49 protein-coding genes and 9 pseudogenes (2 of these 58 running past the window's edge) are annotated in these 56,225 nt (G+C 67.9%); 34 read left to right on the top strand and 24 right to left on the bottom strand.

Annotated features, from left to right (window positions below; all coding sequences use genetic code 11):
- Positions 1-2,393: the 5' portion of a glutamate synthase large subunit gene (gltB, locus tag K6K41_RS06860; RefSeq protein ID WP_261404437.1), read on the bottom strand. 2,329 nt of this gene lie to the left of the window's left edge; only the first 2,393 of its 4,722 coding nucleotides appear in the window; its start codon is at positions 2,391-2,393; the stop codon falls past the left edge of the window.
- 324 nt (positions 2,394-2,717) lie between these two features.
- Here gltB and K6K41_RS06855 point away from each other — a divergent pair, with 324 nt between their 5' ends.
- Positions 2,718-3,821, top strand: a complete 1,104-nt coding sequence (locus K6K41_RS06855) for a threonine aldolase family protein (RefSeq protein WP_261404436.1) — start codon at positions 2,718-2,720, stop codon at positions 3,819-3,821.
- Between the two features lie 16 nt (positions 3,822-3,837).
- Here K6K41_RS06855 and K6K41_RS06850 read toward each other — a convergent pair whose 3' ends face one another.
- Positions 3,838-4,305, bottom strand: coding sequence for an Hsp20 family protein (locus K6K41_RS06850; protein ID WP_261404435.1), 468 nt, complete (start codon positions 4,303-4,305; stop codon positions 3,838-3,840).
- A 101-nt stretch (positions 4,306-4,406) separates the two neighbouring features.
- On the opposite strand from K6K41_RS06850, the gene K6K41_RS06845 reads away from it, so the two are divergent.
- Entirely contained in the window at positions 4,407-5,531 is a 1,125-nt protein-coding gene (locus tag K6K41_RS06845) for an alpha/beta fold hydrolase (protein WP_261404434.1), read from the top strand.
- Positions 5,532-5,535: 4 nt separating this feature from the next.
- Here the strand turns inward: K6K41_RS06845 and K6K41_RS06840 are convergent, their stop codons facing one another.
- The 3 genes and pseudogenes from K6K41_RS06840 to K6K41_RS06830 all read right to left on the bottom strand — a co-directional run bounded on the left by K6K41_RS06840 (position 5,536) and on the right by K6K41_RS06830 (position 8,061).
- Positions 5,536-5,958, bottom strand: coding sequence for a DUF805 domain-containing protein (locus K6K41_RS06840; protein ID WP_261404433.1), 423 nt, complete (start codon positions 5,956-5,958; stop codon positions 5,536-5,538).
- Positions 5,959-5,990: 32 nt separating this feature from the next.
- A pseudogene (gene hisN / locus K6K41_RS06835) lies at positions 5,991-6,775 on the bottom strand (histidinol-phosphatase).
- 392 nt (positions 6,776-7,167) lie between these two features.
- Positions 7,168-8,061 carry an N-formylglutamate amidohydrolase gene (locus K6K41_RS06830; protein ID WP_261404432.1) on the bottom strand — a complete coding sequence of 298 codons (894 nt, stop codon included), beginning with the start codon at positions 8,059-8,061 and terminating at the stop codon, positions 7,168-7,170.
- A 201-nt stretch (positions 8,062-8,262) separates the two neighbouring features.
- On the opposite strand from K6K41_RS06830, the gene K6K41_RS06825 reads away from it, so the two are divergent.
- The 5 genes from K6K41_RS06825 to K6K41_RS06805 all read left to right on the top strand — a co-directional run bounded on the left by K6K41_RS06825 (position 8,263) and on the right by K6K41_RS06805 (position 12,452).
- On the top strand, positions 8,263-8,586 hold the full coding sequence (locus K6K41_RS06825) for a response regulator (protein WP_261404431.1): 324 nt from the start codon (positions 8,263-8,265) through the stop codon (positions 8,584-8,586).
- A 13-nt stretch (positions 8,587-8,599) separates the two neighbouring features.
- A complete protein-coding gene (locus K6K41_RS06820; protein WP_261404430.1) occupies positions 8,600-8,779 on the top strand; it encodes a hypothetical protein in 180 nt (59 codons plus the stop codon).
- Between the two features lie 241 nt (positions 8,780-9,020).
- The gene (locus tag K6K41_RS06815) at positions 9,021-10,613 is read left to right on the top strand and encodes a gamma-glutamyltransferase family protein (protein WP_261404429.1); all 1,593 of its coding nucleotides are present in this window, start codon (positions 9,021-9,023) and stop codon (positions 10,611-10,613) included.
- On the top strand, positions 10,576-11,754 hold the full coding sequence (locus tag K6K41_RS06810) for an alpha-D-ribose 1-methylphosphonate 5-triphosphate diphosphatase (RefSeq protein WP_261404428.1): 1,179 nt from the start codon (positions 10,576-10,578) through the stop codon (positions 11,752-11,754). Before K6K41_RS06815 ends, K6K41_RS06810 begins: the two co-directional genes overlap by 38 nt.
- A complete protein-coding gene (locus K6K41_RS06805; protein ID WP_261404427.1) occupies positions 11,754-12,452 on the top strand; it encodes a DUF1045 domain-containing protein in 699 nt (232 codons plus the stop codon). The genes K6K41_RS06810 and K6K41_RS06805 overlap by 1 nt, the downstream gene beginning before the upstream one ends.
- A 4-nt stretch (positions 12,453-12,456) precedes the next feature.
- On the opposite strand, the gene K6K41_RS06800 is transcribed toward K6K41_RS06805, so the two are convergent.
- Complete coding sequence (locus tag K6K41_RS06800) at positions 12,457-13,563, bottom strand: GNAT family N-acetyltransferase (protein WP_261404426.1); 1,107 nt, start codon at positions 13,561-13,563, stop codon at positions 12,457-12,459.
- A gap of 305 nt (positions 13,564-13,868) precedes the next feature.
- Between K6K41_RS06800 and K6K41_RS06795 the strand changes: the two genes are divergently transcribed.
- A complete protein-coding gene (locus K6K41_RS06795; RefSeq protein ID WP_261404425.1) occupies positions 13,869-14,111 on the top strand; it encodes a hypothetical protein in 243 nt (80 codons plus the stop codon).
- A 49-nt stretch (positions 14,112-14,160) separates the two neighbouring features.
- Here K6K41_RS06795 and K6K41_RS06790 read toward each other — a convergent pair whose 3' ends face one another.
- Positions 14,161-14,433 (bottom strand): hypothetical protein, encoded by a 273-nt coding sequence (locus K6K41_RS06790; protein WP_261404424.1) that lies wholly within the window; start codon positions 14,431-14,433, stop codon positions 14,161-14,163.
- A gap of 142 nt (positions 14,434-14,575) precedes the next feature.
- Positions 14,576-15,280 carry a helix-turn-helix transcriptional regulator gene (locus K6K41_RS06785; protein ID WP_261404423.1) on the bottom strand — a complete coding sequence of 235 codons (705 nt, stop codon included), beginning with the start codon at positions 15,278-15,280 and terminating at the stop codon, positions 14,576-14,578.
- Between the two features lie 410 nt (positions 15,281-15,690).
- Here K6K41_RS06785 and K6K41_RS06780 point away from each other — a divergent pair, with 410 nt between their 5' ends.
- Positions 15,691-16,113, top strand: a complete 423-nt coding sequence (locus K6K41_RS06780) for a helix-turn-helix domain-containing protein (protein WP_261404422.1) — start codon at positions 15,691-15,693, stop codon at positions 16,111-16,113.
- A gap of 121 nt (positions 16,114-16,234) precedes the next feature.
- Here the strand turns inward: K6K41_RS06780 and K6K41_RS06775 are convergent.
- The 11 genes and pseudogenes from K6K41_RS06775 to K6K41_RS06725 form a co-directional block, all read right to left on the bottom strand.
- Positions 16,235-17,007, bottom strand: a pseudogene (locus tag K6K41_RS06775) (ferredoxin--NADP reductase).
- 151 nt (positions 17,008-17,158) lie between these two features.
- A pseudogene (fdxA, locus tag K6K41_RS06770) lies at positions 17,159-17,495 on the bottom strand (ferredoxin FdxA).
- Between the two features lie 45 nt (positions 17,496-17,540).
- A pseudogene (locus tag K6K41_RS06765) lies at positions 17,541-18,430 on the bottom strand (ABC transporter ATP-binding protein).
- Between the two features lie 11 nt (positions 18,431-18,441).
- Complete coding sequence (locus K6K41_RS06760; RefSeq protein WP_378150274.1) at positions 18,442-19,347, bottom strand: ABC transporter permease; 906 nt, start codon at positions 19,345-19,347, stop codon at positions 18,442-18,444.
- On the bottom strand, positions 19,316-20,734 hold the full coding sequence (locus K6K41_RS06755) for an ABC transporter substrate-binding protein (RefSeq protein ID WP_261404421.1): 1,419 nt from the start codon (positions 20,732-20,734) through the stop codon (positions 19,316-19,318). Before K6K41_RS06755 ends, K6K41_RS06760 begins: the two co-directional genes overlap by 32 nt.
- A 170-nt stretch (positions 20,735-20,904) precedes the next feature.
- Positions 20,905-21,693: a Crp/Fnr family transcriptional regulator gene (locus K6K41_RS06750; RefSeq protein WP_378150277.1), complete on the bottom strand. Its 789-nt coding sequence runs from the start codon at positions 21,691-21,693 to the stop codon at positions 20,905-20,907.
- A 1,607-nt stretch (positions 21,694-23,300) separates the two neighbouring features.
- Complete coding sequence (locus tag K6K41_RS30960) at positions 23,301-23,672, bottom strand: HEAT repeat domain-containing protein (protein ID WP_487308370.1); 372 nt, start codon at positions 23,670-23,672, stop codon at positions 23,301-23,303.
- Positions 23,673-23,711: 39 nt separating this feature from the next.
- Positions 23,712-24,017 (bottom strand): annotated as a pseudogene (locus tag K6K41_RS30955) (HEAT repeat domain-containing protein); the annotation flags it as partial.
- Between the two features lie 373 nt (positions 24,018-24,390).
- Positions 24,391-24,624 carry a 4Fe-4S dicluster domain-containing protein gene (locus K6K41_RS06735; RefSeq protein WP_261404420.1) on the bottom strand — a complete coding sequence of 78 codons (234 nt, stop codon included), beginning with the start codon at positions 24,622-24,624 and terminating at the stop codon, positions 24,391-24,393.
- Positions 24,625-24,636: 12 nt separating this feature from the next.
- Positions 24,637-26,377: pseudogene (locus K6K41_RS06730) on the bottom strand (fumarate reductase/succinate dehydrogenase flavoprotein subunit).
- A gap of 30 nt (positions 26,378-26,407) precedes the next feature.
- On the bottom strand, positions 26,408-26,593 hold the full coding sequence (locus tag K6K41_RS06725) for a gamma-butyrobetaine hydroxylase-like domain-containing protein (RefSeq protein WP_261404419.1): 186 nt from the start codon (positions 26,591-26,593) through the stop codon (positions 26,408-26,410).
- Between the two features lie 383 nt (positions 26,594-26,976).
- Between K6K41_RS06725 and K6K41_RS06720 the strand changes: the two genes are divergently transcribed.
- Complete coding sequence (locus K6K41_RS06720) at positions 26,977-28,494, top strand: GGDEF domain-containing protein (protein ID WP_261404418.1); 1,518 nt, start codon at positions 26,977-26,979, stop codon at positions 28,492-28,494.
- A gap of 31 nt (positions 28,495-28,525) precedes the next feature.
- Here K6K41_RS06720 and K6K41_RS06715 read toward each other — a convergent pair whose 3' ends face one another.
- On the bottom strand, positions 28,526-31,015 hold the full coding sequence (locus tag K6K41_RS06715) for an alpha/beta hydrolase (protein ID WP_261404417.1): 2,490 nt from the start codon (positions 31,013-31,015) through the stop codon (positions 28,526-28,528).
- Between the two features lie 324 nt (positions 31,016-31,339).
- Here K6K41_RS06715 and K6K41_RS06710 point away from each other — a divergent pair, with 324 nt between their 5' ends.
- Positions 31,340-31,600, top strand: a complete 261-nt coding sequence (locus K6K41_RS06710; protein ID WP_261404416.1) for a hypothetical protein — start codon at positions 31,340-31,342, stop codon at positions 31,598-31,600.
- A gap of 46 nt (positions 31,601-31,646) precedes the next feature.
- On the opposite strand, the gene K6K41_RS06705 is transcribed toward K6K41_RS06710, so the two are convergent.
- A protein-coding gene (locus K6K41_RS06705; protein WP_261404405.1) for an IS5 family transposase occupies positions 31,647-32,410 on the bottom strand; the annotation gives its coding sequence in 2 pieces (ribosomal slippage) (positions 31,647-32,080 and positions 32,080-32,410; 765 coding nt in all).
- 64 nt (positions 32,411-32,474) lie between these two features.
- Positions 32,475-33,494, bottom strand: coding sequence for a polysaccharide pyruvyl transferase family protein (locus K6K41_RS06700; RefSeq protein ID WP_261404415.1), 1,020 nt, complete (start codon positions 33,492-33,494; stop codon positions 32,475-32,477).
- Positions 33,495-33,905: 411 nt separating this feature from the next.
- On the opposite strand from K6K41_RS06700, the gene K6K41_RS06695 reads away from it, so the two are divergent.
- The 8 genes and pseudogenes from K6K41_RS06695 (at position 33,906) to K6K41_RS06660 (ending at position 41,632) form a co-directional block, all read left to right on the top strand.
- Positions 33,906-34,358 carry an acyltransferase gene (locus tag K6K41_RS06695; protein WP_315855151.1) on the top strand — a complete coding sequence of 151 codons (453 nt, stop codon included), beginning with the start codon at positions 33,906-33,908 and terminating at the stop codon, positions 34,356-34,358.
- A complete protein-coding gene (locus K6K41_RS06690; RefSeq protein ID WP_261404413.1) occupies positions 34,355-35,158 on the top strand; it encodes an NAD-dependent epimerase/dehydratase family protein in 804 nt (267 codons plus the stop codon). The genes K6K41_RS06695 and K6K41_RS06690 overlap by 4 nt, the downstream gene beginning before the upstream one ends.
- A gap of 170 nt (positions 35,159-35,328) precedes the next feature.
- Positions 35,329-36,102 carry a cephalosporin hydroxylase family protein gene (locus K6K41_RS06685; RefSeq protein WP_261404412.1) on the top strand — a complete coding sequence of 258 codons (774 nt, stop codon included), beginning with the start codon at positions 35,329-35,331 and terminating at the stop codon, positions 36,100-36,102.
- A 108-nt stretch (positions 36,103-36,210) separates the two neighbouring features.
- Positions 36,211-36,987 (top strand): glucose-1-phosphate cytidylyltransferase, encoded by a 777-nt coding sequence (gene rfbF, locus K6K41_RS06680; protein WP_261404411.1) that lies wholly within the window; start codon positions 36,211-36,213, stop codon positions 36,985-36,987.
- Positions 36,987-38,048 (top strand): CDP-glucose 4,6-dehydratase, encoded by a 1,062-nt coding sequence (gene rfbG / locus K6K41_RS06675; protein WP_261404410.1) that lies wholly within the window; start codon positions 36,987-36,989, stop codon positions 38,046-38,048. Before rfbF ends, rfbG begins: the two co-directional genes overlap by 1 nt.
- 68 nt (positions 38,049-38,116) lie before the next feature.
- Positions 38,117-39,286, top strand: a pseudogene (locus K6K41_RS06670) (methyltransferase domain-containing protein).
- Positions 39,286-39,852 carry a dTDP-4-dehydrorhamnose 3,5-epimerase family protein gene (locus K6K41_RS06665; protein WP_261404409.1) on the top strand — a complete coding sequence of 189 codons (567 nt, stop codon included), beginning with the start codon at positions 39,286-39,288 and terminating at the stop codon, positions 39,850-39,852. Before K6K41_RS06670 ends, K6K41_RS06665 begins: the two are co-directional and overlap by 1 nt.
- Positions 39,853-40,171: 319 nt before the next feature.
- Positions 40,172-41,632 (top strand): hypothetical protein, encoded by a 1,461-nt coding sequence (locus K6K41_RS06660; RefSeq protein ID WP_261404408.1) that lies wholly within the window; start codon positions 40,172-40,174, stop codon positions 41,630-41,632.
- Between the two features lie 85 nt (positions 41,633-41,717).
- Here the strand turns inward: K6K41_RS06660 and K6K41_RS06655 are convergent, their stop codons facing one another.
- Positions 41,718-42,206: a hypothetical protein gene (locus K6K41_RS06655; protein ID WP_261404407.1), complete on the bottom strand. Its 489-nt coding sequence runs from the start codon at positions 42,204-42,206 to the stop codon at positions 41,718-41,720.
- A complete protein-coding gene (locus K6K41_RS06650; RefSeq protein WP_261404406.1) occupies positions 42,203-42,736 on the bottom strand; it encodes a polysaccharide pyruvyl transferase family protein in 534 nt (177 codons plus the stop codon). The genes K6K41_RS06655 and K6K41_RS06650 overlap by 4 nt, the downstream gene beginning before the upstream one ends.
- A gap of 294 nt (positions 42,737-43,030) precedes the next feature.
- Between K6K41_RS06650 and K6K41_RS06645 the strand changes: the two genes are divergently transcribed.
- From K6K41_RS06645 to K6K41_RS06585, 15 genes and pseudogenes are all read left to right on the top strand, one after another.
- Positions 43,031-43,794, top strand: a protein-coding gene (locus K6K41_RS06645) for an IS5 family transposase (RefSeq protein ID WP_261404405.1) whose coding sequence is annotated in 2 segments (ribosomal slippage) — positions 43,031-43,361 and positions 43,361-43,794 — 765 coding nt in all. Because the reading frame shifts where the segments join, the coding sequence is not laid out codon by codon here.
- Between the two features lie 556 nt (positions 43,795-44,350).
- A complete protein-coding gene (locus tag K6K41_RS06640; RefSeq protein WP_261404404.1) occupies positions 44,351-45,631 on the top strand; it encodes a hydroxymethylglutaryl-CoA reductase in 1,281 nt (426 codons plus the stop codon).
- On the top strand, positions 45,631-46,305 hold the full coding sequence (locus K6K41_RS06635; RefSeq protein WP_261404403.1) for a UbiA prenyltransferase family protein: 675 nt from the start codon (positions 45,631-45,633) through the stop codon (positions 46,303-46,305). The genes K6K41_RS06640 and K6K41_RS06635 overlap by 1 nt, the downstream gene beginning before the upstream one ends.
- A gap of 257 nt (positions 46,306-46,562) precedes the next feature.
- Positions 46,563-47,624 (top strand): PEP/pyruvate-binding domain-containing protein, encoded by a 1,062-nt coding sequence (locus K6K41_RS06630; RefSeq protein WP_261404402.1) that lies wholly within the window; start codon positions 46,563-46,565, stop codon positions 47,622-47,624.
- Positions 47,540-48,775 (top strand): PEP-utilizing enzyme, encoded by a 1,236-nt coding sequence (locus K6K41_RS30950; RefSeq protein ID WP_487308369.1) that lies wholly within the window; start codon positions 47,540-47,542, stop codon positions 48,773-48,775. Before K6K41_RS06630 ends, K6K41_RS30950 begins: the two co-directional genes overlap by 85 nt.
- Entirely contained in the window at positions 48,769-49,056 is a 288-nt protein-coding gene (locus K6K41_RS06625; protein WP_261404401.1) for a PEP-utilizing enzyme, read from the top strand. The genes K6K41_RS30950 and K6K41_RS06625 overlap by 7 nt, the downstream gene beginning before the upstream one ends.
- Positions 49,049-49,381 (top strand): annotated as a pseudogene (locus tag K6K41_RS30245) (DUF3419 family protein); the annotation flags it as partial. The gene K6K41_RS06625 and the pseudogene K6K41_RS30245, both read left to right, overlap by 8 nt.
- A gap of 91 nt (positions 49,382-49,472) precedes the next feature.
- Positions 49,473-50,147: a DUF3419 family protein gene (locus tag K6K41_RS06620; RefSeq protein WP_261404400.1), complete on the top strand. Its 675-nt coding sequence runs from the start codon at positions 49,473-49,475 to the stop codon at positions 50,145-50,147.
- Positions 50,144-51,202, top strand: a complete 1,059-nt coding sequence (locus K6K41_RS06615; RefSeq protein ID WP_261404399.1) for a diacylglycerol/polyprenol kinase family protein — start codon at positions 50,144-50,146, stop codon at positions 51,200-51,202. The genes K6K41_RS06620 and K6K41_RS06615 overlap by 4 nt, the downstream gene beginning before the upstream one ends.
- Before the next feature lie 436 nt (positions 51,203-51,638).
- On the top strand, positions 51,639-52,295 hold the full coding sequence (locus K6K41_RS06610) for a GNAT family N-acetyltransferase (protein WP_261404398.1): 657 nt from the start codon (positions 51,639-51,641) through the stop codon (positions 52,293-52,295).
- A 677-nt stretch (positions 52,296-52,972) separates the two neighbouring features.
- A pseudogene (locus K6K41_RS30240) lies at positions 52,973-53,200 on the top strand (AMP-binding protein); the annotation flags it as partial.
- Positions 53,201-53,303: 103 nt separating this feature from the next.
- Positions 53,304-53,729, top strand: coding sequence for a hypothetical protein (locus K6K41_RS06600; RefSeq protein WP_261404396.1), 426 nt, complete (start codon positions 53,304-53,306; stop codon positions 53,727-53,729).
- Positions 53,730-54,037: 308 nt separating this feature from the next.
- Complete coding sequence (locus tag K6K41_RS06595) at positions 54,038-55,018, top strand: Bug family tripartite tricarboxylate transporter substrate binding protein (RefSeq protein ID WP_261404395.1); 981 nt, start codon at positions 54,038-54,040, stop codon at positions 55,016-55,018.
- A gap of 174 nt (positions 55,019-55,192) precedes the next feature.
- A complete protein-coding gene (locus K6K41_RS06590) occupies positions 55,193-55,705 on the top strand; it encodes a tripartite tricarboxylate transporter TctB family protein (protein WP_261404394.1) in 513 nt (170 codons plus the stop codon).
- 13 nt (positions 55,706-55,718) lie between these two features.
- Positions 55,719-56,225, top strand: partial view of a tripartite tricarboxylate transporter permease gene (locus K6K41_RS06585; RefSeq protein WP_261404393.1) — the 5' portion only. It continues 1,020 nt past the right edge of the window; the window shows 507 of its 1,527 coding nt (coding positions 1-507); its start codon is at positions 55,719-55,721; its stop codon lies beyond the right edge, outside the window.

The raw sequence follows: 56,225 nt of genomic DNA, 5'->3' as shown, positions 1-56,225 counted from the left end.
GCGGTGCCCGAGAAGTACTTGTCGACGAACTCCTTCGACAGACCGACCGCGTCGAAGATCTGCGCGCCGCAATAGGACTGATAGGTCGAGATGCCCATCTTGGACATGACCTTGAGCAGGCCCTTGCCGATCGACTTGATGTAGCGCGTGCGCACCTCATAAGCGTCGACGCGCTCGGGGAAGTCGAGCGCCTGATGCATCTCCTCGAGCGTCTCGAAGGCGAGATACGGGTTGATGGCTTCCGCGCCGTAGCCCGCGAGCACCGCGAAGTGATGCACCTCGCGCGGCTCGCCCGACTCGATGACGAGGCCGACCGACGTCCGCAGACCCTTGCGGATCAGGTGATGATGCACGGCCGCGGTCGCGAGCGCGGCGGGGATCGCGATGCGGCCCGACCCGACCAGACGGTCGGACAGGATCACGATGTTGAAGCCGCCATGGACCGCCGACTGCGCGCGCTCGCACAGCCGCTCGAGCGCGTCAGCCATGCCGGCCGCGCCCTTCTCGGCCGGATAGGTGGTGTCGAGCGTGCGCGACTGGAACTGGCTCTCGGCGAGGTCGTCGATCGCGCGGATCTTCTCCAGATCTTCGTTGGAGAGGATCGGCTGGCGCACCTCGAGCCGCTTCTTCTTCGAAGAGCCTTCGAGGTCGAACAGGTTCGGGCGCGGACCGATGAACGACACGAGGCTCATCACGAGCTCCTCGCGGATCGGGTCGATCGGCGGGTTCGTGACCTGCGCGAAGTTCTGCTTGAAGTAGGAGTAGAGCAGCTTCGACTGGCGCGACAGCGCCGACAGAGGCGTGTCGGTGCCCATCGAGCCGACGGCTTCCTGGCCCGTGGTCGCCATCGGCGACATCAGCAGCTTCACGTCTTCCTGGGTGTAGCCGAAGGCCTGCTGGCGATCGAGCATGCTGGCCTGCGTGCGCGGCCGCGGGGCCGGCGCGTCGGGCAGGTCCTCGAGGACGAGCTGGGTCTTCTTCAGCCACTCCTTGTAGGGGCGCGCCGAGGTGAGGCTCGCCTTGATCTCCTCGTCGGAGACGATGCGGCCTTCGGTCAGGTCGATCAGCAGCATGCGGCCCGGCTGGAGCCGCCACTTGCGCACGATCTTCTCTTCCGGGAAGGGCAGCACGCCCATCTCGGAGGCCATCACCACGAGATCGTCGTCGGTGACGTACCAGCGCGCAGGACGCAGGCCGTTGCGGTCGAGGGTCGCGCCGATCTGGCGGCCGTCGGTGAAGGCGACCGCGGCCGGTCCGTCCCACGGCTCCATGACGGCGGCGTGGTACTCGTAGAAAGCGCGGCGCTGCTCGTCCATCAGCGGGTTGCCGGCCCAAGCCTCAGGCACCAGCACCATCATGGCGTGGACGAGGCTGTAGCCGCCGCGCACGAGGAATTCGAGCGCGTTGTCGAGACAGGCGGTGTCGGACTGGCCCTCATAGGAGATCGGCCAGAGCTTCGAGATGTCGTTGCCGTAGAGCTCGCTGTCGACCGACGCCTGCCGCGCCGCCATCCAGTTCACGTTGCCGCGCAACGTGTTGATCTCGCCGTTGTGGGCGACCATTCGGTAGGGATGGGCGAGCGACCAGGCCGGGAAGGTGTTGGTCGAGAACCGCTGGTGAACGAGCGCGAGCGCGCTCTCGAACAGCGGGTTCTTGAGGTCGGGATAATAGGCCGCGAGCTGGTCGGCCAGGAACATGCCCTTGTAGACGATGGTCCGGCAGGAGAGCGACACGGGATAGTAGGACGAGGCCTGCGGGTGGTCCCCATAGACCTCGTTCGAGACGATCTTGCGCAGGATAAACAGGCGGCGCTCGAACTCGTCCTCGTCCTCGATGGAGGGCGAGCGTCCGATGAACACCTGAAACTGCGTCGGCTCGGTCGGCTTCACGCTCTCGCCGAGCGAGGAGTTGTCGGTCGGCACCTCGCGCCAGCCCAGCAGCGTGTGGCCCTCGCTCGCGATCGCGCGCTCGAGCGCCGCGCGCACATGGTCGATGCCCTGCTGGTCGCGCGGGCCAAAGCCGTGGCCGACCGCATACATCCCGGGCTCGGGCAGCTCGAAGCCGAGCCGTTCGGCCTCGGCCGCGAAAAACTTGTGCGGAATCTGCACCAGCATGCCTGCGCCGTCGCCTGCGCGCGGGTCCGCGCCCACGGCGCCGCGATGCTCGAGGTTCTCGAGGATCTTGAGGCCATGCTCGATGATCGTGTGGCTCTTGCGGCCCTTCATGTCGGCCACGAAGCCGACGCCGCACGAATCCTTTTCATGGCGCGGGTCGTAGAGGCCCTGCGCCTTCGGAAGACCGTGATCGACCACGATGGTTCGGACGGCAGAGCCGGCGCGGCCGTCGAGGTCGGTCGCGGGAGCCGGAACTCGCTTCGTCACGGGCGTCTCCATGGCGATCTCCTTGGATCCGTTCAAGCCAACGGCCCGAAGGCCATGCACGATGGGCGCCGAGACGCCCCTTAGAACAATTCCTACGCAGGACGCGCGCAGCCGGAGCGCCGGCGAAGTCCGGAATTCCGGAGCTTCCGCCGTCTCGCCCCGGCCGGGATGTCGAGCAGCGCGCGACCTTCGTCGCAAATGGACAGTCTTGCTGTCCTAATTGCCGCGCACCTTAATCAGAAAACCCTTGGCGGGTAAAGCGGCGACGTCAAGCCGGGTGGCGCCTCTTTGAAGCTCGCCCCATGTTGCGCGGCTCGGGCCACGGAAACGGGTTTCATGAATCTCACTAGCGACAACATCGCGCCAGCCCATGAGGCGGTGCTGGAGGCGCTCGCGGCCGCCAACCGCGGACCGGCGCGCCCCTACGGCCATGACGACGTGAACGCCCGCGTGGAAGCCATGCTGTCGGAGATCTTCGAGACGGAGGTCGCGGCGTTCCTGGTGACGACGGGCACGGCCGCCAACGCGCTCTCGCTCGCCCAGATGGTTCCGCCCTGGGGCGCGGCGATCGGGCACGCCGAAGCCCATGTCATGCACGACGAATGCGGCGCGCCGGAATTCTTCACCAACGGCGCCAAGATGGTGGGCGCGCCGGGCCTCGACGGCAGGCTGACGCCGGCGTCGCTTTCCGCGCTTCTCGCCCGCGACTTCTGGACGCCTCCAACCCATGTGGCGCCAGCCGCCTTGACGCTTAGTCAGGCGACCGAGGCCGGAACCGTCTACCGGCCGGGCGAGATCGCGGCGCTGACCGAGATCGCTCGGGACAAGGGCCTGCGCGTCCACATGGACGGCGCGCGCTTCGCCAACGCGGTCGTCTCGACCCGGGCCGCGCCCGCGGACCTCACCTGGAAGGCCGGCGTCGAGGCGCTGTCGTTCGGTTTCACTAAGAACGGAGCGATGGCCGCGGAAGCGATCGTGCTGTTCGCGCCGGACCTGATCAAGAACCTCGCGGAGCGTCGCAAGCGCGGCGGGCACACCTGGTCGAAGGGCCGCTTCGTCGCCGCGCAGATCGAGGCGCTGCTGGCAGACGGCCTCTGGCTCGACCTCGCGAAGACCGCGAACGCGCGCGCCGCGGAACTCGCGCTCGGCCTGCAGGCGCGCGAACTTCGGCTCGCCTTCCCGGTCGAGGCCAACGAGGTGTTCGTCTGGCTGCCTGCCGCTCTCCACGAGGCGCTGAAAGCCAAAGGCGCGGCCTATTACGTCTGGAGCAGCGACTCGACCGCGCCTGAGCGACGGGGAGGGAAGGACGAGGTCATCGCCCGCTTGATCGCCTCTTTCGCCACGACCTCAAAGGAAATCGCAAGCTTCCTCTCGGCGATCGACGCCGTGCGCGCGCCGGGCAAAAAGGCGTCCCGGTCTCCCGGGACGCCCTTGTTCTAGGCCGCAAGAGCGGCGGTCAGGCCGCCTGCTTGTCGACCACCTTCGACTCGATCGTGGCAGGCTTGGCCGAGCCGATCGGAATCGAACGCGGCTTCTTGGCTTCCGGAACCTCGCGCACGAGCTCGACATGGAGCAGGCCGTTCTCAAGGCTCGCGCCTGTCACCTGGACGTGGTCGGCGAGCTGGAAGCGGCGCTCGAACGCGCGGGCCGCGATGCCCTGATGGAGCACCTCGCTCTTCTTGTCCTCGGCGGCCTTCTCGCCGCGTACGGTGAGCGAGTTCTCCTTGACCTCGATGTTGAGGTCGTTCTCGCCGAAGCCCGCCACCGCGACGGTGATGCGATAGGCGTTCTCGTCGGTGCGTTCGATGTTGTAGGGCGGGTAGCCGGGCGAGGCTTCGCCGCCCGCGACGTTGTCGAGCAGCGAGAACAGCCGGTCGAAACCGACGGTGGAGCGATAGAGCGGGGCGAGATCGAACTGACGCATTCTGGTATCCTCCTCGGAGAAGCGACACACATGACGGCCCGCCAACTGGCCGGGCCGGTTTTCCCAATGATCGCAGCCGTTTGGCCTGCGACACTGTTCAGATGGTGAGGCCGATGACGCCGTTCAAGGGCGAAGGCGCGGCGGGCGGCGCGCTCGTCGGCGGCAAGGCGGGGGCGGCGCTCGCCGCGGCGTCCCGCCGCGCGGCCGCGGTGGTGGACGCGCTGGTCCGGAGGCCGGAGCCGAAAGCGGTCGAGCGGCCCCGGTTCCGTCCGGTGCGCGATGGCCTCGTGACAGTCGCGGGCGTGCCGGCCCCGGCGGGCGCGCATGGCCGCACCCTCACCACCGCTGACGGCGTCCGGCTCCGCAGTTCGTTCTGGCGCCCGGAAGGGGCGGCCCGCGGCACGGTCGTGCTGCTTCAGGGACGCGCGGAGTTCATCGAGAAGTATGGCGAGCTGATCGAGGATCTGCTCGGCCGGGGCTTTGCGGTCGCGACCATGGACTTTCGGGGGCAGGGCGGCTCCGAGCGACTCGCCGCGAACGCGCTCAAGAGCCACGTAAGCGACTTTGGCGACTATCGCGCCGACGTCGACGCGCTGATGCGCCAGGTGGCGCTGCCGAGCTGCCCGCCGCCGTTCTATGCGCTGTCCCACTCGATGTCCGCGCCCGTCGCGGTGGCGGCGGCGCTTCGGCAGCCGCAATGGTTCGAACGCATCGTGCTGATCGCGCCGATGATCGGCCTGCCGCTCGCCCGGATGGAGTTTTTCGCCCGGGGGCTCGCCACCGGGCTCGGGAGCATGGGGCTTGCAAGCGCCTACATTCCGGGCGGCACGAACCGGGTGATGGCGCTGAGGGATTTCGAGCGGAACCCCGTGACGTCGGACTTCGCGCGGTACGATCACGCCCGCCGGCTCATCGGCGCGGCGCCGGAGCTCGCGCTCGGGTCGCCGACCATCGGCTGGGTGCATTCAGCCTTCCGCGCCATGACCGCGACGGCCCTTCCGGGCGTGCCCGAAAGCTTCCGCGTGCCGACCCTCGTGATGTCGGCGGGGCGGGACCGGATCGTCGACGCCCGCGCGAGCGAGCGCTTCGCGACGCGCATCCGCGGCGGCGGCCATCTGATGGTCCGCGGCTCCCGCCACGAGATCATGATGGAGCGCGACGACGTCCGCGACATGTTCTGGGCGGCGTTCGACGCCTTCGTGCCGGGCAAGCGCGGACTGGCGTGAGCCTTCAGTCCGCGACGGGGTCGGGCCCGTAGGCGTTCGGCCCGCGCATGCCGGGAACGAAGCCGACATAGATCGAGAGCGCGAGCCCGACGACGCTCGAAAGCGTCATGGCGGGAAGCCCTGCGCCGACCCAGTGGCCCGCCGAGCCGATGAGGGCGGCGGCGAAAAGCGCCGCCAGTCCGATCCAGCCGTGCCGGCCATGGTCGTGGAAGCGGCGCACCACGAGGGTCGCGCAGATCCAGCCGCCAATGCAGATCGCAAGCGCCGCGAGCGCGATCGCGGCGGCGGGCGAAAATGGCCGTACGAGCGCGCCGAGCCCCGCCACGGCCCCGACGACCGGCGCGGCCGCGAGGGAGCGCAGCCAATAGCTGCGGCGGCGGATCCTGCCGCGCCAGGAGAAATAATCGGCCGCCAGTCGTTCGAGCATGCCGGAGATACGCGTGGACCCCTGCTTGAGGTTCAGCCGCGGGAGAGACGCTCGAGCGCGGCTTCGTGGATGCGCGGGTCGCCGGCGGCGACGATGCGTCCGCCGTTCGCCGCCGGGCCGCCGTCCCAGGTCGTGACGACGCCGCCGGCGCCTTCCACGATCGGGATCAGCGCCACGATGTCGAACGGCTTGAGATCGGCCTCGACCACGAGGTCGAGATGTCCGGCCGCCAGCATGCAATAGGCGTAGCAGTCGCCGCCCCAGCGGGTGAGCCGCGCTTCGTCCGAGACGCGGTCGAACGCCTCGCGCTCCTCGCCGGTGAACATTGTGGGGGAGGTCGACATCAGCATCGCGTCGGAAAGGCTTGCGCAGGAGCGCGTGCGCAGACGCCGCGAGCCGTTGCGTCCCGATAGCTCGCCGAGCCGCCGTCGCCCGAGAAGCGTTCGCCGATGAAGGGCTGGTGCATCATGCCGAAGCATGGCGCGCCGCGGCGAGTGAGGCCGATCAGCGTGCCCCACACCGGCAGCCCGAGGATGAAGGAGCGGGTGCCGTCGATCGGGTCCAGCACCCAGACATATTCGGCGTCGACCGCGAGGTCGCCGTGCTCCTCGCCGATGATGCCGTGGCCCGGAAAGGTCTCGCGGATCATCGCGCGCATGACGCTTTCCCCGGCCTTGTCGGCGGCGGTCACCGGGTCGAAGCCGGCGCCGTGGGTCTTGTCCTCGACGCCGAGAGACGTGCGGAAGAAGGGCAGGATCGCGTCCGCCGAGGCTGTCGCCAGTTTGTCCACGAAGGCGGCGAAGTCGACGGCGGTCATGCGCGCTCCCTTGAGATTCGAGGGCGGAACGCCGCGGCGGCGCGCCCCTTCGCAGCCCGTGTATATGTCTGAATGGGACGTAAGCGGGAGGCCAAAAAAAATCGCCGGATTCTGCGACAGGCAGTCGCATCCGGCGATTTAGGCGAATAGCCCTTGCTTTTTGTGCGGCGCGGCCGCATTTTATTGCAGCGCGGCAATGCGATCTCGCGATCGTGTCGCCGCTGCCCTCCTTGGGCGTTTCCTCCCTAGACTTGGGCCGTTCGCCTTGCGCGGACGGCCTTTTTTCTATGTCTTTTTGTCCAGGCGGGGCGGACATTGGCCGCTTCCGCGGCCTTTTGCAAGGCGTTTCCTATCAAACGATCGGCGTAGGCCTTCAACCGTCGGCGGCGCCTCTACTCGGCGGCCGCGCGAAGCGCCCCGAACAGGCCGAGAGGCGCGGTCGCGATCGCCTCGACGAGGCGCGCGAGCTTCGCCGAAAGCTCCTCGAATCCGCGGTGCTTCTCGTGAGTCTGCTCGTTCATGTAGAGCGCGCGGTTGATCTCGATCTGCAGCGCATGGACGTCCGTCGCAGGCGCGCCGTAGTGCTCGGTGATGTAGCCGCCGGCGTAAGGGCGATTGCGCGTGACCTGCAGCCCAAGAGCGCGCAACTCGTGCTCCACGAAGTCGACGATCGCAGGCGAGCACGCCGCGCCGTAACGGTCGCCGAGCACGATGTCGGCGCGCGTCCGGTCGTCGCGGGAGACGCCGATCGAAGGCATCGAGTGGCAGTCGATCAGCAGCGCCAGGCCGTGGGCGCGATGCGCCCGCGCGACGAGCCGCCGCAGGGCTCGGTGATAGGGCTTGTAGATCCGCTCGATCCGGTCGAGCGCCTCCTCGACCGGCAGGCGCGCGCCGTAGATCTCCTGCGCGTCGCCGACGATGCGGGCGATCGTGCCGAGGCCGCCCGCGACCCTGAGCGAGCGCGTGTTGGCGAAGGGCGGCAGCCGTCCGTCGAACATGCGCGGATCGAGTTCGTAGGGCTCGCGGTTGACGTCGACGAAGGCGCGCGGGAAATGGGCGCGCATGAGCGGGGCCCCGAAGCTCGGCGCGGACGTGAACAACTCGTCCACGAAAGCGTCTTCGGAGCGGCGCAGCGCCCTCGGATCAAGCCGCGAGGCGGCGAGGAAACTCGCCGGATAGCGCGCGCCGGAATGCGGAGAATTGAACGTGACAGCGGACGAACGAATCTCCGGCTCGAGAATTTCGAACGCCGGATCGAGCGCTTCGAGATCGTCCACAGCCGTCACCGCGCCAGCCGCTCCCTTAATGATTTGGCCCTAGAGATTGTCGCCCACGCCACGCGCGTCTGTCCATCTCCGCGACGCGATAAACCATCTGTTTACCAAACCGGCGGCTTATGAAATGAATTGCGGCCGACCGAGACTGAACCGAGTCGAAAGTCAGTGAATCCCAGCTCAAAGATCCTCCTTGCCGAAGACGACGACGACATGCGCCGGTTCCTCGTGCGCGCGCTCGAGAACGCCGGTCATTCGGTGGTGTCCTTCGACAATGGCCTGTCGGCCTATCACCGGCTGCGCGAGGAGCCGTTCGAGCTCCTGCTCACCGACATCGTGATGCCGGAGATGGACGGCATCGAGCTCGCGCGCCGCGCGACCCAGCTCGATCCGGACATCAAGGTGATGTTCATCACGGGCTTCGCCGCGGTCGCGCTGAACCCGGATTCTCAGACCCCCAAGGACGCCAAGATCCTGTCGAAGCCGTTCCACCTGCGCGAGCTGGTGACCGAGGTCGACAAGCTGCTGGCGGCCTGACGGGCCTCATCCCATGAGCCAATGGTATCCGCCGGGGCTGATCGTCGCGGCGCTCGTGCTTGGCCTCACGGGCCTTCCCGACAGGCTCGGACTTCTCGGCGCGAGCCAGGGCCTGCTGATCGGCGCGCTGGTCTGCGCGCCCATCTGGCTGTTCAAGACCTGGCGGGAGAACCGCCGGCCGCGGGGCGAATAGCGCGTCGTCCTGAAGCGCGGACGCGCATTCCGTTCGTCATGCCCGGCTTGTTCGAGGCATCCGCCGCGCCGGCCCGCGATGCTCTGCAATTAGACATAAATCTCCCCGAAAAGCCGTGGGACGACGGTCGGGGTTTTGGCTCAAGAACGGCCGACATGCGGACCGCTTGCGTCTCCGCTCTTGCCCCCCGGCCCGCCGGGCTGTAACTCCCTGCCGCCTGCTTCGAGCTTCCGGAGGGCTGATGACCGTCGCCGTCTCTCATCGCGGCGTCGCGGCCGCGCCGCATTCCGCCGCCTCCGAAACCGGACGCGCCATCCTCGCCGAAGGCGGCAACGCCTATGAGGCGATGGCCGGCATGGCCGCGACCATCGCGGTCGTCTATCCGCACATGAACGCGATCGGCGGCGACGGCTTCTGGCTGGTCCGCGAGCCCTCCGGCGAGGTCCGCTACATCGAGGCCTGCTCCGTCGCGGGCTCGCGCGCCACGATCGGTTTCTACCGCGACCGAGGATATGAGGCGATTCCCGCCCGCGGGCCGCTGGCGGCAAACACCGCGCCGGCCGCCGTCGACGGCTGGCGGCTCGCCCTCGAACTGTCGCGCGAGGCCGGCGGGCGCCTGCCGCTCAGCGCGCTGCTGTTCGAGGCCATCCGCCACGCGCGTGAGGGCTTTTCCGTCTCCCCCTGCCAGGGCCGCACGGTCCCCAAGGAGTTCGCCGCGATCGTCGAGGCGCCCGGCTTCGCGGACGCCTTCATGCGCGACGGCAAGATGTTCGAGGCCGGCGAGACCCTGCGTCAGCCGAGGCTCGCCGACACGCTCGACCATCTCGCAAGGGCTGGCCTGCGCGACTTTTTCGATGGCGACGTCGGGCGCGAAATGGCCTCCGATCTCGACCGCATCGGCGCGCCGGTGACGCGAGAGGATCTCTCCAACCGCCGCGCGAGGCTGCGGCCGCCGCTCGAGGTTCGGCTGAAGGGCGTCAGCGTCTTCAACTCCCAGCCGCCGACCCAGGGGCTGGTTTCGCTGATGATCCTCGGCGTGCTCGAGCGTCTCGGCCTCAGCGACGACGAAAGCGCGGACTTCGTGCATCTCACCGTCGAGGCGACGAAGCGCGCTTTCCTGATCCGCGACCGGATGTGCGTGGACTTCGAGCGCATGCCGGCCGACCCGTCCGAGTTCCTGACGGCCGCCGCGCTCGATCGCGAGGCCGCGGCCGTCGACCGGACGCGCGCGCTGCCCTGGCCGCCCACGAAGCCCGGCGACGGGGACACCATCTGGATGGGGGCGATCGACGCGCAGGGCAGGGCGGTCAGCTACATCCAGAGCATCTACTGGGAATACGGCTCCGGCTGCGTGCTGCCGTCCACCGGCGTCCTCATGCAGAACCGCGGCGCGGCGTTTTCGCTCGACGAGACCGACCCGAACGCGCTCGCGCCCGGCCGCCAGCCGTTCCACACGCTCAATCCCGCGCTCGCCGTCTTCGACGACGGCCGGACCATGGTCTACGGCACGATGGGCGGCGAGGGGCAGCCGCAGAGCCAGGCGCAGATCTTCGCGCGCCACGCCTGGCTCGGCCTCCCGGTCGACGAGGCGGTGGCGCGTCCCCGCTTCAGGCTCGGCCGCTCCTGGGGCGACAACGATTCTTCGCTCAAGCTCGAGCCGCGCTTCGGCGGCGAAGAGTTGGACCGGCTCGAGCGGATGGGACACCGGCTGGGGACCTTCGATCACGAATTCGACGACGAGGCGGGACACGCAGGCATGATCGTGCGTTATCCCGACGGGCGCATCGAGGGCGCGCATGATCCGCGCGCCGACGGCGGGGCCGCCGGGGTCTGAACGCATGGAAGCGATCCTCACCAACGCCCGGCTCGTGCTGGACGACCGCTGCGTCTTGGGAACGCTCGTCCATGAGAACGGGCTGATCCGGGACGTCTCTGACGGCCTGAGCCGGGCCGCCGGCGCGGTCGACCTCGAGGGCGACCTCCTCGCCCCCGGCCTCGTCGAGCTCCACACCGACAATCTCGAGAAGCATTTCGTGCCGCGGCCGGGCGTGATCTGGCCCGATCCCCTCGCGGCGGCGCTCGCCCATGACGGTCAGATGGCGGCGTCCGGGATCACGACCGTCTACGACGCGGTCTTCGTCGGCGGCTACGAGGTCGAGAACGACGCCCGCAAGGGGCTGCTGCCCAAGATGGTCTCGGCGATCGAGAGAGGCGTCGCCGCAAGCCTTTTTCGCGTCGACCATCGCGTTCATCTGCGCTGCGAACTGACCGATCCCGGCCTGATCGAGCACCTGTCGCCTTTCGCCGACGGTCCGCTCGTCGCGCTCGCCTCGCTCATGGACCACACGCCCGGCCAGCGGCAATGGCGCGACGTGAACCAGTTGAAGCGCTTCATGATCCGCGAGGGCCTCAGCCCAGCCGACGCCGACCTTCTGGTGGAAAGGCGCAGGGCCGACGGCGCGGCGGCCGCCTCCGCCAACTGGCCGCGGGCGGTCGCGCTGTTCCGCGACCAGGGCGTGCCGATCGCGAGCCACGACGACACCACTGCGGAGCATGTGGCGGAGGCCGCCGAGGCGGGCTGCGCCATCTCCGAGTTTCCTACCAGCCTCGAGGCCGCCCGCGCGGCCCGGGCCGCAGGACTCGGCGTGGTCGGCGGCGCGCCGAACGTGGTGCGCGGCGGCTCGCATGCCGGCAACGTTTCGGCTGTCGAGCTCGCGCGCGAGGGCGCGCTCGACGCGCTGTCCTCTGATTATGTTCCCGCCAGCCTGCTGCAGGCGGTGGCGGCGCTCACGCGCGATCCGGGCCTCGAACTCCACGAGGCCTTCGCGCTTGCGACGTCCGGACCGGCGCGGCTGCTCGGCCTCGATGACCGTGCCCGCCTCGCGCCGGGTCTCCGCGCAGATCTGCTTCGCGTCAAACTCCACGAGGGGACGCCCGTCGTGCGCGGGCTGACAGTGGCCGGACGGAGCGTCTGATGAGCGGTCCGCGCTACGCCATCTACTTCGCGCCGTCGCCCGAGAGCCCGCTCTGGACGTTCGGGTCCGCAGTTCTCGGCTATGACGCGGCGACCGGCGAACGCCGCCCGCCGCTTGCGCCTGCGGGCGTCGCGGTGGCCGACTGGGAGGCGATGACCGCCGCGCCGCGCCGCTATGGTTTCCACGCCACGCTGAAGGCGCCGTTCCGTCTCGCCGAGGGCGCGAGCGAGAACGACCTCATCGCGGCCGGCCATGCTTTCGCGAGGAGGCGTCGCGGCTTTGAACTTCCCGAACTCGAGGTGAGCAATCTCGACGGGTTCGTCGCGCTGTCGCCGGTCGAGCCGTCCGACCCTCTCGATGCGCTCGCGGCCGGCTGCGTCGAGGCGTTCGAGCCGCTGCGCGCGCCGCTCAGCGAGACCGAGCTCGCCGCCCGACTGAAGGCGCCGCTGACCGAGCGCCAGCGCGCCGCGCTCTCGACCTGGGGCTACCCGTACGTCTTCGAGGATTTTCACTTCCACATGACGCTGACGGGCCAGCTTCCGCCGGCCGTGGCGCCGGGCGTCGTCGAGGGCCTCTCGGACCTCTACGCCGAGCATGTCGGAGAGGCCGCGATGAGCGTCGATGCGCTCACGCTCTATGTCGAGGAAGACCCTGCGCTCGGCTTCCACATCGTCGAGCGTTTCGTGTTTCCGAACTGACGGCTCAGCTGAAGTCGGACATCAGGCGGCTCCAGCCTTCGCCCGCCAGTCCGCCGACATAGATGTCGTTGCGGATCGCGGCCTCGACGATCTCGGGATGGCGCGTGCTGATGCACACGAAGGCGCGGTGGCGGAACGTCAGGGCGCGCTGGTCGGCGAGGCCCTCGATCAGCCAGGGCTGGACGTTGCCGCTGGCGCCCACCATGCCGTCCTCGTCGAAACGCTGGAACATGCGCCCGAGCACGGCCGTCTCCATGCCTTCGTCGGCCAGCACGTTGAGCACCCGCGCGATTTCGCCCGGCGCGCCGTAATAGGCGATGCAGCCGATCGTGCGCCGCTGCGCGTTTCGCACGCCGAGCAGCCGCAGGGGGCCGAGCGTCTTGTTGCCGTCCGTCATGGCGAGCAGCCAGCCGAGCTCTTCGGGCGACCATTCCGGGCGCACAGCGTAGCGCGCGACGAAGCCGGGAGCCTGGGCGATGAAGTCGGCCCGGCTCATCTCGAAATCTTCCAGCCCCTTCGTCTGGGCCGCGTGGAAGCGCGGATGAAGCGCGCGCAGCGCCCAGTCGAGCGGCGTCGCGAGCGCGACGAGTGCGTTCGTCGCGCGGCGGGCGGGCAAGGGAAGGAAGCGCCCGAACCGCCGCGCCGCGAAAGAGGCGGGCTTGAAGGCCCGGCGCCATTCGAGCCCCTGGACCGGCACCAGCGCGCCGCCCACGGTGGCGAACAGCGACTTGGTGATGGGCGAGGCGCTGTCGGTGAAGCAGAGGTCGACGCGCTTCGGCCGCAGCTTCATCGTGATGTCGAGAATGCCGCTCGATCCGTCCGGATCCGCCATCAGCGACGACACGACCTGCGCCACGACCGGCCGGTCGCCGATCATGAAACGCATCGGAACGGAAAAGAAGGCGCTGTCGATCCGGCCGTCGGCGCGCTCATGGGCGAACCCGCCCTTGTCGACGTCATGCATCGGGCTGGTGAACAGAAGATCGTGAAGATAGGCGCTTAGTTCCGCCGACGGCGCCGCCCTGCGTCCCCGGAACACGCGGCTGAACAGAGCGCCGACCCTTGGAAGGTCGGTCACCGTGATCGGCCTTAAGACGCCCGCCTTACGCACGTTCGAAGATCCCCAACCGCACGCGGCCAGCCGCATACGCGGCGTGAACGCTAGGCCGCGATGTGTTGACGGATCCTCAAACCGGTTTCGCCGGATGATCGGCAGGGTTAATGACGCAGGCCGTCCAGCGTCTGGGATGCCAAGAACCTAGGCAGCCCCCTAGTATCTCTTTCAAGCGATCGGCGGCCAGTTGTGTGGATGACGATCGGGAAGCCTGCATTGATCGAAGCCCGCCATGTCGACGGGGCCCCCCGCCTTGGCGAGGCCTCGCGCCTCATCCTTGGCCTTTGAGGCGGGACCGGGGCATGAGCCTTCTCGAGACCGCCGAGAAAGCCGAAACCGCCCGACGGATGGCGCAGGCGCTCGCCTATCTGATGAAGGTTTCGATCGCCGCGGGTCTGCCCCGCGTCACCGCCAAGCTCGCTGTCGCGCAGGCGGAGTTGCTCGCCTCCGCGGGACAGGCGTCGATTGACCGTGCGGAGACGGCGCGACCGGACGGCGCGCCCAAATCCCCCGCAAGTCATCAGGGGTCGTCCAGTCGTCATTGACGATGCCGGGGGCGGGCGGGGAAGGCCGGCGAGTCTCCCCGCAGTCGGATCAATGCGTCAGGCGGTTTCCGCTTCGCGCCACGCGCAGGCCTTCAAGTTCGATCGCGATATAACCGAGGCTGACGTCGAGCCGGCGATCGGCGACGTCCTGGCGAACGTAGCTCAGGAGCCGCCTGCAGAGTTCGAGCGCCTCGCGACGGTCGCCCCGCCATGTGTCCCGCGCGCAGGCCGGACGCGGGCCCAGGATGTTCGCCAGCAAGCCGGCGAGCATCGGATCGGACGCCGCCGCGACGGCGTGCGCGTCCGCGACGAACATGAGCAAGGGATCGCGAGCCTCCTGTGCGAAGGCTGCGGATCGGCCGGTCGGCGAATGAGACATGTCTGTGGACATGGCTGCCATGACAAGCCCAATAAATCTTCGGGGTAACTAGGCTGGTTCCTAGGTTGCTGGCATGCCATGCGGGTCAGAGCGTGATGAGGCCGGTCTGCAACGCCACGACGATCGCCTCGAGCCTCGAGTTGACGCCGAGCGCCCGGAAGATGTTGGCGGCGTGGAACTGGACGGTCTTTTCGGAGATCCCGAGGATCTCGGCGATCTCCGAATTGGTCTTTCCGTCCCGCATCCAACGAAGCGTCTCGAGTTCGCGGCGCGACAGCACGGCCTTGGGGCGCTCGAATTCGAGCTCGAGCTCCGAATGGCGCAGCCAGGTCTGCACCGCCATGGCGTAGACGATCGACAGCCGTGCGGCGGGAGGCTTGTCCTTGGTCCGCACGCTGACGCTGACGAGGTCGAGCTGGTTGGAGGCCGTGCGCAACGGGATCGTCAGCCCGGAATGCACGCCAAGCACACGACACTCCTCGAAGAACGCCTTCACCTTGTCGTCTTCGCGGCCCCGGCGCGCCTGCGCCCAGGTGAAAGGCTGCGCAGTGGCGGCCGCGAACTTCAGGACCGGATCGACCCGGTCCCAGGCGTTCTCCTGATAGGCGGGCGCATAGCCGTCCGGCAGCTCGGCCCAGACGATCCGCTGGAGAAGCATGTTCCGTGTCTTCACGAACACGACGTTCTCATAGCCTTCGGCGATGAGCTCGCGCTTGAGGATCTCTCCGACGTCCCGCGCGGTCGCGGCCCGCATCGTGGCCTCGATGAAGTCCTCGAGCCGGCGCTCCATCGCTCAGGCCTCCCCGTCCGCGTCGCCGCCAAGCGCCGCCCGACCTGCGCTCTTCGGCGTCGGTCTGCGCCCATGGCGGGAATAAGAGTGGAAAACGCCGCGAAGCCGTCTACGACTTTTGGACCAATGGTCGCAGGATAGGGTCCCGAACGCGCGCCGGGAGCGAAGGTCCGAGATGTCGGCGGCCGCGACCGCAGTCGTCGAAGCATGCGCCATTCGTTGACTCACGAGGGTGCAGCGCAGTGATTCCGCGCCTCAGGCGTGTGGTTCGATCTAAAAACTATCGACGAATGTCAAGTGAACGCAACGGTTTTCGCCACAATCGCCACAATGGGCAATCTTGACTAGAAACTCGTCCTGTCATCAGTGTGGGCCTACACCTCGGGCGGGCGTAATGGAGACTGACTGACATGCTGGACGCTGCGTCCGCCAACGCGAACAAGGGTGACAAGGCCGAGTTCGCGAACATCGACAAGCTGGTGGGGCAGCGCGTTCGCGCTCGCCGAACTGCGCTGAGAATGAGCCAGACCGAGCTGGGAGAGGCCGTCGGCGTCTCGTTCCAGCAGATCCAGAAATATGAGAAGGGCGTGAACCGGATCGGCGCGAGCCGGCTGAGCGCGATCGCCGCCGTGCTGCAGGTGCCGGTGACGCATTTCTTCGAAGAGCCGCGTCGCGCGGGCGCCGGCGTGTCGTCGCTCGAGGATCCGGCCGCCGTCGACCTGATCCGCGCTTTCGACGAGATCGCCGACGCCGACGTGCGCGACCGCCTGGTCGAGCTCACCCGCTCGGTCGCAAGCGCCCTCGGCGGCGCCCGTTCGTCGGGCAACGCCTGACGCCGAAGGCGGGTCATCGCCGAACGTCGATATGAAGAGGGCGGCCTTCGGCCGCCCTTTTGCTTTCTGAAGATGACGAAAAGCTCTGGCGTCGCTTAACGACGCCGCCAGCAGGACGCTGTCACTTCTCGACGAAGGCCTTTTCGATGACGAAGTGGCCTTGTTCGCCGTGGTTTCCTTCCTCGTAGCCGCCGTCGACGAGGAGTTGGCGGGTGTCGCGGATCATGTCGGGCGAGCCGCACAGCATGAAGCGGTCGTTCTCGATCGACATGTTCGGCAGGCCGACGTCCTCGAACAGCTTTCCGCTCGTCATCAGGTCGGTGATGCGGCCGCGGTTGCGGAACGGCTCGCGGGTCACGGTCGGATAGTAGACCAGGCCGCCCGAGATCATCTCGCCCAGAAGCTCGTCCCTGGGCAGCGTCTCGGTGATGGTCTCGCCATAAGCGAGCTCGTTGACCTGCCGGCAGCCGTGCACCAGCACGACCTTCTCGAAGCGCTCGTAGGTCTCCGGATCCTTGATGATGGAGAGGAATGGCGCGAGGCCGGTGCCGGTGCCGAGCAGGTAGAGGTTCCTGCCGGGAAGCAGGTTGGAGCACGAGGGTTCCAGTCGGCTTCCGGCCGATGAGGATGGGGTCGCCGACGTTCAGATGCTGGAGGCGCGAGGTGAGCGGCCCGTCCGGCACCTTGATGGAGAAGAACTCGAGCTCCTCGTCGTAGTTTCGCCGAGACGACCGAATAGGCGCGCACCAGCGGGCGGCCCTCGACCTCGATGCCGATCATGGTGAACTCGCCGTTGCGGAAGCGGAACGACGGATCGCGCGTGGTGCGGAACGAGAACAGCGTCTCGGTCCAGTGATGCACATGCGTCACGCGCTCTTCGAGATATTTGCTCATGGCGTCGCTTTCGATCGATCGTTGCGTTGCCCGCTGGCTCCGCCGTCATGCCCGGCGAAGCCGGGTATCCACGACTTTGAAAACGCTGCGGCCTGGAGGAAAGTCGTGGATGCCCGCGAGCGGGCATGACGGCGGCGGTTCGAGCGCCCGCTCACGCCGCCGCCGGATCTGCGTGTCCGAACACGGCCTCGAGCTTGCCCGGCGCTCCGTCCCATTCGGCGGCGTCGGCGGGCGGCTCGCCCTTTTCGGAGACGTTCGGCCAGACGGCCGCGTATTTCGCGTTGAGCGCCACCCAGCCTTCGAGCCCGGCTTCCGTGTCAGGTTTGATGGCTTCCGCCGGGCATTCAGGCTCGCAGACGCCGCAATCGATGCACTCGTCGGGCGATCACCAGCATGGTGTCGCCCATGTAGAAGCAGTCGACCGGGCACACCTCGACGCAGTCCATGTATTTGCAGCGGATGCAGTTCTCCGTGACGACATAGGTCATCGGCGGTCCGTCCTTGCGATTTTGAACGTGAAGCTTCCCGCGCGTTCAGAGCGCGCGGGCGATGTCATGGCCTTCGAAATTCTGCGCGAGGCCCTTCAGCGCGTCGTCGTTGATCTCGCCGCCCATGGCCTTGAGGCTCTCCTCGCGGATCAGCGACATCAGCCCTCGACGCAGCGCCAGGAACTCGGACGACATGATGAGCGAGGGATCGCGCGGCCGCGGCAGAGGCACGGCGATCTCGGCCTTGATGGCGCCGGGGCGCGCGGTCATCACGTAGACCCGGTCGGAGAGGAAGATCGCTTCGTCGATGTCGTGGGTCACGAACAGCACCGAGATCTTCAGCCGCTGCCACATGTTGGTGAGGATCTGCTGCATGATCAGCCGCGTCTGCGCGTCGAGCGCGCCGAAAGGCTCGTCGAGCAGCAGGATGCGGGGGCCGGTGGCGAGCGCCCGCACGATGCCGACGCGCTGCTTCATGCCGCCCGAAAGCGCGTCCGGATAGTGGTTCTCGAACTGCGAGAGGCCGGCGAGGCCGAGCAGCGTGCGGGCCTGCCGGCGGCGCTCGGAACGGTCGATCCCCTTCATCTTGAGGCCGAATTCGACGTTCTCGACCACCGTCTTCCAGGGAAACAGCGAGTATTGCTGGAAGATCATGCCGCGGTCGGCTCCGGGCCCGTGATCGGCTTGCCGTCGACCAGCACCTCGCCCGAGGTCGGCTTCAGGAAGCCGGCGAGCGCGTTCAGCATGGTGGACTTGCCGCAGCCCGACGGGCCGATGATCGAGACGAACTCGCCGGGCTCGACGGTGAGCGACACGCCCTTCACGGCGTCGGTCGCGTCGTACTTCAGGCCGAAGTCGCGGATCTCGATCCTGCCCGGCCGCCCAGCGGCGTGCACAGGCTCCTTCAGGAGCCGCGGCTCCTCGGCGCGCTTCATCGAGACGACGGTCATCGTGCGGCGCTCCAGGGCATGACGAGGCGGCCGATCAGCCGGATGGCGAAGCTCGACGCGAGGCCGAGCACGCCGATGGCGATCATGCCGAGGGCGATGTCGGAATACTGCACGAGGCTGTAGGCCTCCCAGGTGAAGTAGCCGATGCCGAACTGGCCCGAGATCATCTCGGCGGCGATCAGCGACACCCACGCCACCCCCATGCCGACGGTGAGGCCCGTGAAGATCTGCGGCAGCGTCGCGGGGAGATAGACCTCGCGGAAGGTCGCGGCCTCGCTGGCGCCGAGCGAACGGGCGGCCCGCACCAGCACGGGGTCGACCTGCGCCATGCCGTGCAAGGTATTGAGCAGGATGGGGAAAAACGAGCCGAGGAAGGTGATGAACACGATCGACTGCTCGTTCGTCGGCCACAGCATGATCGACATCGGCACCCAGGCGATGGCCGGGATCGGGCGCAGCACCTCGGAGACCGGGAACACCGCTTCCCGCAGCAGCCGGAACCGCCCCATCAGGAGGCCGAGCGGGATGGCGACGAGGGCTGCGATCAAGAAGCCGTAGAGGATGCGTCGGCAGCTCATGCCGACATGGGAGAAGAACATGCTGGTGGAGAACGCCGCCTCCGCGCTCGCCAGCACGTCGGCGGGCGAGGGGACGTTGGCGAAGCGGACGTAGACGTTGATTCTGTAGGTCGTCAGCAGGTGCCAGGCGAGCACGAACAGGAGCAGCGAGGCGAGCCCCACGGCCGCGGCCCGCCAGGGCAGGCGGCGGAGCCGGGCCGGGAGGCGGGGGGCCTCCCGGGCGGCCGCGATGGGGGACGCGGCCGCCGTCTCAGGCGGCCGGTCGGCGGTCGCGGCGAGGCCGGCCACCGCCTCAGCCCTTCGTCGCCGCGGCGAGGGCGTCATCGAACGACACCATCTTGCCGCCGGAGGACTTGGCGAAAGCCTCGGCGTCCGCCTTCAGCATGAAGGGCGAAAGCTCGCCTTTTTCGCTCGCGACGTAGAACGCCTTGTCGGCGAACAGCTTGATGCCGCGCGCGGTGTCGAACACATAGGCGACGTTCATCGCGGTCCCCTTCGACTGGAAGTCGCGATAGGCGCCGAGCGTGCAGGCGGCGGAGGAGAACGGCAGGATGTCGCCGTCCTTCACCCAGATCTCGCCGGCCTTGCGCGGCTCGGTGATCGCGGTCTTGCAGAAGCCGTCCTCGCCCTTGATCTCGTAATTGTCGGTCGAGGCGAGTTGGCTATCGTAGTCGAGCCCGCGGGCCTTGAAGGCGGCGCGGATGAAGCCGTCATTGACCCAGCCGTCGACGTCGAACTCCTTCATGCGCCCCATGTCCTGGAGCACCTTCACGTCGACCTTGGCGGCGTCGATCAGCGGCTTCTTGATGGTCGGGTCGACCGTCATGATGCCGCCCGGGCCGAGGAACACGTAGACGACTTCCTTGTCGGTGCCGGTCCACTTGGAGATCATCTCGGCGGCGCGCTTGGGGTCTTCCTTCACCCAGGCGGCGGCGTCGAGCGAGGCCTGCAGATAGGCGTCGACGAGCTCGGGATACTTCTCCGCGAAATCGGTCCGCACCACGACGCCATGGAAGGTCGGCAGGTTGGTCTGCACGCCGTCGAAGATCTTTCTGGCGAAGCCGCGGAACGGCAGGAGCTCGGCGAAGGGCACGAAGTCGGCGTGGGCGTCGATCTTCTGCTCCTTCAGGTTCGTCGAGCCGACCTCGGGGCTCTGGCTGACGAGCTGGAAGAAGTCCTTCGGGAGCTTTGCGTCCTGCATGGCCTTCAGCACCATGCCGTGGGCGGCCGAGCCGAAGGGCACGCTCAGAACCTTCCCCTTGAGATCCTCGAGCGCGAAGTAGGGGCTGTCCTTGTGCACCACGACGCCGTTGCCGGAGCCATAGATGTTGTAGGCCGCGATCGTGATGAGCTGCGACTTCGACTCGGCGTTGTTCTGGAACGTGAAGCCGTTGACGACGAGCGGATAGTCGCCCATCGCGCCGAACTGCAGCTTGTTGGCCATCATGCCGTTGGTGACGGGCGGGCCGGAGGTGAAGTTCTGCCATTCGAGCCGGATGTCCATGCCGGCGTATTTGCCGGTTTTGGGCATGTGCTTCTCGAACAGCTTCAGCTCGCGGATGACCGCGCCGGTCGTGACCGTGTTGGTGGTGCCGTCCTGCGTGCCGACGCCGATGGTGAGGCTCTCGGCGGCGGCCGGGCCCGCGAGGCCGGCCGCCAGGGCGAGCGCTGCGAGCGACGCCGAAGCTCTGTTGATCCAGGAAGTCGTCATCGCGCGCCTCGCATCTTCGGGATCAGGGTCGCCGGTCGCAACCGGCATGCCGATCATCGAAGCGGCTTTGGAGCTCTTCAAACGAAGAGGGCGCGAGCCGGTCGATTAGTTTCCGAGATTTGTGACGGCGCCTCGAAGGCAGGCGAAACTGCTTCATCGATGCTTCGAAATTAGGCGTCGCCGCTCCGCCGCATCTCGTCCAGAAGGTCCGGACGGCGGATCAGAATCTCGGAGCGCCGCGCCTCCACGACGCCGCGCTCGGCGAGGCGCTTCAGGCTAATGGTGACCCATTGCCTCGTGGCCCCGACGAGGTGGGCGAGATCGGCATGGGTGAAGCTCGCGGCGATCAGCACGCCGCCGTCTTCGGGCACGCCGTAGAGGTCGGCGAGGTGCAGCAGGAGATGGGCGAGACGCTCGGTGATCGAGCGCGTGCCGAGCATCTGCGCCATGGTCGAGTAGCACTTGCCCTTGAACACCAGCCCCTCGATCACGCCGATCGCAAGGGTCGGGATCTCGAGCACCAGCTCGCGCAGCGCAGCGCCGGGAATGTGGACGACGCTCGAATTGCTGGCCGCCATCCCGGACCAGACATGTGTTCCGCCGCCGAACACCTCCGGCCCGCCGACGAAATTGCCCGGATACCAATAGGCCAGCGTGATCTCGCGGCCGGAGGGCGCGGCGTAGAACACGCGGATGCGTCCGGTCTCCACGAGATAGATGCCGTCATGGGGCGAGCCCTGGGAGAACAGCGTCGCGCCGCGATAGAGCACGCGCTTGCGGCCCCGGGCCATCACCCGCTGCTTTTCGGCGTCGCTGAGGCCCTCGAGCAGCGGGCGCTGGCGCATCGCGCCTTCGGCGGAGGCTTCGCCCTCCGACAGGAGGAGCGAGGCTCCGGGCGCTGGAAACTGCGGGCCGGCCGCCATCAGGGGCGGCCAGGCGACGGCGGTGGAAAGGCCCATTGGTTCCCTCGCATCGCTATGGTGCGATGCAGCAGACCACGAAATTGGACCAGTTCAAAGCTGAAACGTCACGCGGCCGTCGTGTCGGGGAGGGAGCTCGACGCTGAAGGTGGATCCTCCGGAAACGAGGGCGCTCTTGTCCCGGACTTGATCCGGGACCGAGAACCGACATCGTCATGGAAGCAAGCGCCGAACCCGCGTCGCCTGTCCCGGAAAGCGCATCGGTTCTGGGTCCCGGATCAGGTCCGGACAAGGGGGGCGGCGGCGACGATCGGGACGGAAGCGGGAAGGCGGCTCCGCCGACGATGGGTTCTCCGGAAACGGGTCGCTCTTGTCCCGGACTTGATCCGGGACAAGAGAACCGACAGCGTCATGGAAGTAGGCGCCGAACTCGCGTCGCCTGTCCCGGAACGCGCATCGGTTCTGGGTCCCGGATCAGGTCCGGGACAAGGGGGCGGCGGCGATCGCGACGGAAGCGGGAGGATGGCGGCTCCGCCGACGATGGGTTCTCCGGAAACGGGTCGCTCTTGTCCCGGACTTGATCCGGGACAAGAGAACCGACAGCGTCATGGAAGTAGGCGCCGAACTCGCGTCGCCTGTCCCGGAACGCGCATCGGTTCTGGGTCCCGGATCAGGTCCGGGACAAGGGGGCGGCGGCGATCGCGACGGAAGCGGGAGGATGGCGGCTCCGCCGACGATGGGTTCTCCGGAAACGGGGGCGCTCTTGTCCCGGACTTGATCCGGGACAAGAGAACCGACAGCGTCATGGAAGTAGGCGCCGAACTCGCTTCGCCTGTCCCGGCGCCCGCATCGGTTCTGGGTCCCGGATCAAGTCCGGGACAAGGGGGCGGTGGGCGATCGGGACGGAAGCGGGAAGGCGGCTCCGCCGACGATGGGTCTCTGGAAACGGGGGCTCTTGTCCCGGACTTGATCCGGGACCGAGAACCGACATCGTCATGGAAGTGGGCGCCGAACCCGCGTCGCCTGTCCCGGCGCCCGCATCGGTTCTGGGTCCCGGATCAAGTCCGGGACAAGGGGGCGGTGGGCGATCGGGACGGAAGCGGGAGGACGGCGGCTCCGCCGACGATGGGTTCTCTGAAACGGGGGCTCTTGTCCCGGACTTGATCCGGGACCGAGAACCGACATCGTCATGGAAGTGGGCGCCGAACCCGCGTCGCCTGTCCGGAACCCGCGTCGGTTCTGGGTCCCGGATCAGGTCCGGGACAAGGGGGGGCGGCGCGCGATCGGGACGGAAGCGGGAAGGCGGCTCCGTCGACGATGGGTTCTCCGGAAACGGGGGCGCACTTGTCCCGGACTTGATCCGGGACCCAGACCGACATCGTCACGGAAGTAGGCGCCGAACCCGCGTGCCTGTTCCGGAGCCCGCATCGGTTCTGGGTCCCGGATCAAGTCCGGGACAAGGGGCCGCGCCGTCTCGGTCGTCATGCCCGAGCTTGTATCGGCGATCCACGACTTCGGCGTGGAGTCCAACGATCCGAGAAAGTCACGGACGCCGCGCCGCCGCCGGCATGACGGCGACGGCTTGTTTCGAGGAGACGAAAACCGGTCCTACACCGCCGCCTGGCAGCGCCCCACGGCCCAGCGGATCAGCTTGCGGACGTCCGGATCCGGATCGTCCACGCGGGCTCGAGCCAGTTGAGCGCGCGCGGCGCCGCGATCTCGCCGAGCGCCGCGGCCGACTCCTTGCGAAGGTTGCTGATCTCGGAGCCGAGCGCCTCGCCAAGCGCCTCGATCGCGCTTTCGGCGCGCAGCCGCCCAAGCGCGTTCGCGGCCTTGATGCGGACCTGCCAGACCTCGTCGGTCATCGCGGCGATGAGCGCGACGGTCGCCTCGGGAAGGCGGATCTTGGCGGCCGAGACCGCGGCCTCCTCGCGCACCTGCCAGTGCGGATCGGAGAGCCCGGCCACCAGCGTCGAGGCGCCGGGGCCGCCGGGGCGCACGAAGACGAGCGCCGACATGGTGGCGCGGCGCACGCTCGGATCCTCGTCCGAAGCGGTCGCGATCAGCGCCGGCATCGCCTCTTCGGCCTTCAGCCAGCCGATGACGCCGAGGCCCTCGCGGCGCACTTCGGGCGCCGCGCTGCGGAGCGCGCGCAGAGCGGCGGCGAGCGCGTCGGGCAGGGTGAGTTCGCGAAGCGCCCGCAACGCCGCGGCCTGCACGAAGGGATCGGGATGCTCGGCGCGCTCGATCAGGAGCGGCGCGCAGGACGGCTCCTTCTTTTCCGCAAGCGACTCCGCGGCCGCGAGGCGCACCGCCTCGTCCTTGTCCTCGAGCGAGCCGACGAGGCCCTCGACGACCTCCGGTCCGTCATGCTCGTCGAGCGCCTTGGCGGCGGCCGCGCGAACCTGCGCGTCCTCGTCCGCCGAGGCCTTTCAGCAGCAGCACGATGGCCTCGGGGCCGACCTGCTCGGCGAGCTCCATCATCGCGACGCGGGCGCACGCCCGCGTCAGGGTCGGCGGCGCGCTCCTTGAGGTCGTCGAGATCGTCGTCGAAGGCGTCGAATACGGGCATGGTCGTGATCCGTAACGGTTTCAGCGCCGGAACCTCGTCATCCCCCGGCTTGTCCGGGGGATCCCTAGATCGTCGGGCGCGGCGGCGCGGAGGGCTGGATGCCCCGGACAGGCCGGGGCATGACGATGGGGAGGATCCGAACGCCTTCGGGAGGCGGCGGACGATCAGCGCAGCAGATAGGGGATGTTGACCTTGACGGCGCCCGTCGGGCAGTCGGCCTCGCAGGGCATGCAGTACCAGCACTCGTCGTACTTCATGAACGCCTTCTTGCGTCCCTCGTCGATGGCCAGGATATCGAGCGGGCAGACGTCGACGCAGACGGTGCAGCCCTTCTCGGCGATGCATTTGGCGTCGTCGATGACGACCGCGGCGCTCTTCGACTGGGTGATGATCGGCATGGTCGTGTCTCCTCACTCGGCCGCTTGCGGGGTCTTCACGCGGAGCTGGTGATAGGCCGCCATCTCCTCCGCCTCGACCGGGACCACGTAAGGGTCGATCTCGCGCTTGCGGTGGGACATGCGGCCGTTCTCGTCCTTGTAGAGCATGGTGTGGCAGTACCAGTTCTCGTCGTCGGTCTGCGGGTGGTCGACGCGCAGGTGGTAGAAGCCCCAGCGGCTCTCGGTGCGGTAGAGCGAGGCCGCGGCCGCCATGTCGGCGCAGTCGAGGATGGTCTGCATCTCGAGCGCGCGCAGCAGTTCGTGCGGGTCGCTCGCGCAGAGCTCGTTCAGGTCCTCGCGGATCTCGGCGAAGCGGCGCTGCGCGATCTCCATCTTGGCCGTGACCTTCGGCGGCTCGAGGTAGTCGTTCACGAGGCGGCGGGTCTTGAACTCCATCTCGTGCGGGGTGAGGCCGTCGGAGCGGCGGGTGGGGGCGAGCACGCGCTCCTTCTCGGCCGCGAGATAGCCCTCGTCGAAGGCCGCGAGGTCGACGTTCGCGCAGTATTCGGCCGCGTCCGCGCCCGCGATGCCGCCGTTCACGAAGGCGCCCAGCATGTAGTTGTGCGGCACGCTCGCCATGTCGCCGACGGCGTAGAGGCCGGGGATGGTGGTGCGGGCGTTCTCGTCGACCCACACGCCCGAGGCGGAGTGGCCGGAGCAGAAGCCGATCTCGGAGATGTGCATCTCCACGGGGCGTTTGCGGTAGTCGTTGCCGCGGCGCTCGTGGAAGCGGCCGCGCGAGGGCCGCTCATTGGTGTGGAGGATGGTCTCGATCTCGGAGATCGTCTCCTCGGCGAGGTGGTCCATCTTGAGATAGACCGGGCCGTTGCCCGACTGCAGCTCGCGCCAGAACTCCAGCATCATCTGGCCCGACCAGTAGTCGCACTCGATGAAGCGGTCGCCCTTGTTGTTGGCCGTGAAGCCGCCGAACGGGCCGGTGACGTAGGCGCAGGACGGGCCGTTGTAGTCCTTGATCAGCGGGTTGATCTGGTAGCATTCGAGGTTCGCGAGCTCGGCGCCGGCGTGATAGGCCATGGCGTAGCCGTCGCCCGCAGTTGGCCGCGTTCTCATACGTGCCGAACATGTAGCCCGACGCCGGCAGGCCGAGGCGCCCCGCCGCGCCGCAGGCGAGCACCACCGACTTCGCCCGAACGACCAGGAACTCGGAGCTGCGGGTGTTGACCCCGACCGCGCCGGCGATGCGCCCGTCCGGGCCCTTGAGCAGGCGCGTCGCCATGTAGCGGTTCGTCACGGCGACCTGGAGGCGGCGGAGCTGCCGGTACAGCACCTTCTTGACGTTGTGGCCCTCGGGCATCGGCAGCACGTAGGTCCCCATGTGGTGGACCTTGCGCATGTTGTATTCGCCCGAGCCGTCCTTCTCGAACTTGACGCCCAGCTTGTCGAGATACTGGATCATCGGGAAGGAGCCGGTGGCGTAGGCCATCACCGCCTTCTGGTGGACGATGCCGTCATTCGCGACGGTGATCTCCTTCACATACTGCTCGGGGGTGGCGTAGCCCGGCACGACGGCGTTGTTCAGCCCGTCCATGCCCATGGAGATCGCGCCCGAGCGCTTCACGTTCGCCTTCTCCATGAGGACGACGTTGAGCTTGGGGTTGGCCTCCTTGGCCTTGATGGCGGCCATCGGGCCGCCGGTGCCGCCGCCGATGACCAGCATGTCGCACTCGATGATCTCGGTCTTGGGTTCGCTCATGATGTGCTCTCGCGAATTGGCGTTGCGGCGTCAGGCGGCTTGCGCCGCCGCGTCCTCGCAGGCGAGGGCGCGCAGATAGGTCCAGGGGAAGACGCCGCGGTCGTGCCCGTCGGCGAAGACGAGATGGACGGCGTAGCCGCCGATCGGGTTGACCTCCGCGATCGCGGAGCCGGGAAGCTCGCCGGGAAGCTCCCGTCGGCGCGGGCGCGGGTGCACCAGGCGCAGCGGCAGTTGAGGCGCAGCGTCTCGGCGGCGGCGGTCGCCGACGAGCCGTCGACGAAGCTCATCCGCATCGTCGCGCCGCCGCGCGAGACCGTCGCCTCGACGGGCGCGTCGCGCTCGTCGAAGGGAAGCGACGGACGGTTCCGGTCGAAATCCATCTTGAGGCCCCTCTCGCGTCTTTCGTCGGGAAGAAGAGCCGAGGGGAGGGCGGGCGCACAGCAATTAGTTGCCGCCTCGGCGCGCTAGCCGCCCTGGGCGGCGCGCGGCAACCGCTCGTTAGCCACGCGGAGCGGAAAAGCCTGGGGGCGGCGCGGATCGAAAGCCGCGGTTAGACGCTTGCGCGCGATCAATTTTCCCGGGCAACAGGAACGTGCGGGATGGGACGGTTTTTGGGCGCTTCGCGCTGGCTTCGATCGCCGCGTCTCGGCGTCGTGCTGGGCGTGCTCGCGCCGATCGGCATGCTGGCGCTGTCGGCCGCCATGCTGTTCGAGCTGCGCCGCGACGCCTGGGACGAGGCGGCGCGAACCTCCCGCAACCTGCTGCAGGTGATCGAGCAGGACATCGAGCGCAACATCGAGGTCATCGACCTGTCGCTGCGCGGCGCCGCCGAGAACCTGAACGCCCCGGGCGTCGCGGAAGCCGATCCCGCGCTCCGCCAGCTCATGCTGTTCGACCGCGCCACCACCGCGCAGGACATCGGCGTGATGCTGGTGCTCGACGAGACCGGCGAGGCCGTGTTCGACGCCGCCTCCTATCCGCCCCGCAAGATCAACAACGCCGACCGCGACTACTTCAAGGCCCATCAGGCCGAACGCGGTCTCGGCCTCCTCATCAGCCGCCCGCTGGTCTCGCGCCTCACCGGCGCGCCGATCGTGGTGCTGAGCCGCCGCATCGACAAGCCGGACGGCTCGTTCGGCGGGGTCGCGCTCGTCAGCCTCAAGCTGTCCTATTTCGATCGCCTGTTCGCGCGGGTCGGGCTCGGCAAGCAGGGCGCGGTCAATCTCTATCTCGACGACGGCACCCGCCTGATGCGCCACCCTTACGTGGCCGCCGACATCGGCGCCAACATCGCGGGCGCGCCGACCTTCGAGCGCTTCAAGAGCGAGCGCCAGGGCAGCTTCGTCGCGACCTCGGTGCGCGACGGGGTCGAGCGCCGCTATGAGTTCACGAGGGTCGGCGAGCTGCCGCTGATCCTCAACGTGGCGCTGTCCTCCGCCGAGATCGAGGGCGAATGGCGCGTGCGGGCGCTCGTCATCGGCGTGGTGCTCGCCGCGCTTTGCGGCCTCACGATCGCGCTCTCGCTGCTGTTCGGCCGCGAGCTGCGCCGCCGCTCCGAGATCGAGGTCGAGCTCGCGCGGCTCTCGCGCACCGATCCGCTCACCGGCCTCGCCAACCGGCGCCGCTACGAGGAGCTGCTCGCCTCGGGCTTCGAGGAGGCGCGCCGCACCGCCGGTTCGCTGGCGCTGCTGATCGTCGACGCCGACCACTTCAAGCGCCACAACGACCGCTACGGCCATGCGGCGGGCGACGAGCTGCTGAAGCGTCTCGCGCGCCGCCTCGAGGACGGGGCGCGGCGCGCCGGCGACACGGCGGCGCGCATCGGCGGCGAGGAGTTCGCGGTGCTGCTGCCCGGCGCCGACATAGCCCGCGCGGCCGAGGTCGCGGACGACATCCACGCCGCGGTCGCGCGGCTCTCGGTCGAGGGCGGCGTCACGGTCTCGATCGGCCTTGCGGTCGCGGGGCCCGGCGGCGCCGCGGCGACGCCCGAGGAGCTCTATCGCCTCGCCGACGCCGCGCTCTACGAGGCCAAGGACGGCGGCCGCAACCGCACGTGCCGGGCGGCCGCGCGCGGGACGGCGGCGTTCGGCGGCCTGCGGGTCGTCGGCGTGGTCTGAGCCGGACGGGGCCTACGCCCGGCCCGGCTGCTCACCGGACCGAAGACCTGTTTACCGAACCGAGGATTTGGCCACCGGGCCGAACCGCCATTTCGAACCGCCCGCCACGATCGCGAGCGAGCCGCCGTCCGGCGCCGCGTCGAAGGCGGCGGCCGGAACCGCGATGCGCTCCGTCGTCGGGCCGTCGTCGGTGCGCACGGCCTTGACCGGACGTCCGCCGATGACCGCGGCGAGCCCGCTCGGCCCCGCGATGATCGCCGAGCGCGCCGAAAGCGTGAACTCGACCGCGGCGCCGAGCGTCCCGTCCGCGTTGACCGGCGCGGTCGTGCGCACGGCGTCGACGATCCGGGCGCCGACGTCGGCCGGCGCGTCCCGCTCGCCGGCGAGATGCGCATAGGCCTCCCCGACCGGCGCGCTCGCCGCGACGAGGCGGGCGCGCGCCTCGTCGATCGTGGGCAGAGGCGGCCGGACCCGCGGGGCCTGCGGGGCGTCGGCGGATGTCGGGCGGACGTCGAAACTTCATGTTGGTCGCGGGCTCGTTGGTCGCCCACACGTCGCCGAAGAAGACGCCGCCGGCGGCGTTGTCGCCATGGGCGCCGGCCGGCGAGAGCAGCAGAAGCATCAGCCTCACGGTCTTCGGATCGAAGCCGGCCTCCGCGTTGCGCAGGAACTCCGACACCGGCACGCGCGCGCTCGACATCAGCGCGTGATAGCTCGGATTGACGGGCAGAAGATTGGCGCCCGGAACGTCGAGCCCCACCGCCTGCCGGTCGTCGAGATAGTCGTAGAGCCGCACATAGGAGGTGTTGCTGGCGCGGCCTTCGCCGTCGAGCAGGAGCACGCCGATGTTCTGCGAACCGGCCTCTCCGGCCTGCGGCGACCGCTTCACGCAGGCGTCGACGCGGTTCTTGTCCTGGTCGTAATAGGTCTTGATCACGCAGTCCGGACCGACGCGGAACTCGATCGTCTTCATCTTCGAGATGTCGGCGGGCTGCTGGTTGTTCAGCACCACATAGGCGTAGTGGTAGCCGTTGGCCGGAGCCTCCTTGACGGTCGGCGGACCCCAGCGCAGCTGCGCGCCCCAGGTGTTGTAGCGGTCGGCCAGGTCGGTCGAGTTCCAGCTGTGATACGGCACGAAGCGGCACGACCCCTCGACGCCTTCGAGCGGCAGCAGCTTGCTGTTGCAGGCGCCTGCGGGATTGTCGTCGAAGCGCACGAGCTGCAGCCCCCCGTTCACCTTCGTGCCCGGGAAATAGGACCGGTCGATGCGTCCGGTCCTGGCGAGCGGCTCCGGCAGGTCGTAGGCCGGGTTGAGCAGCTCCGCCCAGGAGCCGCCCTTGGTGCGCGAGCGCACGATCGCCATCACGAAGTAGAGCGCCTGCGTCTTCTGGGCCTCCGAGGTGCCGATGGTCGGGAACAGCTTTTTCTGGCCGGGGCACTCATGGGTGAGCGGGCGTTCGCCAGCGAGGTCATAGTAATCGGTGGTGTGCCACTCGGTGTTGTAGGCGTTGTGGTTGGCGCCGTCGGTCTGGAACACCGCGCGGTAGTTGCCTCTCTGGTCGGGAAAGAAGTTTACGGCGCGGTCGTAGGTGCGCATGCCCTCCATCTTGAACACGTCGGCGTCGCAGCTCGGCAGCAGCACGCCATAGGCGGCGCCGCCGAGCGGCAGGGTCGAGGGCAGGTTGCGCTGGCGCAGGCTCGCGGTCGGCGCGATCGCGGCCAGCGAGACGATCGAGGCGCCGGCCGGCAGCCGCGACGACTTCCAGCCGTCGACGTCGCCGTTAAAGAGGTAGTAGGCCGAGACGATCGCGTCGCCGCCGCGCGAATGGCCGACGAGCGAGATCTTGCTGAAGTCGAGCTTCCCGATCAGGTCGCGCTTGAAGAAGGCGGGCGGCGAGCCCTTGTTCTGGTTCCACTGCCCGAGAAGGTGGAGGTGGCGCAGGATCATGCGGCCGCGGCGGATGATGAGGTCGGGGTCGGGATCGGCCGGATCGGCGACCTTGTACTGGTTGACGCCGCGGTTGGTGTTGATCGAGACGACGGTGTAGCCCTGCGTCGCGAGCCGCTCGCCGATGTAGTCGTAGCCCCAGTGGTTGGGGGTGACGTCGTAGCCGCGCGGGCATTTGCCGGTGGTGCTGTAGTCGGCCCGGTTGTCGATCCGCCATTTTCCGGTCGAGTCCCGCTTGCCGCAGGTGCCGTGCTCGCCGTGCAGCATGACGACGACGGGCGTCGTCCCGACCGTCGGGCCCATCGGATAGAACACCCGCGCCCAGATCTCGGTCCAGATCTGCTGGCTGCCGGTGACCTTGGGATCCCATTTGACGACCCAGGGGTCGAACTTGGCGGGAAGGCGATATTCCACCTTGCCGACGGGATAGGGGCCGGGGCCGGTCGGATCGTCGGCGACCGCGGCGCGGGCCTGGGGCGCCAACGTTGCGAGCGCGACGGCGAGCGCCGCGCCGAGAACCGCGCGGCCGACTGATTTCAACGGGGGGAAGGGCATCACGGAGCCTTTGGACACGACAGCTCCGGCCACTTGGCCTGTGGCGCAAATGTGGCGTCAAGGTGGGGAAATTACGTAACCCGAAGGTCGTCGGTCGGCCGCCGCCGCCGCGAGGAAGCCTCGGCCCCAAGCGCCGCTCGGCTTCGCTGCGCCGCAAACAATACATGATATGTCTAAAGACATATTACATTTGACTGCCGATCATGTGGATTTGGAACGTATCCAGCGCGCCGGCTCACGTAATCGCCGCTCAAAAATAGTCAGAAATATTTCTCTCGACCCTCGCCATCGCGGCGATGGGAACTATCTCCCAGGCGTCGCGTCGCATTAGGAGATCGTACCATGAGCGCCATTCAGGACTGCCTGTCCCGCTTCACCGTCGCCGTCTGGTCGCAGTCCCCTAACGCCGTCCAGGACATCGACGCGGCGATCACGGCCTATCTCGCGACGCAGGCGCCCGACCGGACTTCGCAGATCCAGGCTCTCGCCACCCTGCGGGACTGCTATGGCCGCGTGACGACGTCCTCGCCGCTCAGCGAGACGGTGCGGGCGACGATCGACGAGCGTCTCGCGGCGCTGACGCCTGCGGCCGCCGCCGCCTGAGCCGCGGCCGGGCGGCGCGTCGGACCGGGCGTCCTAGGAAGCGGACTCATAACGCGTTGACCCAGAGACGCGCGGCGACGAGCTTGATGGCTGCGAGGAAGTTGTCGGCCCTGCGGTCGTAACGGGTGGCGATGCCGCGCATTTGCTTGATACGATTGAAGAAGCGCTCGACGAGATTGCGCTGGCGGTAGACCCAGCGACTGAAACTGAAGGTCGCCTTGCGGATCGAGCGCGGCGGGATGTTGGGCCAGGCTCCGCGGTCTTGCACGAAGGCGCGGACGCCATCGGTGTCGTAGGCCTTGTCGGCGACGACCGCGGCCCCCGGCCGAATGTCAGCCAGCAGCGTCGCGGCGACCGGCGCGTCGCCTGCCTGTCCCGCGGTGAGCTCGATCCGGATCGGTCGGCCCTCGGCGTCGACGAGGGCGTGGATCTTGGTCGTCAGGCCGCCGCGGGAACGTCCCATGCAAGGATCGCCGGAGCCCCCTTTTTGCCCGCGGCCCCATGCTGGTGGACCCGGACGCAGGAACTGTCGATCATCACGATGTCGCCGTCGTAAGCCTCCGACACCGCAGCCAGAAGCCGGTCCCAGACGCCGGCCGCCCGCCATCGGCTGAAGCGGTTGTAGAGCGTCGTTCGCGGCCCGTAGCGTTCCGGAACGTCGCGCCAGGACGAGCCCGTCCGGAACCGCCACAGGATGCCGTTGATCACCCGTCGGTCGTCCACCCGCGCGACGCCCCGGGAGTTCCGCGGAAGCAGCGGCTCGATGATCCGCCACTCGTCGTCCGACAGTTCGTGTCGTCGCATGCCCATCTCCTTCAAAGGAGATGGAATCAGCACGCGCTCGAAAACGAAACCCCGTTAATGGGGACGCTCCCTAGAGCGTCGACAGGATCCGCGTCAGCTTGGCGTCGAAATCCATCCGCATCAGCGCGATGCTGCGACGGACCAGGTCGTGGTCGTACTCGCTGGCGAGCTTCTGGGCGATGTGGTTGCGGCCGAGAGGCGTGTCGTTGAAATTGACGAGCAGGTGGGCGTGGCCCACCTGCTTGAACAGTTCCGCCACCTTGGACTTCAGCTCGTCGAGGTTGTTGATCGTCCCGATGCAGGGCCTGGACCGCTTGAGCGCCAGGATGCAGCCGTGAAAGCGCGCGCTCACGACGCCGGTGCAGTCGTCGATCGCCTCTGCGAACTCCGACATCAGCCGCGTCTCGATGATCCGGGCCGAGGCGAGGGTCTCGAGCGCGCCTGACGCGCGGTCGGTCGCGGGGAACATGCTGATGACGCGGTCGCGCCGCTTTATCTGCTCGGCGAGATGCCGGAAGACCTTCTCGTAGCGGCCCGTCTGCTTGCGCGGAACGACGCCGAGGCGCGCGATCTCGTCGGGCGCGCGGGACGGGAGGTGGTCGAGCCTGGCGTCCATCAGGATCGGATCGTTCAGCAACTCGACGTCCTGGCGGACCTCGCCGAGCGACTCGCACGAATAGGTGTCGCGCCCTGTGACGACGCTCGCGGCCTCGACCAGCGCCCGGCATTTCCCCACGACCTCCTGCGACGCGCCGAGGCCGAGGAGGATGATCGGAACGCGGATCTTCGCCACCCAGTCAGCGCTCTGGAGCGGTCTGTGGACCGAGGCGAGCAGACCGCCGCCGCCGATCACGAGCGCGTCGAAGCGGTTGATCTGGTCGGCGTCGTAGATCGCGTCGGCGGAAAGGACGTGATCCTGCGAGGAGAACTCGTACTGCTTCTGCGAAGAGCTGTTCGAGGTCGCGTAGACGTCGATCTCCGGCGCGAGGGTCCGGATGTGATGCTCGACCGAGGAGGCTTGAAACTGATCGCCGATGTTTCCGTTGCCGTAAGCGCCGTAGATGAGAACGTTCTTCGAACCAGATCGCATTTTGAAACCTGAGAGAGAAATCTAAACGCGGCGCGATCGTCGGATCGACGACGTCGCGCCTGTGGTCGGGAAGAACCGTCGTCTTCTTGCTCGTCGAAAAATAGCGCGGGGCCGATGAAGGTCCTGTGATGCGTCGAGGCTCGTCGCGTCTTTCGCCGAGCTTTGCGCGCCGCAGCGTTTTGGAGACGTTCGCCGTCATTAGCCGAGTTCCCGGGCCCCGCCTAGCGATGATGCCGGGCGCCGATCCGCGCCGCGCGGCGCGGATCGCAGTGGCGGCGCGGATCGATCGTCTTTAATCCTACGTCGAACTGCGCTTGTCTGAACGCGCGGGGGGAAGGGTCGCGGCCTGCGCGTCCCGCCGGAACGGAGCGACGCGTGATCGAAGTCCATCCCACGGCCAGAGTGTCGCCCATGGCCGATATCGAGGACTCGGTGCGCGGCACCCGGATCGTGTTCGGCGAGGGCGTGGTCATCGACTCCTTCGTGAAGATCAAGCCGGCCGGCGGCGTCGGCGACATCGTCGTCGGCGCGCACACCACCATCAACTCCGGAAACGTGCTCTACACCGGCCATGGCATCGTGATCGGCAGCTATTGCGCGATCGCGGCGAACTGCACGTTCGCGCCCACCAACCACGAGTTCAAGAGCCGCGACGCGCGCATCCGCGACCAGGGCTTCCGGCCGAGCAAGGGCGGGATCCGCATCGGCGACGACGTCTGGATCGGGGCGAACTGCGTCATCCTCGACGGCGCCGACATCGGCGACGGCTGCGTGGTCGGCGCCGGCTCGATCGTGCGCGGCGTGCTGGAGCCTTACGGCGTCTACGTGGGAATTCCGCTTCGACGGGTCGGCTCTCGCTCATGAAGGCGACCGTCTTCGGCGCCAGCGGATTCGTCGGCCGCCATCTCGTCGCGACGCTGCGCCGCGACGGGCACGAGGTTTATGTCCCCGGGCGCGACGAGACGCTGGCCTGCGACCGTCCGCTCGGCCACGCGTTCTACTGCATCGGGCTGACGGCGGATTTCCGCACGCGGCCCTTCGACACGGCGCGCGCGCATGTCTCGATCGCCACGGAGCTTCTGGACCGGGCGGACTTCGAGAGCTTTCTCTACCTCTCCTCGACGAGGGTCTATGCGAAAGCGCGGTCGGCGGACGAGGAGGCCGACCTCGTGGTCAACCCGAACGATCCGTCCGACCAGTACAATCTGTCGAAACTGGACGGGGAGGCGGTCTGCTTCCGCTCCGGCCGAAGCGCGGTTCGCGTCGCTCGCCTGTCCAACGTCGTCGGCTATGATCCGGACTCGCCGACGTTCCTGTCGGATCTCATGCGCGAAGCTTCGACGGGCCGCATCACGTTGCAGTCCGATCCTTCGTCATCGAAAGACTACATCCTGATCGACGACGTCTGCGAGTTGCTGGCCAAGATCGGATTCGGGGGAAAGCGAGCGCTCTACAACGTGGCGAGCGGCGTCGACATCACCAATGGCGCGCTAGTCGATCGGCTGTGCGAATTGACCGGCGCGACCTGCGACGTTAAGCCCGGAGCGCCGATATTGCGCTTCCCAAAGATTGCGGTTGATCGTATTAAATCTGAGTTTGATTTCAATCCGCGCGACGTAATGAATTATCTTCCGAATTTGCTGGAGTCTGTAGAGCTTCGATGAAACATGAGACTTGGGGGTCGGCGTCGTTTCATTGAATTGTGGTCGGGTCTGCTTTCTCTTGGGGGCTCATGGACAATGCAGCGTGCGGCGTCGAAAGACGAAGATAGACTTGCGGTAGTGGGCGCCGGCTCAGGCGCGCGGCGGTTTTTGATGTTCTGGAGCTTGGCACAATGACTGTGACGATCATCGACGAGGGCGCCGGCACGGTCACCGTGCGTGAAGCCGACGGGGCCGAACGCGTGCTCGAGATCGCCGACGCCGCGGCGTTCGACGCCGCCTCCAAGGCCTGGCTCCGGGTCGGCTGGGACACCAAGCACGTCTACAGCTTCACCTGGCTCGGACGTCCGATCATCCAGCTTCCCGAGGACATGATCCGGCTCCAGGAGGTCATCTTCAACCTGAAGCCCGACGTCATCGTCGAGACCGGGATCGCGCATGGCGGCTCGCTGATCTATTACGCCTCGCTCTTCGAGATGCTCGGAAAGGGACGCGTGATCGGCGTCGACATCGAGATCCGTCCGCACAACCGCAGCGCGATCGAAGAGCATCCGATGTCCAAGCGCATCGAGATGATCGAGGGTTCGTCGATCGCGCCCGAGACGGTCGCCGAGGTCAGCCGGCGCATCAAGCCGGACGAGACCGTGCTGGTCATCCTCGACTCCAACCACCTCCACGGCCACGTGCTGGAGGAGCTGCGCGCCTACGGGCCGCTGGTCAGCGTCGGCTCCTATGTCGTCGCCACCGACGGCATCATGGAGCAGGTGGTGGGCGCGCCGCGCTCGACCCCGGACTGGACGTGGAACAACCCCAAGAAAGCGGCGAACGACTTCGTCGCCGAGAACCCGGATTTCGTGATCGAGGAGCCCTCCTGGCTGTTCAACGAAAGCGTTCTGACCAACCGGATCACCTATTGGCCGGACGCCTTCGTGAAGCGGGTTCGCTGACCTCGCCGCGCCGCCCGTCGACATCGATCGCGGGCGGCGCGTCTGGTTCCCCCGCCGCAACCGGAAGATCAGCGCCTCGCGTCGCGAGGCAGTTACGGAGACTGCGCGTTGAAGGCCGTCATTCTCGCCGGTGGGCTCGGAACCCGTCTGTCCGAAGAGACGTCGCTCCGACCGAAGCCGATGGTCGAAGTCGGAGGGCGTCCGATCCTCTGGCACATCATGAAGATTTTTTACGCGCACGGCATCAGCGACTTCATCATCTGCCTCGGCTATCGGGGCTATATGATCAAGGAATACTTCGCCAACTACGTTCTCCATCAGTCCGATGTGACGATCGACGGCGGAAAGCATGAGGTCACCTACCACCAGCGCTACGCCGAGCCGTGGCGGGTGACGCTCGTGGACACCGGCCCCGAGACGATGACCGGGGGGCGGCTGAAGCGGGTCCGCGACTATCTCGACGACGACGAGCCCTTCTTCATGACCTATGGCGACGGCGTCGCCGACGTCGACCTCACCAGCCTCGCGGCCTTCCACAAGTCGCACGGGCGCGAAGCCACGGTCACCGCGGTCGTGCCCCCGGGCCGTTACGGCGCTCTTGAGATGGACGGCGACGCGGTGCTGCGCTTCATGGAGAAGCCGCCCGGCGACAACACCTGGATCAACGGCGGCTTCTTCGTCCTCGAGCCCAAGATCATCGACCGCATCGAGGGCGACCACATCTCGTTCGAGCTCGAGCCGCTCGAGGGCGTTGCGCGCGACCGGCAGCTCATGGCGTATCGGCATCAGGGCTTCTGGCAGGCGATGGACACGCTGCGCGACAAGAACCAGCTCGACGGCCTGTGGGCCGCGGGCAAGGCGCCCTGGCGGATTTGGCGGTCCTGATGGCTGCGTCCAGCGTCGATCCCGCGTTCTGGAGCGGTCGGCGGGTTCTCGTCACGGGCGACACCGGCTTCAAGGGCGGGTGGCTGGCGCTCTGGCTTCACAGCATGGGCGCCAAGGTCAGCGGCATCGCGCTCGACCCGGACCAGACGCCCAATCTCTTCACCCTGACGCGGCTCGCCGAGCTGATCGAGCACCGCACCGTGGACCTGCGCGACCGGGCCGCGACGCAGGCCGCCGTCGAGGCGGCCGATCCGGAGCTGGTGCTGCATCTGGCGGCGCAGCCGCTCGTGCGCGAATCCATCCGCAATCCGGTCGACACCTTCGCGTCGAACGTGATGGGAACGGTGCATCTGCTGGAGGCGCTGCGCGGCCGCGCGGGGCTGAAGGGCGTGCTCACCGTCACCTCCGACAAGGTCTATCGCAACTCCGACACCGGGCGCGCCTTCGTCGAGGGCGATCCGCTCGGCGGGACCGATCCCTATTCGGGATCGAAGGCCGCGTCCGAATGCGTGGCCTACAGCTACGGCCGCAGCTATTTCGACCGCGCCGGCGTTCCGACCGCGACGTCGCGCGGCGGCAACGTGGTGGGCGGCGGAGACTTTTCGGTCGATCGGCTGGTGCCCGATCTCGTCCGCGCGATCGAGGCCGACGAGCAGCTGGTGCTGCGGCATCCGAGCAGCACGCGGCCCTGGCAGCATGTGCTCGATTGCGTCGCGGGCTATCTCACGCATCTCCAGGCCATCTGCCTCGACCCGTCGGCGCCGCGGGCGCTCAATTTCGGTCCCTCCGACGAGGCGCTGCCGACGGTGGGCGAAATGGCGACGGCGCTGTGCGAACGGCTCCAGGCCGGAAAGGGCTGGCGGCACGAGCCGGATCCGAACTCTATCGAGATGAAGCTGCTCCACATCGACGCCTCGCTGTCGAAGCGCGCGATCGGATTCGCGCCGCGGCTCGACTCGAAGGCCGTCATCGACCTCACGGCCGCGTGGTATCGGGCCTATTTCGACGCCGCGGACCTTCGCGACTTCACCCTGCAGCAGATCGCTAGCTATGGACGGTAAGATGCCGGACGCCCTCCTGCCGCTTCTGCGGCGCCGCCCTGACCCGCACCTTCGTCGACCTCGGCGTGATGCCGCTCGCCAACAGCTACATCAAGAAGGCCGATCTCGAGGCCGGCCGCGAGCATCCGCTTCCGCTGCACACGCGGGTCTGCGAGGAGTGTCTTCTGGTTCAGGCCGACGATCCGATGGACGCCGCCGAGATCTTCGACGACAGCTACGCCTATTACTCGTCCTATTCCGACAGCTGGGTCGAGCATGCGCGGCGTTACGCGGTCGCGATGATCGACCGGCTTGGCCTCGGGCCAGACTCGCTCGTCGTCGAGATCGCCAGCAACGACGGCTACCTGCTGCAGCACTTCGTCGCCCGCGGCGTGCCCGCGCTCGGCGTCGAGCCCGCCGAGAACTGCGCGCGCGAGGCCAAGACCCGCGGCGTCGAGAGCGAGGTGGCGTTCTTCAACGAGGCGACCGCGAAACGGCTTGCGGAGCGCGGGCTCAAGGCCGACCTCATGCTCGGCAACAACGTGCTGGCCCATGTGCCGAACATCCGCGATTTCCTCGCGGGGTTCCCGATCATGCTCAAGCCGGAGGGCACGCTGACCTTCGAGTTCCCGCATCTTCTGAACCTGATGGATCAGGTTCAGTTCGACACGATCTATCACGAGCATTTCTCCTATCTGTCGCTGCTGATCGTCGAGAAGGCGCTCGCCTCGGTGGGCATGCGCGCCTACGACGTCGAGGAGCTTCCGACCCATGGCGGCTCGCTGCGCGTCTTCTGCTGCCACAAGGGACGCGGCCTTCGCCGAACAGCCCGGCCTGCTTCACGTCCGCGCCAAGGAGACGGAGGCCGGCCTGCACGAGATCGCGGCCTATGAGGGCTTCAGCGAGAAGGTCGACGCCACCCGCAGGTCCTTCCGGGCGTTCCTCGAGAAGGCCGCGGCCGACGGCAAGACGATCGCCGGCTACGGAGCGGCCGCGAAGGGCAACACCTTCCTCAACGTCTGCGGCGTCGGGGCGACGACATCGTCTGCGTGTTCGACCGCAACCCCCACAAGCAGGACCGTCTCCTGCCGGGCAGCCACATCCCGGTGCTGGACCCTTCGGCGCTCGACGAGGTGAAGCCCGACTACCTGCTCATCCTGCCCTGGAACCTCAAGGACGAGGTGATGACGAGCTTCTCGCGGATCAGCCAGTGGGGCGGACGCTTCGTGACGGCGGTTCCCGAGACGCGGATCTTCTGATGCGCTTCACCCGGACCAGGATCGACGGCGCCCTGATCGTCGATCTTGAGCCGCGTTCGGACGATCGCGGGTTCTTCGCGCGCGCGTTCTGCGTCGAAGAGTTCCGGCAGGCCGGCGTCGCGTTCGAGTGCCCGCAGATCAACCTCTCCCGCAATCATGCCGCGCGAACGCTGCGCGGCATGCATTACCGCGACTTCGCCCATGCGGAGGCCAAGTTCGTCCGCGTGGTGCGGGGCAGGGCGTGGGACGTGGCCGTCGATGTCCGGCCGGACAGTCCGACATTCGGCGATAGCGTCGGCGTCGAACTCGGCGACGTCGAGGGCCGGGGCCTTTATCTCGCGAAGGGGCTCGCGCACGGTTTTCTGACGCTCGAGCCGGACACCGACATGCTCTACCTGATGAGCGACGTCTACACGCCCCAGCACGAGCGCGGCCTGCGCTGGAACGACCCGGCGCTCGCCATCGACTGGCCCGAGAGGCCGCTGGTCATTTCGGAGCGCGACGCGACCTATCCGGACTTTTCGCCGACCGGCTTCGCGCCCGCCGGCCGATCCGGCGGGGCCTGAACCCGCGACCACCTCCCCCGAAGCGCCCGGGTCGGCGCGCCTTGCGCCGGACCGACGGGCTTGCGCCGCAAGAGCCGTCCCGAGCCGGGCTGCGGCCGCCTGGGGCGGCGATATTTCGCTGTCGATTCGACTGCCGGGCGACTAGTTTTGCTCGTCGACTTGAAAGATGAAGGGCCTCGGCTTTCATGACGGATCTGGATTTCAAGAGCAGCTTTTCGGAGGTCGCACGCCTCGTCAACGCCGCGGCGGCGGGCGCGTCTGCGGAAGATCCGATCGCTCTGACCGACGCGCCCAGGACAGGTTCGCGTTCGCGGCGCGCGTGTTCCGGTCGTCGCGCGACATGCGCGTGATCGACGTCGCCGACACGATCGAGCCGAGCGCCGAAGCGACCGCGACCCTTCAGGACGTGGGCGTCGACTACGACACGCTGAAATCGTTTTTCCACACGCAGGTCGAGCAGGGGCGGAGCAAGCTCCCCTGTCAGCCTTACATGTATGATCTCTGCAAGACCGGGTCTCTCAGCATCCCGTCCTTTCTCACCGGAGAGACGATCAGCGCCTCCGGGAGTTTCTTCTACATTCTGGAGGAACGAGGCGGGGCGCGGCTATTCTATCACTTCTGTGACCGCAAACCCTATGTGCTGGTTCCGGGCGTGTTTTCCGGATTCTTCGTCGGCGTGTATTTCTTTGAAGACAACGTCTACGTGAACTGGAGCTCGGTCTATTCCAGAAAGAATTCGCTCGACGACCTGAACGTCCTGAGGGCGCTCATCGCGACCTATCCCGAGAAGGTGGCCCGATATCTTTCTGGTTCGCCGAAGCCGCCGGCCGTCATCTTCGCCTCGCTCAACCACATCGGCCACACTGCGCTGCAGGAGTACGAGCCGTTTCATTTCCTGGCCGAGCAGGGCGCGTTCGCGACGATGGACACGATGTTCGTCGGGCCGAGCGGCTTCTTCGAAGCCGAGCGCCTGTTTCCGGAACTGGCCGGCCTCGACGCCGTCGGGTTCGAGACCATGCACGAGGCGTTCCTCTGCAGCATCGAATCCGAGCGCCTGGCGTTCCGTCCGGCGCTCGGCGACTTCAGCTTCTCGGCCGCGCTGGCGGCGCGGTTCCAGACCATGCTGTCGGCGCCCGACGTGGTCGACGCCGCCCGGCAGGTGAAGCCGATCCCCGGCGCGCCCACCGTCTGGTTCGAGGTGCGGACCAATGACAGGTTCTGGACCAACCAGGTCGAGGGCGTCGCGGCGATCGCCAATCGACTGGCAGAGACCTATCCCGGATTGCAGATCGTGACCGCAGGCTGGTCCAAGCCTCTGGCGGGGCAGGTCAAGGACTACGACCTCAAGATGATCGAGCAGGACCGGCAGGTGGCCGAAGATATCAAGTCTCTGCTGGACGACGGAATCGCCTTCACCGACGTCACCGGATGGTCGCCGACCGAAAAGGCCGCGGCGGCGATCAGCATCGACCTCTATGTCGCCGTCTACTCCAGCGGAATCATCTTCACGTCATGCATCGCCCAGAAGCCGGGAGTGATCTTCGGCAGCAACTATTATCTGAGAAGCAAGGAGCGGATGCAGTATTTCGACGGCCGCTGGGCCTACTGCGATTTCCCGGCGAACGTCCAGTTCGTGAGCTCGGGGAAAGTCGAGGACATCAAGGTCGGACAGGTGAAGTCCTACTGGAACTTCGAGGTCGACTGGACGGACGTCTATGACAGCATCGTGCTCGCGCTCAACGCGAAACGCGTCGAGGCGGCGGCGCTGACCGAGGCCTGACCATCGGGCGGTCGATGGCGGGCGGGCGCTCATCCCCGAGCACGGCGGAGGCCCGCGCGGGTCGCCGTCACGCCGGCTTCGGCGCTTACCCGAGCGACTGCAGAATTCCCGCCAGACGCCGGCGGAACTCCGCCGCCAGGCCCGACAGGCGCGACTCGATCACGCCGAAATCGACCTCTTCCCTCAATCGTCGGACGATGGCGTTCCTGTTGGTGGGCGCGCTGTTGAAGTCGACGAGCAGGTGCTCGTGCGCGATCTGCCTGTAGAACTCGTGGATCTTCGTCGCCGGCCCCTCGAATCCCGTGACGACGCCGATGCTCGGCGCGCGTCTCTTCGCGGCGAGGATGCAGCCATGGTACCGCGCGCTCACGACGCCCGTGACGCGATCGATCGCCTGCACGCACTCGGCGATCGTGCGCGCCGCGACCACCTGCCCGTCCTGAAAATGCTGAAGCGCTCCGGAGGCTGCGTCGGTCGCCGGGAACAGGGTGATGGCGCGGTCGCGTGACTTCATCTCGGCCGCCAGCCTGCGGAAGATCTCATGATGCTCGGGCGCCGGCTTGCGGGGAATCACGCCGAGCCGGGCGAGCTCGTCTCTCGGGGCGCGCGCAGGGCGTCGAGGCGCTCGTCGGCCAGGATCGGGTCCGGGATCAACTCCACGTCGTCGCGGAAGCGGCGCAGGACCGCGCAGGATTGCTCGTCGCGGCCGGTGACGACCGCCGCCCGGCGGATCAGGGTCTGGCATCGCTGCGCCACCTCGGCGCTCGCGCCCATCGACAGCAGAATGATCGGCGGCGTGACGTGAAGCGGCCAGTTCGGGCTGTTGAGCGGCCGGTGGATGGCGGCCAGCAGGCCGCCGCCGCCGACGATGACGGCGTCGTACTCGCTGAGCCGGTCGTAGTCGCGCAGGATCGACGGCGGCAGAACGTGGTCCGGGCGCGGAAAGTCGTAGGGCTTGGCGGCGACGCTGTTCGACGTGGCGTGCACGACCGCCTCCGGGAGGATCGCCGAGAGGTGGTGGGCGAGGGACGAGGCCTGATGCAGGTCGCCGATGTTGCCGTTGGCGTAGGCGCCGATGAGCAGGATCTTGGCCGGACGGGTCATGCGGACGCGGCGCGCCGATCGGCCGTCGAGACGGTGGCGGGCGTCTTGTCGATGGTCATCGTCATATGGCGGCCCGTCAGCGAAGGCGCCCGGCGAACGGCTCGGGAGGCTGGTGGCTTCCTGCGCGCGGCGCTTCTCGCATGCATAGCCCGCGCGTGCGATTCGCGCTCGCGCGACCGCGCCCCTTCGGGGTGAGGCGAAAACGACCGACGGCCTCGTCGCCGCATTAGGGAGCGTCCCCATTAACGGGGTTTCGTTTTCGAGCGCGTGCTGATTCCATCTCCTTTGAAGGAGATGGGCATGCGACGACACGAACTGTCGGACGACGAGTGGCGGATCATCGAGCCGCTGCTTCCGCGGAACTCCCGGGGCGTCGCGCGGGTGGACGACCGACGGGTGATCAACGGCATCCTGTGGCGGTTCCGGACGGGCTCGTCCTGGCGCGACGTTCCGGAACGCTACGGGCCGCGAACGACGCTCTACAACCGCTTCAGCCGATGGCGGGCGGCCGGCGTCTGGGACCGGCTTCTGGCTGCGGTGTCGGAGGCTTACGACGGCGACATCGTGATGATCGACAGTTCCTGCGTCCGGGTCCACCAGCATGGGGCCGCGGGCAAAAAGGGGGCTCCGGCGATCCTTGCATGGGACGTTCCCGCGGCGGCCTGACGACCAAGATCCACGCCCTCGTCGACGCCGAGGGCCGACCGATCCGGATCGAGCTCACCGCGGGACAGGCAGGCGACGCGCCGGTCGCCGCGACGCTGCTGGCTGACATTCGGCCGGGGGCCGCGGTCGTCGCCGACAAGGCCTACGACACCGATGGCGTCCGCGCCTTCGTGCAAGACCGCGGAGCCTGGCCCAACATCCCGCCGCGCTCGATCCGCAAGGCGACCTTCAGTTTCAGTCGCTGGGTCTACCGCCAGCGCAATCTCGTCGAGCGCTTCTTCAATCGTATCAAGCAAATGCGCGGCATCGCCACCCGTTACGACCGCAGGGCCGACAACTTCCTCGCAGCCATCAAGCTCGTCGCCGCGCGTCTCTGGGTCAACGCGTTATGAGTCCGCTTCCTAGCGCGATGCGCAGGCGTCGCGCCGCATACGCCTCTTCGCCCTCGGGCGTTTCGGCCTCATCGGGACGACCTCCATCATAGGGACAGGCGCCAGTTCGACGTCGGCCCGCGGCGCGTCCCATGTGGGTAAGCTTGTCCCCGCCCGCCCGCCTCCGGCGCGAAGCATGTATCGCGGGCGTCTGATCAGCGGGATGTTGGTTTCGTTTTCGCTCACGGACGGGTATCCGATGGACCATGCCGGCGCGCTGTCGGCCAGCCTCCTGCATCTTCTCGACAAGCCGCGCGCTCGCTTATCACTTGCTTCGTCGATCATCTCGTTGACATTGAGCGGCGTTCATAGGCGCCGCCGCAGCGCGGCAAATCGAATGCGCGACTTACAGATGATCATTTCGAGCGTTACAAGTAAATCTCCGATAAGATGAGGTCGACGTCTCAGGATACATTAATCAATTTCGTTTGTCCTGTTGAAAACAGCGCGCGCATGCCGCTTCATCGCCGCGACGCGCAAACAATCTGCCGACTGACCTCAGCCAATCTGGTTCCAGATGAAAATCGTCCCGTCGTCAGTCCAACTGCTTCTCGAGCGGCTGAGAGCGACCTACACGGCCGAGGAAGCACGCCTTCGTCTCAGCCGGCAGGCCGAGCGGGCGCCTGAGCGCACGCTGCGGTCTGCGCGCGAGGCGAGTTCGGCCAACATCTCGTCGCTCTGGCGCCAGCTCGGCGCGGCCGGCGTCGAAATCGCAGGCGTCGAGCAGGAGCTCGCGGACCAGCGAACCCTCGAACAGGCCGAGCGCTACTCCGGCAACATCGAGGCGATGGTGGGCACGGTGAAGCTGCCGGTCGGCGTCGTCGGGCCGCTGCTGGTGAACGGGCTCAACGCGAAGGGCCTGTACTACGCGCCGATGGCCACCACGGAGGCCGCGCTGGTGGCGTCCTATGCGCGCGGAGCGATGGTCGCGACCAGGTCCGGCGGGGTGACGACGGCGCTCCTCAACGAAGGGGTGCTGCGCACGCCGGGCTTCAAGTTCTCGGGCCTCATCGACGCCGGGCTCTTCGTCGAATGGGTGGCGCGCAACGCCGACGAGCTGAAAGCCGCGGCCGAGGCCACCACGCGGCACGGCAAGCTGATCGCGCTCGAGCCGATCATCGACAACGACATCGTGTTCCTGCTCTGCCGCTACACGACCGGCGACGCCTCGGGCCAGAACATGGTCACGATCGCGACTGACGCGCTCTGCGCGAAGATCGAGCAGGACTGTCCGGTGAAACCGCTGCACTGGTTCATCGAGGCGAACTTCTCCGGTGACAAGAAAGCCTCCTATATTGGCCTGATCACGGGCCGCGGCCGGAAGGTCTCGGCCAGCACCGTGATCCCGGAGGCGCTGGTCGAAAAGCACCTGCATGTCTCGATCGACCGGATGCTGGCCTATGGCGAGATGGCCAATCTCGGCGCGCTCTTGAGCGGCCAGATGGGCGCGCAGGGCCACTACGCCAACGGGCTTGCGGCCTTCTACATCGCGACCGGCCAGGACGCCGCCTGCGTGTCGGAAAGCGCTGTCGGCTTCACCCGCATGGAGAGACGGGAAGACGGGCTTTTCGTCTCCGTGACGCTTCCGAACATCCTCGTCGGGTCGGTCGGCGGCGGCACGGGCATGCCGAGCCAGTCGGCCGCGCTCTCGCTGCTCGGCCTGAAAGGCGCAGGCCATGGCGCGGCGCTCGCCGAGGTGACGGCGGCGCTCTGCCTCTGCGGCGAGATCTCGATCATGGCGGCGATCGCCGCGGGTCACTTCTCCTCGGCGCACGAAAAGCTCGCAAGGAAGCGCTGATGTCGGTCGACGAGGCCTCGCCGCCGCTCGCGAAACGCCTCTGGATCTATCAGGCGGAGCGCTTTCCGCTCGCCAAGACCGCGCCGCTGATCGCGGTGTTTTCCGTCGCCAGCATCAGCGTCTCGGCGCATCTCGCCGGGCGGCCTCTGCCGGGCTTCTGGGCGTTCGCGGTCGCGTTCGCCGTGACGATGATCCTGTTCTTCGAGATGCGCGCCTGCGACGAGGTCAAGGACGCCGAGGACGATCGCCGCTTCCGGCCGGAACGCCCGGTGCCGCGCGGGCTCGTGACGCTGCGGCTGATCGTGGGCCTCGGGATCGCGGGCTTCTTCGCGACGCTTCTCATCGCCGCGGCCTACGCCCCGTCGCTGGTCTGGCCGCTCGCGCTCGTTCAGGCCTGGCTCGCGCTGATGACGGTCGAGTTCTTCGCGCCCGACTGGCTGCGCGACAGGCCAGTTCCTCTATCTCGTCTCGCATATGGCGATCATGCCGCTGATCGACCTGTTCCTCACCGCCTGCGAGTGGCTGCCGGCCGCGGGCTCGCCGCCGCCAGGCCTCTGGATTTTTCTCGCGCTCTCCTTCGTGAACGGCTGCGTGATCGAGATCGGCCGAAAACTCTACGCCAAGGAGAACGAGCGGCCGGGCGTCGAGACCTATTCGGCGCTGATGGGGCCTAAGCGCGCCGCTGCGCTGTGGGCCGCCTGCGTGGCTTTGAGCTTCTGCCTGCTGCTCGCGACCGGTTTTGCGGTCGGCGCGCCGCTGCTCGTCGGGGTGATCGGCGCCGTCGCGCTCGGCCTGCCGCTCGTGTCCGCCGCCAGATACGCGAAGGCGCCGACGCCAAAACGCCAGAAGACGATGGACGCCGTCTCGGGCGTCTGGGTCCTGTCTGCTATGCGACCGCCGGCTTCGCGCCGTTCCTTTCGGGAGCCGCGGCATGACCGCTTCGGACGCGCCCCACGTCGCCGAACCCGCGGCGATCCTTCATCCCGGGCGCGACGAGGGGTGCCTCGACCCGAAGATCGTCGGCGGCAAGGCCGCGGCGCTGACCGCGCTTCTGCGCGAGGGCCTGCCCGTCCCGCCCTTCTTCGTGGCGCTCGCTCCGGACGGTTTCGAGCAGGGCCTCAGCCTCGCCGACTGCCGCGCGATCGACGAAGCGCTGGCCGAAATCCAGCCCGGCCCGTTCGCGGTGCGCTCCTCGGCGCGTGATGAGGACGGCGCCGAGCACTCGCACGCCGGCCAGTTCCTCTCGCTGCTCGACGTCGAGGACAGCGGCGTTCCGGATGCGGCGCTGAAGGTCTGGGAGTCGGGAGCGCAAGAGAACGTCGCGGCCTATCGCGCCTCGCGCGGGCTCGAGGCCGGGGATGCGACGCCCGCCGTCATCGTGCAGCGCATGGCGCGGGCGCGCGTCGCGGGCGTCGCCTTCGCGGCGGACCCGGTTAGCGGACGGCGCGACCGGATCGTGATCTCGGCGATCGCCGGCCTCGGCGACGCGCTGGTGGGCGGCGAGGAGGACGGCGAGACGACGGTCGTCGACCGCGACTCGGGGACGGTCGTCGAGGGGCCGGCGGGCGGCGTGCTGTCGAACGCCGACGTCGCCGCGATCGTCGAGGCGGTGAAACGCGTGAGCGGTCTCCGCGGAGCCCCGCAGGACATCGAATGGCGATCGAAGGCGAGACCTTCTATCTGCTTCAGTCCCGCCCCATCACCACGGCTTTGCGGGAGCCTGCGATCGGCGATCCTTTGGTCACGATCTTCGACAACTCCAACATCGTCGAAAGCTATCCTGGGCTGGTCTCGCCGCTCACCTACAGTTTCGCGCAATACGCCTACGCCCGCGTCTATCGACGCTTCATGGAGCTTTTGGGCGTTTCGGACAGAAACATCCGCGAGAGCGCCGCGGTGTTCGACAACATGCTGGGGCGCATCGACGGGCGGGTCTATTACAACCTCGTCAACTGGTACCGGGCGCTCGCGCTGCTGCCGGGCTTCAGCCTGAACCGGGCGCATATGGAGACCATGATGGGGGTCTCCGAACCGCTCCCGGCCGAAATCTCCGGGAGCATCGGCCCCGCGCCCGCGACGGGCGTGGCGAAACTCCGGGAATACGCCGGCATGGCGCGCGCGGGCGCTGGGCTGCTGTTCGAGGCCATGCGCCTGCGCTGGACCGTCCGCGGCTTCTACGCCCGCATGGAGCGGGCGCTCGCGACGAGCCCGGAGGCGATTTCCAGAATGCCGCTCGGCGCGCTGGCGGCGGAGTATCGCAAGATCGAGGGCGACCTTCTCGACCGCTGGGACGCGCCGCTGGTCAACGACTTCCTCTGCATGATGGCCTTCGGCTCGTCGCGAAAGCTGCTCGAGCGCTGGTGCGGCGAAGAGGGGCTCGAGCTCCACAACGCGATCATGATCGGGCAGGGCGACATCGTCTCGGCGGAACCCGCAAAGCGCATCGCGAAGATGGGCGAAATCGCGCGCGAGGACGACGCCGCCGTCGCGGCGCTGGAGCGCGGAGAGCTGGGCGCCATGCCGCCGGCGCTCGTCTCGGAGATCCGCGGCTACATCGAAAAGTTCGGCGACCGCTGCACCGAGGAGCTCAAGCTCGAAAGCGTGACGCTCGACGAGAATCCGGCGCCGCTCTACGCCGCGATCGCGGCCGCCGCGCGGACCACGCGGACGCATAAGCCGGAGGTGGACGGCGACGCTGCGCTCGCCGCCGCCTTCGAAGGACGGCGAATCCGCGGGTTCGTCGCCAAGGCCGTGGTCGGCTGGGCGCGCGCCCGCGTGCGGGATCGCGAAAACCTCCGCTTCGAGCGCACCCGCATCTTTGGCCGCGCGCGCCGCGTGCTGCTGGCCATGGGCCGGCAGTTCGCGGCGATCGACGCCATCGACGAGCCGCGCGACGTCTTCCTGCTGACGCTTCCCGAAATCCTCGGCGCGATCGAAGGATTTGGCGTCACGGCCGATCTCAAGGGGCTGGTCGCGGTCCGCAAGGCCGAGATGGAGCGCGCGGCGCGGCTGCCCGACCCGCCCGAGCGCGTCACGGTGTCTGGCGCGGCCGGCCTCTCGGCGCCGCGTCCTGCGTCGGCCGTCGCCGCAGGCGCGTCCGACGACATCGTGCGTTCGGGAACCGGCTGCTCGGCGGCGTGGTGAAGGCCAAGGCGCGCCTCATCCGAGATCCGCGCACGGAGGCGCTGGCGCCCGGTGAGATTCTCGTCGCGCGCAACACCGATCCCGGCTGGATCGCGGTGTTCAGCAACGCCTCCGCCATTGTCGTCGAACGCGGCAGCCTTCTGTCACACTCCGCGATCGTCGCGCGCGAGATGGGTATCCCCTGCGTCGTCGCGCTGAAAGGCGCGCTCGACTGGATCCGCGACGGCGAGACCATCGAGGTCGACGGCGCGCGCGGCGTGGTGACGAGGTCCGATGTCTGAGATCGCCGGCAAGGCCGCCTTTGACGCCATCCGCTACGCCCAGCTCTGGGAGGACGCCGACGTGCTCACCGGAGCGCTCGGCCAACGGCCCGGCGCCACGCTGGTCTCGATCTGCTCGGCCGGCGACAACGCGCTCGCGATGCTGACGCTCGACCCGGAAAAGGTCGTGGTCGTCGACCTGTCGCCGGCGCAGATCGCGTGCCTGAAGATCCGGATCGAGGCTTTTCAGACGCTCGACCATCCGCAGTTTCTCGAGCTGATGGGCGCACGGCCGAGCCGGCGTCGCGACGCGCTGCTCTCGCTGCTGATCCGCGACATGCTTCCCGCCGACCGCGAGTTCTGGGAGGCGCGGGCGCGCGGACGTCGTCGCCTACGGGCTCGGGGGCGTTGGAAAATTCGAGCGCTATTTTCGCGTGATGCAGCGCTACCTGCTGCCGCTCGTGCATTCGAAGAAAACGATCGACAGCATCTTCCAACCCGGCCGCAGCCGCGCCGAGCGCGAGGCCTTCCTCGACGGCACGTGGAACAACCGGCGCTGGAAACTGCTGCTCGAAGTGTTCTTCTCGCGGTTCACCATGGGGCGGCTCGGGCGCGATCCGGCCTTTTTTGACCATGTCGAGGGCAGCGTCGCCGACCATGTCGCGCGCCGCATCCGCCACGCGGCGGTCGATCTCGACCCGTCGCAGAATCCCTATCTGCACTGGATCCTCAAAGGGACCCACGGCCGCGCGCTGCCGATGCCCTGGCGGGCCGAGAATTTTGCGACGATCCGCGAGCGGCTCGACCGCCTCGACATCCGGCTCGGGTCGCTCGAAGCCTTCGTCTCGACCGGCGAGAAGGCCGACGGCTTCAACCTCTCCGACATCTTCGAATACATGACGCCTGCGACCTTCGAGACGGTCTATGGCGAGGTGCTCGGCGCCGCGAACCCGGGCGCGCGGCTCGTCTACTGGAACATGATGGCCCCGCGCCGCCTGCCCTCAGCCTTCGCCGCGCGGATGACCACGCGGACCGATCTCGAAACGGCGGGCAAGGCGGCCGACAAGGCGTTCTTCTACTCCGACTTCGTGGTGGAGGAGCTTCAGGCTTGAGCGTCTGGCTCAACCTCGCGCTGGTGGCGGGCTCCATCGCGGCGATGTTCGGCCTCTTGGCCGGCGTCAGCGTCATCGGCCGCGCGGTCGGGCTGCCGGGCGAACTCCAGCGCAAATGCGTCCATGTCGGCACCGGGCTCTACGCGCTGACCCTGCCCTGGACCTTCACCGACCGCTGGCCCGCCGCGCTGCTCATTTGCCTGTCGCTCGCAGTGCTGGTGGCGATCCGCCTGAGGCGCGCGGCCGGCGGCGTCGGCGAGGCGGTGCATGGCGTCGCGCGCAAATCCTATGGCGAGCTGTTTCTCGCGCTCAGCGTCGGCTTCCTGTTCTTCCAGAGCCATGACCGGCCGGTGCTCTACGTGCTGCCGCTGCTCGTGCTGACGCTCTCCGACGCCGCCGCCGCGCTCACAGGCACGCGCTACGGCCGGGCGCATTTCAAGGTCGAGGAGGGGACGAAGAGCTGGGAGGGCACCACGATGTTCTTCCTCGTGACCTGGATCCTCGCTCTCATCCTCCTGCTGCTGATGACCGAGATCGATCGCGGCAAGGTGGTGGCGCTCTCGCTGATGATCGCGGCCTTCGGCGCTCTGATCGAGGCCGACAGCTGGCGCGGCTACGACAATCTGTTCGTGCCGATCGGCATCCACCTGCTGCTCGCCAACAATCTCGACACGCCGCCGCTGAACCTCGGCGTTCTCGCGGCCTCGCTGATCGTGATGATGATCGCGATCCTCGCCTTTGCGCCGCTCTTGAGGATCACGCCCCACGCCGCGCGCGCCTATGCGGCGCTGATCTTCCTCACCGGCGCGGTGACGGCGCTGCAGAACGTCGTCCTGCCTGTGATCGCGATCGGCTGTCATTTCGCGGCGCGAAACCTGCGGCCCGGACGCGGGCGGTTCCCCGACCTCGATCTCATCTCGGCGGTGAGCGGCGCCGCGCTGATCTGGCTGTTTCTGGGCGACACCACCGGGGTCAACGCGCTCACGCCTACAATCTCACCTTCGCGGCGGCGGCCGTCGGCTTCCTCGCGCTGCTGGCGCGGAGCCACGCCGTGACGATTGCTGGCATGGCGGCGGTGGGCGTCGCGCTGTTCCTGATCGTTCCGCTCAATCCTGCGCACAGCCAGTGGCACGGGGCGCTCTGGCCATGGGCGGCCGCCGCGCTCGGCCTCACGGCCTTCGCCTGCGCGGCGCGGCCCGATCTCTTCGACCGCTGGCGTTCTCCGCGCGTGGTCGGGCTGGCGGCCGTCGCGCCGCTCGCTTTGTTTGTCAGCCAACTCATGACCGGGGCCTCGCCCCATGAGCCAGACCATCGAGCTCGAGCACGGCGGGGCCGCCTGCACGGTGTTTCTCGACGGGCCGAAATGGGGCGAGACCGCCACGGCCACGATCGGGCGCTTCCGGTGCCCCTCGGCCGAGGCGGGCCGTGCGCTCATCGAGCAGGCGGTGGCGAAAATCAGCGAGGCAGGCGTTTACAGCCGTCCTCGGCCCGATGGACGGCGACACTTGGCACGCCTACCGCCTCGTCGCCGAGAGCGACGGCTCGCCGCCCTTTCTCATGGAGCCCGCCAGCGGCCCGCATGACCGCGAGGCCTTCACAGCCGCCGGCTTCGCGCCGGTCTCGGCTTACGTCTCCACCCGCGGGACGCTCGACGAGGCGATCGGCGACGGACTTCCCGCCGCGCTCGAAGGCGTCGCGGTCACGCAGTGGGACGGCTCGAACCCGGACGGCTTCGTCCGGCGGCTCTACGCCATGTCGGCCGGAGCCTTCGAGCGCAACGCCTTCTTCAAGCCGCTCGACCTCGAGGGGTTTCTCGAACTCTACGCGCCCATCATCCCGGCGGTCGATCCGCGCTTCGTTCTGTTCGCCCATGACCAGAGGGGCGATCTCGTCGGCTTCCTGTTCGCCATCCCGAACCGGCTCGAAGGGCCGATGGCGAAGACGATCATCGTCAAGACCTACGCCAGCATGCGCCGCGGCGTCGGCCGCGTGCTGCTCGACCATGTCCACCGGCTGGCGCGCGAAGCCGGCTTTTCGGACTTCATCCACGCGCTGATGCATGTCGACAACGTCTCGCTCGACCGGAGCCAGAAACACGCCGGAAAGGTCTTTCGCCGCTACGAGCTGATGGCGCGCAGGCTGGACTGAGGCCCCATGAACCTCGTCGCCCATATGCTCGGCGTCCCCGGAATCGACGGCCAGAAGCCCGCGATCGTCACGGGGGAGGGAGTCCAGGTCGGCTTTTCCGAGCTGCTCGGCTGGTCGAGCCGGCTCGCATCCGCATGGAAGCGCGCGGGCGTCGAAAGGGCGACCGCGTCGTCATCGCCATGGGGCTCGGGCCAGGGCTCTATGCGGGCCTTGCGGCGCTGGCGGTTGGGGGCCGTCGCAGTGCTGCCCGAACCCGCGATGGGGCTCGCAGGGCTCCGCCACGCCGCCCGCGCCGCCACGCCGAAGGCCTATCTCACCGACGGCTGGTTTCGGGCGCTGGGCTACGCGCTTCCCGAACTCTGGCGCGTGCCGCTGACGCTGACTCCGGGCGACGGCTACACGACAAGCGGCGACCTGCTGGAGGAGGTGGAGCCCGACCACCCCGGCGCTGATCTCCTTCACCAGCGGCTCCACGGGACGACCGAAGTCGATCATGCGCACGCATGGCTTTCTTCTCAACCAGAACGACGTGCTGAAGGACCTGCTGGCGCCCGAGCGCGAGAACGAGACCGATCTCGTGGCCTTCCCGGTGTTCGTCCTCGCGAACCTCGGGCAGGGCGTCACCTCGCTGCTCCCAAACTGGAACCTGAAAAGCCGCACGAGGCGGACGCCGCGAAATCTGCGACCACATCTCCGCCCATCGCGTCACCCGCGCGCTGGTCCCGCCGTCGATCTGCGAGGGGCTGGCGGCGAGCGGACGCGACCCCGGCCTCGCGACGATCTTCACCGGCGGCGGCCCGGTGTTTCCGGACCTGATGGAGCGGCTCGCGCAGAACTCCCGGACGCGGGTGGTGGCGGTCTACGGCTCAACGGAAGCCGAGCCGATCGCCCATCTCGAAGCGAGCGAGATCGACGCCAAGGACTGGGAGGCGATGCGAACCGGGGCGGGGCTCGCCGGAAAGCCGATCGACGCCCATCCGGCTCGAGATCCTCGCGGACGAGATCGTCGTGACGGGCGGGCATGTAAACAAGGGTTATCTCGACCCCGACGACGACGCCGCGACCAAGATCCGCCGCGACGGCGAGATCTGGCACCGCACCGGCGACGGCGGCCGGCTCGACGCGTCGGTGCGGCTCTGGCTCACGGGGAGGCTGGACGGGCGCGCCGCGGGGCTTTCGCCCTTCTGCGTCGAGGCGGCCGCGAGGCTCTGGCCGGGCGTCAGACGCTGCGCGCTGGTCGACATGGACGGGACGGGTATCCTCGCCGTCGAGGGCGATCGGGCAAAGCTGGCGGAGTGGAAAGCGTCGGCCGCCGCGTTCGGCGATCTGAGCGTCGCGCCCCTGCGGGCGATACCGTTCGATCTGCGTCATCGATCGAAAGTCGACTATGTGCGCCTCAAGACGGCGCTTCGGAAGCAGGCGTCGGCGGGCTGAGTTCGCTCCGGGACGGCGCTCCTGGTCCCGAAGCCCAGCCTTCGCCGCCTTGTCGAGCGCCACGCCGCCACGCCGCGGCGGCGTCCGGCCGGGCGGGAACCGCGCGGCCTCCAGCCGGATGCGCGGCAGGTCGCGCGCTCGCGGCGCGGGCGGCCCGGACGTCTCATCTCTCCACAGCCTCCAACGCGCGAGAGCCGGAGAACCGTCGATTATGATATATCAGTTGAACATCATGTGTGTACGATGTAGTCATTCCAGAAAAGCAAGGCGATGCGGCCAACGCAATCGCCATATGGGGAGGAAATGAGATGAAGGCTTTGGCCTTGTCAGCGGCGCTCGTTCTGAGCGCGACCGCGCATGCATCCGCCTGGGAGCCGACCAAGCCAGTCGAGGTCGTGGTGCCGTTCGGCCCCGGCGGCGCCTCTGACCAGATGGCGCGGACGATCCAGGGCATCGTCCAGAAGCACAACCTGTCGTCGCAGCAGCTCGTCGTCGTGAACAAGCCGGCCGCGACCGGCGGCGAGGCGATGATGGACATCCAGAAGTCCATGCGCGACCCGCACAAGCTTCTGACCACCTCGAGCGGCATCTACATGACCCCGCTCTCGACCAAGATCCCGGTCAACTGGCGCAACTTCACGCCGGTCGGGATGCTGGCCCAGGACGAGTTCCTTGTCTGGGTGAAGAACGACGCGTCCTACAAGACGGTGCAAGACCTTCTCGCCGAGGCCAAGACAGCCTCGCCCGCGATGAAGATCGGCGGCGGCGGCTCCAAGCGAGAGGACGATCTGATCGTGTTCTCGATCGGCGCGGAAGCCGGCGTGAAGCTGACCTACATTCCCTACAAGTCGGGCGGCGAGGCCTCGACCCAGCTCGCCGGCGGCCATGTCTCGGCCGACACCAACAACCCGTCCGAGGACGTCGCCAACTGGCGCGGCGGCCAGACACGTCCGCTCTGCGTGCTGTCGAAGAAGCGGATCGCCTACACGGCAAGATCTCGGGCGACACGGCCTGGAGACATCCCCGACTGCGGCGAGCAGGGGCTCAACTTCACCTACAACATGCTGCGCGGCATCTTCATGCCCGGCGGCGTGACCGAGGAGCAGAAGGCGTTCTACGTGAACCTGCTCAAGAAGGTCTCCGAGACGCCCGAGTGGAAGGAGTATCTCGAGCGCAACGCGCTGCTCCCCGACCAGCGCTTCGGCGAGGATTTCGAGGACTTCCTGTTGTCCGACGAAGCCCTGCACAAGGATCTGATGGGCAAGGCCGGCTTCCTCGCCACCAACTGAGCCCTTTCGTGTCCCGGACGTGATCCGGGACCCAGAACCGACAGCGCCTCAGTCCCGACTTCGTCGGGTCGAGCCGAGTTCTCAAACGCAATCGGTTCTGGGTCCCGGGTCGAAGCCGGGACAAGGGCCTCTTCGCATCCGCCAGTCCCGATCCTCCGCCGACGGAGAAGACCCATGTCCCTTTCAGCCGACATCGAACAGCCGGACGATCCGGGCGCGCGCGGGCCGTCGAAGCGGGCGGTGGAGATCGTGGTCTCGCTGATCCTGATCGGGCTTGCGGCCGCGGTGCTCTACGACTCTTACGGCCGCGGCGCGGGCTGGAACGGCGGGCCGGAAAGCGGCTTCTTCCCCGCGCGCGTCGGCTGGATCTTCCTCGCCGGCTCGCTCTTCCTCTTGGTCCAGGCGTTCCGCGAGCCGCCGGCGATCTTCGCCACCTGGTCGCAGCTCCTGATGGTGGCCAAGGTCTTCGGGCCGCTCGCTTTGTTCGTCGTGCTGGTCGAGCCGCTCGGCATCTACGCGGCGGCGGCGATCTTCACCGCCGTGTTCATGCCGATCGTCGGCGGCGCGCGTTGGTACACGGTGATCGCGACCTCCGTGCTGGTGCCGCTCGTCTGCTTCGTGGTCTTCGAGATCGAGTTCCTCGTGCCGCTCCCCAAGGGGCCGCTCGAAGCCATGTTCGGCTACTGAAGGAGAGCCCCGGATGGACGATTTCTCCGCGCTGCTCGCAGGCTTCCAGGTCGCGCTCTCCTGGCACAATGTCGGCTTCATGATCGTCGGCGTGCTGCTCGGCATCGTGGTGGGGGTGCTGCCGGGCCTCGGCGGCCCCAACGGCGTCGCGATCCTGCTGCCGCTCACCTTCGGCATGGACCCGACCTCCGCCATCATCCTGCTGTCGTCGATCTACTGGGGCGCGCTCTTCGGCGGCGCCATCACCTCGATCCTGTTCAACATTCCCGGCGAGGCCTGGTCGGTCGCCACCACCTTCGACGGCTATCCGATGGCCCAGGAAGGACGCGCCGGCGAAGCGCTCACCGCCGCCTTCACCGCCTCCTTCATCGGCGCGATCTCGGGCGTGCTGCTCATCACCTTCGTCGCGCCGCTCGTGGCGAAGTTCGCGCTCAGGTTCGGGCCGGCCGAGTTCTTCGCCGTGTTCCTGCTGACGTTCTGCTCCTTCATCGGCATGGGCAAGGACAACCGCATCAAGATC

The sequence above is a fragment of the Chenggangzhangella methanolivorans genome (genome assembly GCF_019797865.1).
In the GTDB taxonomy this organism is placed as follows: Bacteria; Pseudomonadota; Alphaproteobacteria; order Rhizobiales; family Methylopilaceae; genus Methylopila; species Methylopila methanolivorans.
The sequence above is the reverse complement of the archived record's forward strand: the minus strand, read 5'-3'. Positions and strand labels throughout refer to the sequence as shown.

What these genes read in the sequence shown, in the direction of transcription:
- K6K41_RS06685 (WP_261404412.1), top strand. Translation starts at nt 35,329, where the DNA reads ATGACTGTGACGATCATCGACGAGGGCGCCGGCACGGTCACCGTGCGT.
- K6K41_RS06590 (WP_261404394.1), top strand. Translation starts at nt 55,193, where the DNA reads ATGTCCCTTTCAGCCGACATCGAACAGCCGGACGATCCGGGCGCGCGC.
- K6K41_RS06760 (WP_378150274.1), bottom strand. Translation starts at nt 19,347, where the DNA reads ATGACGCCCTCGCCGCGGCGACGAAGGGCTGAGGCGGTGGCCGGCCTC.
- K6K41_RS06690 (WP_261404413.1), top strand. Translation starts at nt 34,355, where the DNA reads ATGAAGGCGACCGTCTTCGGCGCCAGCGGATTCGTCGGCCGCCATCTC.
- K6K41_RS06755 (WP_261404421.1), bottom strand. Translation starts at nt 20,734, where the DNA reads ATGACGACTTCCTGGATCAACAGAGCTTCGGCGTCGCTCGCAGCGCTC.
- K6K41_RS06810 (WP_261404428.1), top strand. Translation starts at nt 10,576, where the DNA reads ATGATCCGCGCGCCGACGGCGGGGCCGCCGGGGTCTGAACGCATGGAA.
- K6K41_RS06700 (WP_261404415.1), bottom strand. Translation starts at nt 33,494, where the DNA reads ATGCGATCTGGTTCGAAGAACGTTCTCATCTACGGCGCTTACGGCAAC.
- K6K41_RS06720 (WP_261404418.1), top strand. Translation starts at nt 26,977, where the DNA reads ATGGGACGGTTTTTGGGCGCTTCGCGCTGGCTTCGATCGCCGCGTCTC.
- K6K41_RS06595 (WP_261404395.1), top strand. Translation starts at nt 54,038, where the DNA reads ATGAAGGCTTTGGCCTTGTCAGCGGCGCTCGTTCTGAGCGCGACCGCG.
- K6K41_RS06710 (WP_261404416.1), top strand. Translation starts at nt 31,340, where the DNA reads ATGAGCGCCATTCAGGACTGCCTGTCCCGCTTCACCGTCGCCGTCTGG.
- K6K41_RS06780 (WP_261404422.1), top strand. Translation starts at nt 15,691, where the DNA reads ATGCTGGACGCTGCGTCCGCCAACGCGAACAAGGGTGACAAGGCCGAG.
- K6K41_RS06805 (WP_261404427.1), top strand. Translation starts at nt 11,754, where the DNA reads ATGAGCGGTCCGCGCTACGCCATCTACTTCGCGCCGTCGCCCGAGAGC.
- K6K41_RS06820 (WP_261404430.1), top strand. Translation starts at nt 8,600, where the DNA reads ATGAGCCAATGGTATCCGCCGGGGCTGATCGTCGCGGCGCTCGTGCTT.
- K6K41_RS06610 (WP_261404398.1), top strand. Translation starts at nt 51,639, where the DNA reads ATGGACGGCGACACTTGGCACGCCTACCGCCTCGTCGCCGAGAGCGAC.
- K6K41_RS30950 (WP_487308369.1), top strand. Translation starts at nt 47,540, where the DNA reads ATGCTGGGGCGCATCGACGGGCGGGTCTATTACAACCTCGTCAACTGG.
- rfbG (WP_261404410.1), top strand. Translation starts at nt 36,987, where the DNA reads ATGGCTGCGTCCAGCGTCGATCCCGCGTTCTGGAGCGGTCGGCGGGTT.
- K6K41_RS06650 (WP_261404406.1), bottom strand. Translation starts at nt 42,736, where the DNA reads ATGACCCGTCCGGCCAAGATCCTGCTCATCGGCGCCTACGCCAACGGC.
- K6K41_RS06815 (WP_261404429.1), top strand. Translation starts at nt 9,021, where the DNA reads ATGACCGTCGCCGTCTCTCATCGCGGCGTCGCGGCCGCGCCGCATTCC.
- K6K41_RS06640 (WP_261404404.1), top strand. Translation starts at nt 44,351, where the DNA reads ATGAAAATCGTCCCGTCGTCAGTCCAACTGCTTCTCGAGCGGCTGAGA.
- K6K41_RS30960 (WP_487308370.1), bottom strand. Translation starts at nt 23,672, where the DNA reads ATGTCGGCGCTCGTCTTCGTGCGCCCCGGCGGCCCCGGCGCCTCGACG.
- K6K41_RS06840 (WP_261404433.1), bottom strand. Translation starts at nt 5,958, where the DNA reads ATGCTCGAACGACTGGCGGCCGATTATTTCTCCTGGCGCGGCAGGATC.
- K6K41_RS06695 (WP_315855151.1), top strand. Translation starts at nt 33,906, where the DNA reads ATGGCCGATATCGAGGACTCGGTGCGCGGCACCCGGATCGTGTTCGGC.
- K6K41_RS06750 (WP_378150277.1), bottom strand. Translation starts at nt 21,693, where the DNA reads ATGGGCCTTTCCACCGCCGTCGCCTGGCCGCCCCTGATGGCGGCCGGC.
- K6K41_RS06635 (WP_261404403.1), top strand. Translation starts at nt 45,631, where the DNA reads ATGTCGGTCGACGAGGCCTCGCCGCCGCTCGCGAAACGCCTCTGGATC.
- K6K41_RS06735 (WP_261404420.1), bottom strand. Translation starts at nt 24,624, where the DNA reads ATGCCGATCATCACCCAGTCGAAGAGCGCCGCGGTCGTCATCGACGAC.
- K6K41_RS06850 (WP_261404435.1), bottom strand. Translation starts at nt 4,305, where the DNA reads ATGCGTCAGTTCGATCTCGCCCCGCTCTATCGCTCCACCGTCGGTTTC.
- K6K41_RS06630 (WP_261404402.1), top strand. Translation starts at nt 46,563, where the DNA reads ATGACCGCTTCGGACGCGCCCCACGTCGCCGAACCCGCGGCGATCCTT.
- K6K41_RS06785 (WP_261404423.1), bottom strand. Translation starts at nt 15,280, where the DNA reads ATGGAGCGCCGGCTCGAGGACTTCATCGAGGCCACGATGCGGGCCGCG.
- K6K41_RS06825 (WP_261404431.1), top strand. Translation starts at nt 8,263, where the DNA reads ATGCGCCGGTTCCTCGTGCGCGCGCTCGAGAACGCCGGTCATTCGGTG.
- K6K41_RS06795 (WP_261404425.1), top strand. Translation starts at nt 13,869, where the DNA reads ATGAGCCTTCTCGAGACCGCCGAGAAAGCCGAAACCGCCCGACGGATG.
- K6K41_RS06845 (WP_261404434.1), top strand. Translation starts at nt 4,407, where the DNA reads ATGGTGAGGCCGATGACGCCGTTCAAGGGCGAAGGCGCGGCGGGCGGC.
- K6K41_RS06855 (WP_261404436.1), top strand. Translation starts at nt 2,718, where the DNA reads ATGAATCTCACTAGCGACAACATCGCGCCAGCCCATGAGGCGGTGCTG.
- K6K41_RS06665 (WP_261404409.1), top strand. Translation starts at nt 39,286, where the DNA reads ATGCGCTTCACCCGGACCAGGATCGACGGCGCCCTGATCGTCGATCTT.
- K6K41_RS06620 (WP_261404400.1), top strand. Translation starts at nt 49,473, where the DNA reads ATGCAGCGCTACCTGCTGCCGCTCGTGCATTCGAAGAAAACGATCGAC.